Source organism: Streptomyces sp. NPDC048353 (assembly GCF_055587165.1).
The window spans coordinates 374,881-432,551 of record NZ_JBVJGU010000003.1 but is presented as its reverse complement, the minus strand read 5'-3'; the positions used below and the strand labels follow the sequence as shown (position 1 = coordinate 432,551).

The window sequence follows — 57,671 nt, the reverse complement described above, 5'->3', positions numbered from 1 at the left end:
CCTGGCCGGTGACTTCTGGCCGTGGTCGGTCCACGTCGACGGCTCGACCACCATGCGCATGGCCCCCGGCCTGTACACCGTCGCGGCGTACCTCGACGTGGCCGGCGAGAAGGCGGACCGGTCGGGTATGGCCGTGCTGCTCGACCCGGAGACCGTACTCAAGGGCGGCTCCGCGGATGTGGTGCTCGACGCGAGCAAGGCACGTCTGCTGCAGACCGAGGCGCCGCAGCGCACCGAGGACCGCCAGCGCAAGGTCGACTTCAACGTCCACTACGCGGGCCTCGACCCGTACATGGACTACCGCAGCGCGTACGTGCTGCCGCCGACGTACGACGACGTCTACGTCGCACCGACGGAGCCCATGAAGCAGGGCGACTTCATGCTGACCACCCGCTGGCGCAAGGGCGAGCCGCGACTCGGCCTGAGCACGCCGGACGGTCGGCTCCGCTTCGAGACGCTGGTGCAGGCAGGCAGCGCCCTGGACACAGCCACCGACAGGCTGAACGTCGTCTTCGCGGGCAGCGGCGCGGCGGCCGCCTACGACAAGGTCAAGGCCAAGGGCAAGGTCGTCGTCGTCGAGCGCAGTGACGAGGTCGCGCCTCAGGAGCGCACCGCGGCCGCGGCCGCGGCCGGTGCCACGGCACTGATCGTGGTCAACGACGGTGTCGGCGCCCTGATGGAGTACGTCGGCGAGTCGACCATCCCGGTCGCCACCGTGCACCGTGACGCGGGCAAGGCCCTCATCTCGATGGCCAAGGCCGGCGCGCCGAAGCTGACCGTCGAGCAGACCGCGCACACGCCGTTCGTCTACGACCTGACCCGGGACTACCCCGGCCGAGTGCCGGACCGGGCCCTGGTCTACAAGCCGGCCCAGGACGACCTCGCCCGGATCGACGCCCGCTACTACTCGGCCACGGAAGGCACGTCGGCGGAAGGATACCGATCCGACTTCACCCTCAGCCCGTCGTTCAACTTCCCCGAGCCCGAGTGGCACCCGGGCACCCGGACCGAGTGGGTGACCCCGGGCCAGGTCTGGAGGGAGTTCCACGCGCAGGGCATCGACGGGAGCCTGCCGTGGGTGATGGTGTCGGGCGACAACACGTACGCCAAGGGCAGCACCACCCGCCTGGACTGGTTCGCCCCGGCGACCCGGCCCGCCCAGGGCGAGTCCTTCGGCGTGTACAACTCCCGCTGGCAGAACTACATGACCTGGAACGTGCAGGCATGGGCCTCCGCCAGCGACAACATGCGCCTCGGCGGCTTCCTGCCGTGGGGCGAGACGCCGTCCCGTCTGCGGGTGTTCCAGGGCGACATGCTGATCCACGACAACCCGGTCGGCGGGGACATGCAGTGGGTCGCGGTACCGGCGGGCCGACTGCCCTACCGTGCCGTCCTCGACGTGGAGCGGCCCGGGGACGTCTTCCGGCTGTCGACACGCACCCACAGTGAGTGGACGTTCATGTCCGACACCGTCGACTCGGACTTCTTCGAGCCGTTCTCGGTGCTGAACCTGGACTACAAGCTGGAGACGGACCTCCACGGTGACGTCAAGGCCAACGCACACCAGCAGATCGCCCTCAAGCCGGTGTCGATGAACCTCGGCACCGTGCCGGGCACCGTCACCAAGGTGCAGCTGGACATCTCGTACGACGACGGCTCCACCTGGCAGAAGGTGAACCTGACCAAGGGCACCGATGGCTACTGGACAGGTCCGTTCAGGACGGCCAAGAAGCCCGGCGGCTTCGTCTCTCTCCGCGCGAGCGCCGAGACGGACAGCGGCTTCGGCGTCAAGAACGAGATCGTCCGGGCGTACGGCCTGCGATGAACCGCATTGCCGGGCCCCGGGGAGGCGACTCCCCGGGGCCCCTCCCCTCGCACCCGCTCCCAGCAGGGACTATTCAGGGGCTGCCGCCATGGCGCATACTCTCCCCGCTGTTGAAAGTGGAACGGAGTCGCTCGCCGATGCTGGATGTCCTGGGCCTCGAACCCGAGGAGGAGCACGTCTACCGGGGGCTCCTCGGACGGCCGAACTCCACCCCGGTGCTCCTGTCGGATCTTCTCGGCGTATCGCGAGCCGACATGGACAAGGCCTTGTCCCGCCTGGTCGGGTGGGGACTGGTGATCAGGTCGGCGGACGGGCTGTTCACCGCCGCGCCACCGGCCATGGCGCTCGGCGCTCTCATCAGCCAGCGCCGGGACGGGCTGCGCATGGCCGAGCATGCCCTGGCGACCTTCGCCGAGGAACACCGGGCGGCGATGGCCGGGAGCAGCATCGACGATCTGTTCGAGGTCGTCACGGGCGTCGACGCCATCCGCCACCGCTTCCTCCAGGTGCAGCAGGCAGCCCGCACGCAGGTCCGCTCCTTCATCACGGCACCGTTCGTCGCCTTGCCTCCCGACGAGAACACCGCCGAGCCCATGGCCCTCGACCGCGGAGTGCTCTTCCGGGCGGTACTGGACCGCGCCGTGCTGGCCGAGCCCGGCATCGTCCGCGATGCGATCGATTCCCTGCGCAACGGAGTGCAACTGCGTGTCGCCGACGACCTCCCGATGAAACTCGTGCTGGCCGACGCCGACCTCGGCCTCGTCCCCCTCGCGGTCACACCGGCGGGAGAGCACGGTGCCGTGCTGCTGCACCGCAGCGGCCTGCTGGACGCGCTGGACGCACTCTTCGAGACGGTATGGCGCACGGCCCACCCGCTGGAACTGTCGGGCACGGGAGACACATCCGAAGCTCTCGTCGAGGCCGGTCCGCAAGGCCCGACCGAGCTGGACCGCAGGATCCTCGCGCTGCTCCTGACCGGCCTGACGGATCTGACGGCCGCGACACAACTCGGTCTGTCACCGCGCACGCTGCACCGCCGCCTGCGCCACCTCATGGACATGGCCGGGGTCCGAACCCGGATGCAGCTCGGCGCCTACGCGGCGCGAAACGGTTGGGCGGAGGCACGGTGAACGCGCCGGACGGCGACGGTGTCGACCCCGGACGCCCTCACTGAGGCCCCCGTCCCCGGCGTCGCCGAGAAGCTCACCGTCGACACGGGGAGGCGCGCGGATACGTCCCCTCCGGCCGCCGCGCCGGCCCGCGTGGTTTCGGACAGACGGCCGGGCGATTCGCTGTGCGGCGAAACCGGGTCGGCCTCCGGTGCGTGGTGGGATACGTCAGCGATCACTGCGGAAGGGACCACCTTGCACACCAACGGACCGGGTCCGTCCCGGCGTACCGCCCTCGCGATCGGTGCGGGTACGGCGATGTCCACGGCCTTCGCGCTCGGTACGGGTCCGGCGCACGCCGCGAACCGGCCGACGCGCCCGGGGGTCCACGGGGACCAGGTGGCCGAGCGGCTGCGGGAGTTGGAGGCGGCGCACACCGCGCGGTTGGGCGTCTTCGCCCGCAACATGCGCACCGGGCGGACGGTGACGTACCGCGCGGACGAACGGTTCCCCATGGCCTCCGTGTTCAAGACGCTCGCCGCCGCGGCCGTCCTGCGCGACCTGGACCGCCATGGCGAGGTCCTGGGCCGGCGCGTCCACTACACCGCGGAATACGTCACGAAGTCCGGTCACTCGCCCATCACCGGGAAGACGGAGAACGTGACCGGAGGCATGACCGTCGGCGCACTCTGCGACGCCACCATCCGGTACAGCGACAACACCGCGGGCAATCTGCTGCTCCGCGAACTGGGCGGACCCACCGCCGTCACCCGCTTCTGCCGTTCGACCGGGGACGACGTCACCCGCCTCGACCGGTGGGAGCCCCGACTCAACTCCGCCGAACCGTGGCGCGTCACCGACACCACCACCCCCCGCGCGATCGGCGCCACCTACGCCCGGCTCGTCCTCGGCCGGGTGCTGAACCCCCGGGACCGCGCCCGCCTCACCGACTGGCTGCTCCGGAACACCACCAGCACCGAGAAGTTCCGCAAGGGCCTGCCCGCCGACTGGCTCCTCGCCGACAAGACCGGGGGCGCGCGCCACGGCGGCGCCAATGACGTGGGCATCGCCTGGTCGCCGGACGGCACCCCGTTCGCCCTGGCCGTCCTGACCACGCAGCCGGAGGAGGACGCCGAGGCCGACAACCCCCTGGTCGCCACGACGGCCGCCCTGCTCGCGGAGGTCCTCGTCTAGGTCGTGTCCGGAAAGTCCCGCCTGGCCCGCGACGCCTGGCACGAGCGCTCGCCGCGTTGTCGGGATCGCCCGAGTACGCCCGGTACGAGGGCGACCCTCCGCCTTGCGATCGCACGCACCAGACGCCGCGGGCCCTGCCCTGCGGGCAGACGGCGCTACTTTCCGGACACGACCTAGCTCCTTTCGTTCGGATCATGCCGGGCCGGCCCCGCCGGATGGCGGTTCCGGCTCCCGGTGGGGGAGCGGGCGGCGTGGTGGGCGCAGGCCCGTCGCCAGGCCGACGACGACGACCGCCAGCCCCAACCACACGGCCGGGCCCGGCACCCCGCCGCCCGCGACGGCCCCGGCGCCCGCCGCGGCGAGCGGCGCTATCCCGGTCAGCAGCCCGGCCCGGCCCGACCCCACGACGGCCACCGTCCGGTACCACAGCAGGAACGCCACCGCTGTCACCAGGACGGTGAGGTACGCGACGGCCGCCCACTGCTCCGCGCCGAGGGCCGCCACGTCGGCGGGCCGCTCGACGGACACGGCGAGCACCGCAAGCATCACCGCGCCCATCCACACCGCGTGTACGGAGACTCCCCACGGCCCGTGCCTGCGCAGCACCGGCACCGCGAGCAGGGTGAACCCGGCCTCGCAGCCCAGCGCGAGGCCCGCCCAGGCCACCCCGGCGGCGTCCGTCCGGCCCGTCCCCTCCACCAGCACCGCCCCGGCCACCACCACGGGCGCCGCCAGCAGCACGCGCCGACTGGGCCGCCGGCCCTCCAGGAAGGGCCCGATCACCCCGAGGAGGATCGGTACGGAGGCCACCGCGACGGCGATGACGGCCGGCTCGGCATGCGCGACCCCTCGTACGACGGCCACGTTGAACAGCACCAGCCCGGTCGCCGCGACCCCGGCCAGCCACAGCCACTCCCGGCCCCTCGGCCGCGACAGCGGCACGCCCGCCGCCCGGGCCAGGACGAGCAGCAGCAGCGCGGCGGCCGCGTACCGCACGGCCTGGACGGTGAACAGCGGGGCGTCGACGAGGGCGCGGGAGACGGTGACGCTTCCGCCGACCAGCGCCATCCCGACCATTCCGGGCGCCAGATCCCGGAAGGCGACGGAGGACGAACCCCCGACGGCCGTCCCGGACCGGCCGGCCGACGCGGGGATGGTCGCGGCCTTGGCCGCGGTGAGGGCTTCCCTGTGCTCCATGCCCCCACCCTCACGGCACAATGGTCCGATGAGCAGGTCCAAAGAGCGTGCGAACCAGGGGTCCAGAACCGGCTCGGACTTCCTCCAGCTCGACATCGGCCAGGCACCGCCCGGCGGCCGCACCGACTGGCTGGCGGACCGGCTGCGCGCGGCCATCGCCGACGGCACCCTCCCCGTCGGCAGCAGGCTCCCGGCCAGCCGGGTGCTCGCCGGTGAACTCCGCGTCTCCCGGGGGCTGGTCACCGAGGCCTACCAGCGCCTCGCGGAGACCGGCCAGGTGTCCGGCCGCGGCCGCGGCGGCACGGTCGTCGTCGCCGCGCCGCCGCGCGTGACGACGCCCCCGCCCGTCCCCGCGCGCGGCGGACTCGTCGACGCGCTGCGCGCCGTGCCCTGCCGGATCGACCTCTCGCCCGGCGTGCCCGACCTGACCGCCTTTCCCCGTACCGCCTGGCTCCAGGCCGAGCGCCGGGTGCTGGCAGGCCTCACGCCCGCGGACTTCGGCTACGGCAACCCGCAGGGCGCGCCCGCCCTGCGCACGGCGGTCGCCGGCTGGCTGGCCCGCAACCGGGGGATCCGCGCCGACCCCGACGAGGTGGTGATCGTCGCGGGCGTCGCCCAGGCCCTGGGGCTACTGGCCCAGGTCCTGCGGGACGACGGGGCGGCGCGCCGCATCGCGGTGGAGGACCCCGGCTCTCTCGGGGCCCGCCAACAGCTGGAGTACGGAGGGCTGGAGCCGGTCCCCGTACCGGTGGACGAGCACGGGCTGGACGTGGCCGCACTGCGGGCGAGCGGGGCCGGGGCCGTACTCCTCACCCCGGCCCACCAGTTCCCGACCGGGGTGGTGCTCGACGGCGAACGCCGCCGCGACCTGCTCGGCTGGGCCGCCGACGGGGGCCTAGTGATCGAGGACGACTACGACGCCGAGCACCGCTACGACCGGGCCCCCGTACCCGCGCTGCGCGCCCTGCTGCCGGAGGGCGTCTGCTACGCCGGGAGCGTGTCCAAGCTCCTGGCGCCTGCCCTGCGCCTCGGCTGGCTCCTGGTCCCGCCGCGCCTCGCCGAGGCCGTGACGGCCGCCAAGCGGTACGCCGACCTCGGGAACCCGGTCCTCGCCCAGCTGGTCCTCGCCCGCCTGATGGACTCCGGCGAACTCGAACGGCACCTGCGGTTCGTCCGGCGCCGCCACCGGCGCCGCCGCGACGTCATGCTCAGGGCGATCGCGGAGCGGCTGCCCGGGGCCCGGGTGCACGGGGCGGCCGCGGGACTGCATCTGATGGTCACCTTCGACGGGGCCGCGATCGAGGACACCGCCCTCGCCGCGGCGGCCCTGGACCTCGGAGTCAAGGCCCATCCGCTGTCCTGGCACCGCCTCGGCGCCGGTCCGCCGGGCCTGATCCTGGGCTACGCCGCGGGCTCGACGGGAGACATCGAGGAAGGCATCGCGGCGCTCGGCACGGCCCTGCGGAAAATTTCCGGTCGTGGGAAAGTTTCCGGTCGCGAGCGGCAACCTCGCCCGGGGTCGCGCGTCGTGCGGGGGTGAGGGGCGCGGATGCGTGCCCCTTTCCCGACCCGACCGTGGAGAAATACAGTGATGAACCTGAAGCGCGTCCCCCGCACCTTGCGCCGGGCGGCCGTCACCGCCGCCACGGCGGGGGCGGTCGTCGCCCTCGCCGGCCCGGCGGCAGCGGCGGCGGGCTCCGCCGCGTCCGCTCCCGCGCCGGCCCCCGCCTCCAGCGCGACGCCGAGCGCCGCACCGATGGCACCCTCGGACGCCGTGAGGCCGACCCCTTCCGTGAGCGCGCCCGCCGGTGCCGTGAAGCCGAGCCCGTCCGTCAGCGTGCCCGCCGGTAGTCGGCCCAGCGCGTCGCCGAGCCTCCCCGGCGAGGACACCGGCAGCGCGCCCAGCGCGGCCCCGAGCGCGGTCGGCAGCGACGCCCCGCGGCCCGCGGCCTCCCCCGCCGGCCCCGAACTCGCCCACACCGGCTCCTCCGCGACCACCGCCGCGCTGGGGGCCGGGGCCGCCGTTCTCGTCGCCGCCGGCGCCGGCACCCTGTACGCCGTGCGGCGCCGCGCCAACGGCTGAGGAATCCCGTGCTCCACCTCGCACCGCCCGTCGGCCCCCTCACGCCCGGTCACCCCCGGGCGTGGCGGGGCCTGTGGCCGTTCCTGCGCCGCGACCGTGCCACGCCCGCCGCGCAGCCGGCGCCATATCGGCCGGGCCGCCCCGTACACCCGTACGACACCCCGTACGTCTCCGGGTATGGACAGCGCCCGCACGAGCCCGGGCTCGACAGCCCCCTCCGCGCCGGCACGACCGCCGGTCCCGGCGACGGTCCGCCGACGGTCACGGCGCTGTACCACGCCCACCGGCTGCGGATGGTCCGCCTCGCGGTGCTCCTCGTCGACGACCTGGCGACCGCGGAGGACGTGGTCCAGGACGCCTTCACAGCGCTGTACCGCCGTCACGGCGAGCACATCACCGAGGTGGACAACGCCGTCGGCTACCTGCGTACCGCCGTGGTCAACACCTCGCGTTCGGTCCTGCGCCGGCGGCGGACCGCCCGCGCCTGGAGCCCGCCCGCACCGTCCGACGTACCGTCCGCGGAGGCGCACGTGGTCCTGGACGAGGCGCACCGCGAAGTGCTCGCCGCACTCGGCCGGCTGACGCCGCGCCGCCGCCAGGTGCTGGTGCTGCGGTACTGGGCGGAGCTCAGCGAGGCGGAGATCGCGAGCACCCTCGGGATCAGCCGCGGCGCGGTGAAGTCCAACGCGAGCAGGGCCCTGGACGCACTGGAACGGATCCTGGAGGGACGGGTATGACCTACGGCGAACCCCCGGCCGAACGCACCGTCGAGCGCACCGTCGAGCGCAGGCTGCGGGAAGCCCTGGACGCCCGCGCGGCGGCGGTCACGGTCCGCGAGCTGCGCCCCGCCGATCCGCCGGGGCCGCGGGTACGGAGGCTCGGGCTGCGCCGGGTGGGGCTCCCCCTCGCCGGGCTCGCCGCCGCGGCGGCGGCCGTGACGGGCTACCTCGTGCTCACCCCGGACCCGGCTCCGGTCCGCCCGGCGCCGCCCGCCGCCCCGCCCGAGATCGGCCGCCCGTCGCCGACGCCGTCGACGCCGGCCACGCCGACACCGTCGTCCTCGCCGTCCGTGAGTTCGCCGCCGCGCTCCACGCCGAGCCCCGGCCCGGACGGTCCGTCCGGGGGCTCGCCCGCCCCGTCGGGCGGCTCGGGCCCGTCGGCGACGCCCGGTCCACCGTCCCCGTCCGCGACCCCCTCGGCGACCCGGCCCACGCACCTCGACCCCGCCCCGCCCGCCAGGTCCTCAGGCCCGTCGGGCCTCTGACGGCACGTACGGAAGCGGCCCGAGAGGGGGGCGGTGGCCCGAACGGCCGGCCGCGGGCCGCCGCGTACGGGGGAGAGGGCGGCGAGCGCGGGCCGTTCGGTCGCGACCGGCCCGGGGCACCTCCTCGGCCGCACCGGCCGGGCGCCCGGTGAGCCGTCCGCCGGAACGGGATCGGTACATGCCCGGCGAAAACGCCACCCGCGCTGATCCGGGCCGCGTCGAATGTTGCATGCGCCTCATCTGTGGGTGCTGTTCAAGGGGAGCTTCCAGCGGCCAAGCTGAGCGCGCGCTTCCGGCTCTTCGCGGGCGCACTTCTTGTCGAGTTGACCACATGCCGTTGACGGCCAGAGCAGCGAACGGAGAACACCCGTGATTGTGGGAGTCCTCAAGGAAGCGCGGGCAGGTGAGAGTCGCGTTTCGGCCACGCCGGCCACCATCGAACAGATCCGCAATCTGGGATACGACGTGGTCGTCGACCCGGGCGCGGGCGTCGCCGCCGGCTTCCCCGATGGTGCCTATGAGACGGCCGGCGCGACCATCGGCGACGCCGCGGCCGCGGACGTGGTGCTCGGGGTCAACGCCCCGGCCCCGTCCCAATTGGACCGGGTCCGGCCGACGGCGACGGTGATCGCGCTGTTCTCGCCGGCCTTCGACCCGGCGATGGTCGAGGATCTGGGCCGGCGCCCCTTCACGGCCCTGTCGATGGACGCCGTGCCGCGCATCAGCCGGGCGCAGTCGATGGACGTGCTGTCGTCGATGGCGAACATCGCCGGCTACCGCGCCGTCATCGAGGCCGCGCACGAGTTCGGGCGGTTCTTCACCGGCCAGGTGACGGCGGCGGGGAAGGTCCCGCCGGCGAAGGTGCTCGTCGCGGGTGCCGGTGTCGCGGGTCTGGCGGCGATCGGCGCGGCCGGGTCGCTCGGCGCGATCGTCCGGGCGACGGACCCGCGGCCGGAGGTGGCCGACCAGGTCCGCTCCCTGGGGGGCGAGTACCTGTCGATCGAGTCCCCGGAGACCGAGGTCTCGACCACCGGCTACGCCAAGGAGATGGGCGACGACTACAAGGCGCGCGAGGCCGAGCTCTACGCCACGCAGTGCCGCGACGCCGACATCGTCATCACCACCGCGCTGATCCCGGGCCGCCCGGCGCCGACGCTGATCACCGCGGCGATGGTGGCGGCCATGAAGCCGGGTTCGGTGATCGTCGACATGGCGGCCGCCAACGGCGGCAACGTCGAGGGCACCGTGAAGGGCGAGAAGACCGTCACCGAGAACGGCGTGACGGTCATCGGCTACACCGACCTCGCGGGCCGGCTCCCGGCGCAGGCATCGCAGCTCTACGGCACCAACCTGGTGAACCTGCTGAAGCTGATGACGCCCGGGAAGGGCGCCCGGCTGGTCCTCGACTGGGACGACCCGGTGCAGCGCTCGATCACCGTGGTGCGCGAGGGCGAGTCGGCGTGGCCGCCCCCGCCGGTCCAGGTCTCCGCGGCCCCGGCGCCCGCCGCCGCGGCGGCCGCGGTGGAACCGGTGCCGAAGAAGGCGCCGATGACGGCGAAGCAGAAGTTCGGCGGCGTGGCGCTCGGCGCCCTGGCCCTGTTCCTCACCGCCGCCTTCGCCCCCGCGGCGATGCTGCCCCACGTGACGGTCTTCGTGCTCGCGATCGTGATCGGCTACTACGTCATCGGGCACGTCCACCACGCGCTGCACACCCCACTGATGTCGGTGACGAACGCGATCTCCGGGATCATCGTCGTCGGCGCGCTCCTGCAGATCGGGCGGACGAGCACGACGGTCACCGTGCTCTCGTTCGTCGCGATCCTCCTGGCCGGCATCAACGTCTTCGGCGGCTTCGCGGTGTCGCGTCGCATGCTCGCCATGTTCAACCGGAGCTGACATGACTGCGACCACCGCCGCCCAGGCGGCCTACCTCGTTGCCGCGCTGCTGTTCATCCTGGCGCTGGCAGGACTCTCCAAGCACGAATCGGCCCGGCTCGGCAACGCGTTCGGCATGCTCGGCATGGGTGTCGCGCTCGTCGCGACGGTCGTGCTCGCGGTGGACGGCGACGTCTCCACCGCCGGCCTCGGCCTGATGGCCGTCGCGATGCTGATCGGCGCGGTGATCGGCCTGCAGCGGGCCCGCGGCGTCGAGATGACCGGCATGCCCGAACTGATCGCCCTGCTGCACTCCTTCGTCGGTCTGGCCGCCGTGCTGGTGAGCTGGAACGGCTTCCTGAACGTCGAGAACGACCCGGACGGCCACGAGGCCGCGGCCCTGGACGCGCTCGGCACGCTGGGCATCCACCACGCCGAGGTGTTCATCGGCGTGTTCATCGGCGCGGTGACGTTCACCGGTTCCGTCGTCGCGTACCTGAAGCTCGCGGCGAAGATCGACTCCAAGCCGCTGGTGCTGCCCGGCAAGAACGCCCTGAACCTCGGCTCGCTGGGCCTGTTCGTCGCCCTGACGGTGTGGTTCGTGATCACACCGGAGCTGTGGCTGCTGATCGCCGTCACGACCCTGGCGCTGGCCCTCGGCTGGCACCTGGTGGCCTCGATCGGCGGCGGTGACATGCCGGTCGTGGTGTCGATGCTCAACAGCTACTCCGGCTGGGCCGCGGCCGCCTCGGGCTTCCTCCTCGGCAACGACCTGCTGATCGTCACCGGCGCGCTGGTCGGCTCCTCCGGCGCCTACCTCAGCTACATCATGTGCAAGGCGATGAACCGCTCCTTCGTGGCGGTCATCGCCGGCGGCTTCGGCATCGAGGCGCCGTCGGGCTCGGACGTCGACTACGGCGAGCACACGGAGATCACCGCCCAGAACGCGGCCGAACTGCTCGGCTCCGCCCGGTCCGTGGTCATCACGCCCGGGTACGGCATGGCCGTCGCACAGGCCCAGTACCCGGTCGCGGAGCTCACCTCGAAGCTGCGCGCCAAGGGCGTCGACGTACGGTTCGGCATCCACCCGGTCGCCGGCCGCCTGCCCGGCCACATGAACGTGCTCCTCGCCGAGGCCAAGGTGCCGTACGACATCGTCCTGGAGATGGACGAGATCAACGACGACTTCGCCAAGACCGACGTCGTCCTCGTGATCGGCGCCAACGACACCGTCAACCCCGCCGGAGCCGAGGACCCCGGCAGCCCGATCGCCGGCATGCCGGTGCTCACCGTCTGGGAGGCCGGGAAGGTCATCGTGTTCAAGCGCTCGATGGCCTCGGGGTACGCGGGCGTGCAGAACCCGCTGTTCTTCCGCGAGAACACCTCGATGCTCTTCGGCGACGCGAAGGCCCGGGTGGAGGACATCGTCGGCGCCCTCTGAGCCCGACGGACGGAAGCCCCCGGCACGGCGCGGACGAAGACACCCGCGCCGCGCCGGACCCGGGCACGGTCGAGCCAGGCGCCGGCCGCGGCGGATGCGGTCCGCAGGCCGGGGAAGAAGCCGCCGGGGCCGGTCAGCGGCTGAAGACCCGGACCCGCTGGATCGCGTTGTTGCCGAAACCGCCGCGGTTCCACGGGGGTTCGAGCGGCTGGGTGCGGCCCGAGGCGTCCGTGGCGCGGGCGGTCAGGACGTGGCGGCCTGGAGCGGCCGTCCACTCCGTATGCCAGGACTGCCAGGCACCCGGGTGCGCGTCCGGCGGCGCCAAGTCCGTCGGGGTCCACGTGCGGCCGTCGTCGGCGCTGAAGAGCACCTCGGTGACCGGGCCGTGGCCCGACCAGGCGCGGCCCTCCAGCCGGACCGGGCCGGCCCGCACGACGCGGGTACGGGACATGAAGTCCGGGAACCCCGGCGGGACGAGCAGGGCGCGCGGGGCGATCCGGTCGACCGGGACGCCGGGCTCCCCCGGGGCCTGGCGGTAGCGGTAGGCGACCGTCTGCTGGAAGCCGGTGAACGGGCGGTCGACCAGGGTGATGTCACGCAACCACTTCACGTGCGCCATGCCGTACCAGCCGGGGACGACCAGCCGCAGCGGGTACCCGTGCTGCGGCGAGAGCGGGGCGCCGTTCATGGCGTAGGCGAGCAGCACGTCCTCGGCCACCGGCAGCGCCAGAGCGCGCTGATAGTCCTGCTCGACACCCCTCTCGACACCGTGGTCGGCCCCCGTGAACACGGCCTCGACGGCGCCGGATCCCACCCCCGCCGCGTCGAGCACCGACCGCAGGGGCGTCCCCGTCCAGTCGGCGGTGCCCACCGCCTCGACCAGCCACGGCTGGCTGACCGGCCGCGGCGCGAGCCGCGCCCGGCCGTTGCCCGCGCACTCCATCGTGACCCGGCGGGTGACGGCCGGCAGCGCGCGGAGGGCCGCCAGGTCCAGGTCGAGGGGGGTGCGTACCGAGCCGCCGACGGACAGCCGCCACGCCTCGGCGTCCGCCTCCGGGATGTCGTAGTGCACCAGGACGTAGTGCAGCCCGGCCGGGGTGACGTCGTAGCGCAGCGCCTCCAGGGGCAGACCGTGGTTGCGGGCCGCCAGTGCCAGCTCGTCCGCGCCGATGCCCTCGCCGGCGTCCGCCACGCGGCCGGGGGCGCTGACGTACCGTAGCGACGACGGCTCCACCCCTCCATGGTCCCGCGCGGCGCCCCGCCCGGCACGTCAGGGCCGGAGCCCCGGCCGCCGGGGGTCACCGCCATGACCCTGGCGGCGAATGGAGGACGGCCGGGGCGTCGACGGGCGTGGGGCGGTCGGCGGTGCGAGGCTGGGGCGTACCGGATCTGCGGAAAGGCCAGTGCCATGATCACCACCGACTTCGTCCCCGGCTCCCCCTGCTGGCTCGACCTCGGCGCCCCCGACGTCGGAGCCGCCGCCGCCTTCTACGGCGCCGTGTTCGGATGGCAGTACGAGTCCATGGGCGACGGGGAGGACATGGAAGGCGGGATGTTCCGCAAGGACGGGAAGATCGTCGCCGGGCTCGGCAAGCTCACCGAGGAGGGTGCCCGCTCGGCCTGGATGATCTACTACAGCGTCGCCGACGCGGACGCCACGACCCAGGCGGTGGAACGGGCGGGCGGCACGGTCCGGGTCGCGCCGATGGACCTCGAGGAGTGGGGGCGGATGGCGCAGTACACCGACCCGCAGGGCGGACAGTTCGCCGTCTGGCAGCCGGGCCGGGACTCCGGCGTCGAGCTGGTGGACGAGCCGGGCTCGCTGTCCTGGACCGAGCTGTACACGACCGACGCCACGGCCGCCCGGGAGTTATACGGCGGCCTCTTCGGCTGGCGGTTCGGTGACATGGAGCTGCCCGGCGGCGGGGGCACGTACACCCTCATCACTCCGGCCGGGCTCCCCGACGAGCGCATGCACGGCGGTCTCATGGCCCTGTCCGCGGAGGACCTGCGGCTCACGAACGGGCGGGCGTACTGGCACCCCGTCTTCGCCGTCGCCGACTGCGATGCCACCGTCGCCAAGGTGACCGAGAACGGCGGCCGGGTGCAGATGGGGCCGGAGGACGCGCCGGGCGTCGGCCGGCTCGCGGTCTGTCTCGACCGGGCGGACGCCGACTTCGTGGTCCTCACCCCCTCGGCCGACTGAGCGGCGCCGGTACGGAGGCGGGGCCGGCCCGCCTCCCGGAGCGCACGGGCCTCGCCTCATCGAGGTGGGTCCGCCGCGTCCAGACGGTCGAGTGCCGCCGCCGTCAGGGCCGTGATCGCGGGCGGGAGCGCCGTGCGGACGTCCGGGGCGAACAGGGGGGAGTGGTTGGGCGGGAGCCGCCCGCCCGAGGCGGCCCACTGCCGGGGGCTCGCCGTGCCCACCATCCAGTAGACGAGCGGGACACCCGCCTCGCCGTGCAGCGCGCGGCCCCCGTCGCCGTACAGCGGGAAGTCCTCGGAGGCGAGCGACGGCGGCCAGGTCCCGACCCGTTCGGGGCCGTGGAGCGCGATGTGGGCCTCCCGCACCGCCCGGGTCGCGGCGGCGTCGCCCCACAGCGCGGGCGTACGGGAGACCGTCGTGATCTCCGGTTCGACCGGGCAGCCGGACGCGGCGCACTCCGCCCGCACGACGCGCTCCACCGCCGCGAGGAACCGGTCCAGGGAGGCGTCGGTGAGCGCCCGCAGGCCGATGCCCAGCTCCGCCGTGTCGGGGACCACGTTCACCGCCGTGCCCGCCCGCACCGTGCCGACCGTGAGCGTGACCTGTTCGGCGGGGGCCGTCTCCCGGGCGACGACCGTCTGCAGACGGGTGATCACGGACGCGGCCGTGACCACCGGGTCCACGGTGAGGTGCGGGGTGGCGGCGTGGCCGCCGCGGCCGTGCACGACGACGGCCAGGGCGGCGCTCGCCGCCGTGACCGGCGCGTGCGCCGTGCCGTGCGCGACCATCCCGGCGGGCAGCGGCGCCGCGTGCTGGGCGAGGACGACGTCCGGTCGGCCGAACCGCTCGTACAGCCCGTCGCCCAGCATCGCGCGCGCCCCCGACAGGGTCTCCTCCGCCGGCTGGCCGACGACGACGAGCGTGCCGCGCCAGTGCCCGCGGCCACCCGCCAGCAGCTCCGCCGCCCCCGCGGCCGCGGCCAGGTGGAGGTCGTGGCCGCAGGCGTGCATGGCGCCGTTCCCGCTCGCGTACGGCAGTCCCGTCCGCTCCTCCACGGGCAGGGCGTCCAGCTCGGCCCGCAGGTAGACGCGCGGGCCCGGGCCGTTGCGGAGGACGCCGACGACGCCGTGGCCGCCGACGCCCCGGGCGACCTCCAGGCCGACGGCGGCGAGCCGGTCCGCGAACCGGGCGGCCGTGCGGCTCTCCTCGCCGGAGACCTCCGGGTCGCGGTGGAGCTCCAGATAGAGCGTGAGGGCGGGGCGCAGCGCCTCCCCGGCCCTGGCCAGGACGGGATGGGCGGGCAGGGCGGGGGAGAGGGGATCGGGCCGGTCCACGGGGACTCCTGACGGGTCGTGGCATCCGCTGGCGCGGCGTGCCAGCGATATGTGTGCGGGAGACGTGCCGAACGGTGAGCGGCGCCCGGTGGAATGGACGCGTAGAGCCCGGACGGCCCCGGTCGCGGGGCCGCCGCCTTGAGGAGGCAGCATGAACAAGGACCTGAGCACCCTCGCCGACGAGATCCTCGAGCTCGAGGCCGAGACCTTCGAGATCTCCGACTACTCGGACGCCAGCGAGGTCGTGCTCGCCGGCTCCACGAGCACCAGCTCGACCTCGACCTGCAGCTCCACCACCAGCACCACCTCCTGCTCCGCCTGACGTCCGCCACAGGCACGGGACGCGCGCCCGGTATCCGTCTCCACGGCTGCCGGGCGCTTTCCTGTCACCGGAACCATGCTCTGCGGCGGCCGGAACCAGGGGCCCCGGCCGCCGGACCTGCGAGCGCTACGGGAACGGATGCGGCACCCTGCGGATCTCGGCGTCCGTCAGGTCCGTCGCCCGGTGCCCGCCGCGGCGCAGCGCCGTGCGCAGCCGCGGCATCAGGGGCGCCCGCTGCCGGTTCCAGCCGAAGTCGATCGGCAGCAGCCCGGGGACCAGGGTGGCGACCGTCCGCAGTCCCATGCGTTCCTGCTCGGGAGTGGTCTGGTCGACCACCACGACGTCGTGCCCGGTCGCGACGAGGGCGTCCGTCACGGCCCGTACGTCGTCGCGCAGATCACCGGTCCGCGGCCGGCCGGTCGCCTCCCACGCGCGGTACGTCTCCTCGAAGGGACGCACCACCGTCGGCTCCAGATAGCCACGGGCGTGCTCGGCCATCCGCGGCAGGCCGTACAGCTGCGCGTGGTCCTTGAGGTGGCGTACGCGGTGGAAGTCGTCGGCCATGGCCTCCAGTTCGCCGCGCCGCTCCCGGGTCTGCCGGGAGAGGTGCGGGATGTACGTCAGCACCTCCGACAGGGCGCCCTCGACCGCTCCGAGCGGATCCAGCGAGGCCGCCGCGGCGAACGACAGCGTGCCGGGGCCGCCGTCCCGGCGGACGGCCACCGCCGTGACCACGGGGACCGGCAGGTCGACGCGGTTGTCCAGGACGTGGACGTCGTAGCCCTGGAGCGCGGCCCGCTCGGCCATCGCCGCCGCCGCGCCGCCGCCGACGGCCGCCAGGTCGATCCGGGGGAGCCGGGCGTCGCCGTACCAGGCGTTGAGGAAGGCGTCCCGCTCGACGAGTTCGAGCAGCCCGCCGAGGACCGCCTCCTCCAGACAGCCGCCGATGGCGCAGCCGTTGGAGCATTCGAAGACGAAGTTGTCGGCCGCGAGCCCGGCGCTGTAGTACACGAGCCGCGAGGGGACCAGGACCGGCCGGTCGTCGCGCAGCGACCAGCCCCACTCCCAGGGGATGGCGCGGTCCGGGTCGAACGGGTCGACCAGCGGGTCGTCGCGGTAGGTGGCCGGGTCGTAGAAGCCGCAGACGGCAGGGTCGACGGCGTCGGCGCGCAGTGCGTTCCAGGATCCGGTGACCGGGGTGCGCCGGCCGCGCCGGTGGGTGCCGGCGTACCGCTCCAGCCCTTCCAGGAAGGCCAGCGTGCGGCTGGTGGAGAAGGCGTTCTCCTGGCCGCTCCAGGTCACGTCGTTGAGCCCGGCGTACCCGCGGACGAAGACGCTTCCGGCGACCGGCGCCGTCGTCGGCGAGGTGACGCCGAGCCAGGTGCCGCCGCCGAGCGCCCCGCAGACGGGGTTGGCGAGCGCCTCCTGCGGGAGGGGGTACGAGGACGCCGACCGCAGCCGGTACGCGCCGGGGTCGGGTTTCGGCCGGGAGGCGAGGGCCAGGGGCCGTGGCGCGGCCGGCTCCGGGGGCGGTGCGCAGTCGGGGCAGAGCGGGTCCGCGAGCAGGGGGTACGTGCGGATCCGCAGGGTCGCCGGATCGACGCGGGTGACCTGCGGCAGCGCCCGGTCGGCGGGGTGGGTGGCGGGCGGTTCGGCGCCGGGGCCGTCGAGCAGGGCCTGGCAGAGCGCGGCGACGGTGTCGTACACGTGGTCGGTGAGCAGCGGCCAGTCACCGGCCGGGGTGGGCGCCTCGGGGCCGCCGGTCTCCAGCGCGTCGCGCTCGCTGCGACTGCGCAGCCGCTGCCAGCGCAGGGCGAGGCAGCGCCCGCAGGCGGGCGCGGTGCCGTCGCCGCCCCAGGGGCCGACGATCACGGCCGAGGCGGTGAGGTGGACCCGGGCGTCGGCGCGGGCGCCGGCCCACGGGTCCGGGGCGCCAGGCCCGCCGCCCGGCGCGGCGGCGTCGGTGACGCCGACCGGGACGACCGGGACGTCGCGGCCGAGCCGGCGCGCGAGCGCCGAGCGGAGGCCGGCCCGCGCCGTCTCCATCGGTCCGTCCGCTGCGGCGCTCACGAGGACCTCGTCCAGCGGAACGTCCTGAGCGCGACCACCCCGAAGAGGAGGGCGAACACGAGCAGTCCGACGCAGCCCACGACGACGTCGGAGGAGTCTCCGCGGCCCGCGAGCGCGTGCGAGACCGCGTCGTTGAGGTAGCGCAACGGCATGACCAGCGACACCTTCTGGAGCCAGGAAGGCATCGAGTCCATGGGGAAGAACGACCCGGACAGGAACGCCATCGGCAGCATGAGGAAGTTGGCCACGGCCGCGACCGACTCGGGCGTGTCGGCGAGCGAGCCGATGATCACGCCGAGCAGCAGGAAGGTGGTGATGCCGAGGAGGAGCACCGGGACCAGCAGCGGCCAGCCGGAGGCCGGTTCGAGACCGAAGACCGGCAGCATGGCCACGCCCACGAACAGCAGCGACTGCACGGCCCCCACGCCCAGGGCGATGACGTACCGGGAGCCGATGACGGCGGAGAGCGGCGCCGGGGACATGCGGATCAGCCGCAGGAGGTCGTCGGAGCGCCACTGCATGAGCGTGAACGCGATGCCGAACACGGCGGCGTTCGCCACGCCCCATGACAGCACCCCGGACGCGGTGTACGAGAGGTAGGTCAGGCCGCTCTCCTCCACGGACCGGCCGCGGAAGATCAGCCCGAAGACGACCAGGAAGAGGAGCGGGAAGGCGAAGGTGAAGAAGAGGGTGGTCTTGTCCCGGACCTGGGCGCGGTAGCCCGCTCCGGTCAGTGCGGCGTAGGCGCTCATGGTCACGGCTCCGTGGTCTCGGCGTGCGCGCGGTCGGACCGGCCGGCCGCGGTGAGGCGGGAGGTCAGGTCGAGGTAGACGTCCTCGAGGGTGGCGGTACGGGTCTGTACGCCGTCGAGTCCGGCGAGCCGGTCGACGGCGGCGAGGACCCGGCCGGCCGTCCGGGTCTCCAGGACGAGGGAGCCGCCCTGGACGGTGACCCGGTCCACCCCGCTGATCCCCGCGGCCTGTTCCTCGTCCAGCCGGCCCAGCGGCAGCAGCAGCCGGCTGGGGGCCTGGGAGGCGCCCACCAGGTTGTGCGGGGAGTCGGTGACGGCGATCCGGCCGTCCACCAGGATCGCGATCCGGTCGCAGAGGGCCTCGGCCTCGTCGAGGTGGTGGGTGGTGTAGACGATGGTGCGGCCCCGCGCCTTCAGGGCGCGCAGCACCTCCCACAGGTCGCGGCGGGCCTGCGGGTCGAGGGCGGCGGTCGGCTCGTCGAGGAAGATCAGCTCGGGGCCGTGGACGAGGGCCGAGGCGATGGCCAGCCGCTGGCGCTGCCCGCCGGAGAGGTTCTCCACCTGCACGTCGCGCCGGTCGGTGAGGCCCACGGTCTCCAGGGTGGCGTCGACGGCCGCCCGGGGCGCGCCGAACAGCGCGGCGACCGTGCGCAGATGCTCGTGCGCGGTCTGCCGGACGAAGAACGCCGAGGACTGGGTCTGGACGCCGATCCTGGGCAGCAGCGCCGTGTCGCGGGGCCAGGGGGACGCGCCGAAGAGGGCGACCGTGCCCGTGTCGGCCCGGCGCAGCCCCTCCATGATCTCCACCAGGGTGGACTTGCCCGCTCCGTTGGGGCCCAGGAGCCCGAAGAACTCGCCGGGGTGGATCTCCAGGGAGACGTCGTCCACCGCCTGCCGGTCCCCGTACCGCTTGGAGACCCCCTGGACGAGGACGGCGGCGGGCGGGGAGGTGTCCGCGCGGGATGTGGTCGGCATGGCCTGTCCTTCACTCATGTGGTGCGTCGGTCCTTCGGTGGTCGGGGGCGGGCAGGTGCGGGGCGGCGGGCCGGGGCGGGTCATCCGAGCAGCAGCCGGAGGAGCACCGCGCAGACGCCGGCCAGGGCGAGCAGGACCAGCAGCGCCGCCCCGATCGCGTACGAGGTGTAGATCCGCCGGGCCCGTGCGGAGTAGGCGGCCCGGCCGCCGCCCCGGCGCGCCGCCAGGTACGTGCGCGTCTCCGGGGCGAGCCGGGCGGCGCCGAGGGCGTGGCCGAGCATGCGGTAGCCGTCGAGCGGCGGCAGCGGGACGAGGTTGCTGAGCCCCTGGACGCTCCCGAGCAGGAGCAGACCGGCGAGCAGCGGGCGTTCGGGGGCGCCGTCCGGAAGCACGGCCCACCAGACGCCGAACGGCAGCAGGAGCAGCATGTTGAGGTACGCGCCCGCGCCGGCGATCACCAGCTTGGCCCGCAGCCCGGGCAGGAACAGGTAGTTGTCGACCGTGCAGGAGAGGAGCGCGGCCGGGAACCGCCAGCGCAGCCCGATCTCGGCCACGTGCCCGCCGTAGTGCTGGGCGGCGACCCCGTGGGCCAGCTCGTGGACCGTGATGCTGAACCACAGGAACATCGCCACGGCCGCCAGGGCCACGGGCCGGCGGACCAGTTCGGCCGTACCGTCGAGCAGGGCGGAGGGGTGTGCGGCGAGGACCGCGATCAGCGCCAGGACCGCGGCGAGCAGGGGGAGTTGGACGGCGCGGTGGAGCAGGGGGCGTACCAGCCGGTGCAGCCGGGCGGTGGTCGCGTCGGCGTCGGCGACCAGCGGGCGGCTGCCGCGCCAGACCGTGTTGGCGGGCCGTGGCTCCGGCGCCGGGGGCGGCGGGTCGGGGGCGCCCGCGAGGAGGCCGCGGGCGCCGAGCAGGCCGAGGATCCGGTGCCAGTGCTCCTCGCCGAGCCGGCGGCCGAACCGGTCGGCGTAGGCGGGCGCGCAGTCGTCCAGGTTCCTGGTCCCGTCGAGCAGGGTGATGAGGAAGTGCTCCTTGACGCCGATCTCGAACGCGGCGCCCGTGACGGGATGCCGGACCAGGTGCACGGTGCGGGGGCCGCGCAGCAGCGGCGGACTGAGGAGGACGCCGGGACGCAGCGCGGGCCGGTACGCCCGCGCCGCCGCGGCCCCGCTCACGCCCCCGCCGCCTTCCCGGGGCCGCCGTCCCGGGCGGACGCCCCGTGCGGTTCACGGAGCACCTGGCCGAGCACGTAGGAGAGGTAGGCCTCGTCCCGGATCGTCACGTGCAGCCGGTTGTTGGTCATGTGCATGTACGGGGAGAGCAGTCGGGGCAGCACCGCCGGCACATGGGTCAGCTTCTCCGGCGGCGCCGCCCCGGCGGGCTCCGCGCGCTGCTGCCCGGTGTCCTCGCGGGCGGGCCCTTCCCCTACGGGAAAGAGGAGTTCGCCGCGGGTGGCCAGCTCCTCGACGCGTTCCCTCAGCAGCAGGCAGTGCTCCGCCCACCCCCGCAGGAACGACGGCAGCCGTCCCAGCTCGCGCTCCGCGACCGCGGCGCGGACGGCGGCGAACCGGCGGCCCAGCGCCGGCGCCATCTCCGCGTAGTTCCGCTCGTACTCCTTCGAGCCGATGAACCCGGTGCCGGGGAACGCGCGGTGCCAGAACGCGTAGTAGCCGTCCAGATAGTCGGCGAGCCGGTCCTCCTCCGGCAGGAAGCAGCTCGACATCACCATCATCAGCTGCGCGGAGGTGCCGAGCAGCACCGTGCGCAGGTGCAGGTTCATGGTGCGGAAGGCGTCGACGACCAGGTCGCTGGAGTGGCGGAAGTGCCACTCGGCCAGCTCGACCCCGGCGGGCCCGCCGTACTTCGCGTACTCGGGGGCGTACGGCTCCTCGCTGAAGGAGTTGTTCGGCCGCAGCCGCATCCCGCCGTCCTCGCCCATGTACCGCGTCCGGTCCGCACCGGGGAACTCGATGTCGAACAGGGCGTTGTAGAAGTCCTTGAGGAAACCGGAGTCGACCTCGTACAGGGCCGGGCGGGTACGGAGGAAGGCGGTCAGCGCCTCCTCGGCGCGGCGCTTCACCTCGGGGGCGGCGGACCGGCTCGACGGGCGCAGCCGCAGCCGCACGTGCGGCCCCTCCAGCCAGTAGTTGATGAAGAAGTGCCCGGCGAGGAGCCCGTCCTCGGTGAGCCGCGCCACCAGCGGCCGGACGCAGTCGACGAGCAGCGGCCGGGGGCTCGCGGCGTAGAAGACGTGCAGCGCGATCCAGTCGCCGGGCTCCGGGGCCGCGCCGTTCCCGCTCGCGGAGGCGGCGAGGGAGGTGGGCGGGGGAGAGGTCAGTTCCGGCATGGGGGGCCGTCCTCGGTGCGGGGGCGGAAGGTGAAGGTCTCCACGGCCAGTTCGGCCACGTGGTGGCCCTGCGCGGAGGTGACGTGCGACTCGTCCTCGGCGGGCAGCATCTCGCGCAGGATCACCGCGGCGCCCGGTTCGCGGTCCACCAGGGCGTCGAACGCCGTCAGCGACAGGGGGCTGTCGAAGTCCACGTACAGGGGCTTGGCGCCCGGGGCGCGGCGGCCGTCCCGGAGCACCGTCGCGAAGACCTGGCCGGGCAGGCCGTGCGCGCGCCGCCAGCGCCGCCACTCCAGGTACCACGACGCGTCGTCCGCGCCGGGGCGGCGGACCGGCAGCACGGCCGCGTCCGCCGTCCAGCTGCGACGGTCGACGACGATGTCGCCGTGGACCAGGCGTGGCCTGCGGGTCACCCCGTCGACGGCCGGGCCCGCGGGGACCCCGCCCCACAGGTCGGTCGGCGCCATCGTGCTGGGCGACAGGAGCAGCAGGGTGCGGGGGATCTCCGGCAGCGCCACCGGGACCAGATAGCCGAGGTAGACCGGGATCACCTCGCGGCCGAGCCCGCGCGAGCGCAGGACGAGCCGGTCGCGGGCCTCGTCGTGCTCCAGGTACAGGTCGTCCAGGTGGAGCCGGGCGTCCTCCGGGACGGCGGATGTCTCCCCGGGGCAGACGATCTGGTAGTCCGTCAGCCGGCCGTGCAGGTTCAGATTGCTGGTCACCGGGCCGCCGGTCAGCTCGGCGAACACCGCGCCGTGCGGCTGCCGTTGGCGCAGCTCGGCCCGCAGCCGCTCCGAGAGTCCGGCGTCCGGTGCGGCGGGTTCGGGTCCGGGCGCCCCGGGGGGCCCCTCTCCGGCCGCCGGTCCGTCGAAGAGATGGGTGAACCGGCTGAAGGGGAAGGCGAGTCCGCCGTACGAGCGGTTGAGGACGACGCGGGGGCGCGCCTCCGGGCCGGCCGGCAGGCCGATCTGGAGGTGGTGGCTCTGCGGTACGAAGTCGCCCAGCAGCGGCGCGAGTCGCGAGGAGACGGCGTGGAGCAGGTCGCCGGGGATCCGGATCTCGTCGTCCCCGCCGTGCCGCTCCCACAGCCCGCGCATCCCGTCGACGAAGGCGCGGCGGGCGTCGTCCAGGTCGCGCAGGGCGGACTGGCCGAGCCAGTTCTCCTCGGGGACGTACGCGCCGTCCGCGTCGAACGCCGTGCGCCGGGAGGTGAACGAGACGTACTGGTCGAAGAAGTCCTCGTGGAAGTCGTGCACGAGCCCGAGGAGGTCGTGGCAGCGTCCGCCCCGCCCGTAGCGGGCCAGGAAGAAGCCGTGCAGGGTGATCCGCTGCGGCAGGGTGAGGTCGAACAGCGGCAGCACGCCCTCGACCGCCCGCAGGGCCCGTCCGGTCGCCCCGCCGAGCGGACCCGTGCCGCACGACAGGTCGTCGCCCGCTCCCACGTCCTCGTACAACAGGGTCCGCGGGAGCGCCGGTTCGGCGGCGCCCAGCTCCCGCTGGACGTCGAGCAGCCGCTCGCGCAGGGTGCGCAGCAGGACGCGCCGCTCGGCGGCGCCGGCCGCCGGGTAGGCGGCCAGGCAGTCGGCCGGGCCGTCCAGCGCGTCGGCCACGGAGTCGGCCCAGGGAGCCCCCAGCTCGCGTAGCGCGCCCTGGAAGGAGCGCAGCGGGTCCGGGGTGTGGACATCGGTGCGCAGACCGGGGACCTGGACCATGCCGAGCTGGAGCAGCGCGGCCGCGTACCGCTCGCACTCGGCGGGTTCGGCACCGTGCTCCGCGCGCAGCCACGCCACGAGGTCACGATGGCGCAGCCCCTCCCGCGCGTGCGCGCCGAGGAACTCCAGCAGGCGCTCCAACGTGCCGCTGCTACGGAGGTAGAACAGCCGGTCCCGGACCGAGTCGAAGGTGACGGACGCGCTGTCGTCGCCCGCGGTGACCCACTGCCGGACGTAGCGGATCCGGTCCTCGTCCCGCCCCCAGCCGGGGGAGAGGACCACCGGCAGGTCCTGGCGGAGCACCGGATCGGCCATGATCAACTCCGCGAGCCGCCCGAGGGCGACCACGTTGAGCCGCACCCGGCCCCGCCACTCCTCCCCGAGCCGCACGACGGCACGGCGGAGACCGGTCGGGTCGCCGTGCCGCCCGCCCGCCCGCTCGTCGCCCCGCTGTTCCTCCCGTTCGCCGTCCTCCCCGCTCCCGTCCGGCCCATCGTCGAAGACGCCGGTGGCGACCGGGGTGAGGGTGCTGAAGGGGCTGGTCTTGCACGCCGTGCGGTACAGATACGTCAGCGCGGACCGTTCGACCTTCCGCAGCCGTTTCCCCGGCTCGGCGGCCGGATCGTCCAGATACGCGTCGAGCCGGCCGTCGAGCGTCGGCGAGGCGAGGAGCAGACCCTGCCGGAACCGTTCCTCGGCCAGCGTGGCGCGCAGCGCCTTCCGCGCCGCGCGCAGCTCCTCCGCGAGGAGCCCCGGCCCCTCGGCCAGCAGCTCCGCGTACCGCGCCCGGTCGCCCAGCCAGCCCGCGAGCCGCGCCCCGGCGGCCGGATCCAGGCCGGTCACCAGACGCAGGGCAAAGTCGGGTTCGGCCGGCAGCCGGTTGTTGAACACCTGCCGGCGCAGGCCGATCAGCGACCGCCGGGCGTCGTCGCCGACCGCGTCGGCGGCCTCGACCAGGCCGTGCAGCAGATCGCTCAGGGCGGCCCCGCCGTCGGTCAGCCGCTCCTCGTGGGCCAGGACCTCGTCGGCCCAGGCGCGGGTGCGGACACAGCGCAGCCCCTGCGCGGCCTCCACGGGCAGTCCGGCGGCCCGGAGCAGGAAGCGCCGGCCCACCTCCCACTCCGTGGCGACCGGGGAAACCGTCTCGGACGTCGTCAGTGTCATGCGGGCCCCTCAGGCGATCTCGTGACGGAAGTCGGCGGGCCGGGGACGTTCGTGGCCGAGCGGCATGATCAGCAGCGGGGCCTCCTGGGTGCCCTCTAGGCCCAGCTTCTCGACGAACGCGATGTTGTCGAAGCCCAGGGCCACGCCCGCCCCGAGGGAGAGGGCCGACGCCGCCAGGTAGAAGGTCTGCGCGACGGCGCCGGCCGTGCCGACGGCCAGGCGGTAGCCCCGGTCCCCGACCGCGTCGAGGACGGCCGTCGTCCGCACCGTCGGCACGAGCACGGCGCCCGCCTGCTCCAGGTTGTAGTTGGCGAGGAAGTAGGTGTCCTGCAGGAACGCGCCCTGCGGGCCGGCCTCGACGAGCGCCAGCTCGCCCCGGTCCGGGTCGTACACGTACGCCCCGGGCTCGACCCCGTCCACGTGGTTCACGAAGGCGTACATCCGGACCGGGCGCACCGTGCCGCCGGGGTCCGCGTCCCCGCCCAGCGAGGTCGCGGCGCAGGCCGCGAGGACCGCCGACAGATGCGCGGGGGCGACCGGACGGGCCGCGTCGAACCGCCCGAAACTGCTGCGCCGGTTCCGCAGCACCCGGCGCACCGGCACCTCGGGGAACTCCGGGGCGGGCAGGGGGACGCGCCTGCCGCCGGCGGGCACGGGCCGGGCGGCGGCCGCCGCGAGGGCCCCGGGGGCCGGCCGGTCCCGGGCGCCCTCCACCGTCGCCTCGTGCACGGCCCGTACCGTCGGGAACGCGAGGACGGTCCGGGAGCGCTCCAGGTCCCGGTGGAGCACCGTGGGGTCGGGACCCGCCGGCCGGGGGGACGGCTCCGGCGCGGGCGGCCGGCCGGTGGCGTTCTCCCACCGCAGCGGGACGACGGCGAAGACGGTCTCCTCCTCGCCCGCCGTGCCGAGCAGGCCGTTCAGCCGGGGCTCGTCGAACCACAGCACGGGCGCGACGCGCAGCCCGTGCGCGGCGGCCCAGATCCGCCAGGTCTGGACGAGGGTCCCCAGGTCGGTGCAGACCACGTGGTAGGCGAAGCTGTTGTACTTGAACGCGGTCTGCCAGTACTTCACGCCGAGGATCAGGTACTGGTCGGTCTCCAGCGCCTCGGCGGGCGCGTCCGGACCCAGGGCCTCGCGCACCCGGCCCGACACGTCACCGGTGAGCAGCCGCTGGACGGCGTGCCGTTGGACGTCGTAGTAGTGCACGCCCGGGGTGAGCGGGCCGGACGGGCCCGCCGCCCAGTGAACGGCGACGGGATAGAGGCCGCCGCCGCCCGCGGTGCCCCGGGACCAGTTGGCGTGGGTGTAGAAGGGCAGCCCGGACAGGTCGCTGTTGGCCTGGATGCCCAGCCGGCGGCCGGTCAGCCCGTACGAGTCCTTGAGCATGGCGGACAGCAGGGGAAGCGTGAAGCCGTCCGCCGCGCCCGCCGCGCCGGGTGTGAGCGAGGCGGTCGGCGAGGCCGGCGCGGGGAGACCGGGCGTGAGCGGGCCCGGCGGGAGAAGACCGCGGCCTGCGAGGGCGTCGGCCCGGTCCTCGCCGACCGGCAGGGCGCAGGCCGCCACCCCCGGGTAGAACTTCCCCCGTCGCGGGCCGTCGGGCCAGTCGGGGACGAAGTCGGCGGGTTCCATCGGGATGCGGCCGCGGTGCAGCACCGCGTCGGCGTACTCATGGGCGTACCCCATGGGGTCGACCCCCTTTCGGATGGGCGGACGGGCGGCCGCTAAGGGAACGGATGGGGTGCGGCGTTGAGGCCGGCGGCGCCGAGCACGTCCCGGGTCCGGGGCATGTGGCGGGCGCGCTGCCGGGACCAGCCGAAGTCGATGGGGACGAGCCCGGGCACCAGGACCTTCACCGTGTGCAGGCCGAGGGCCTGCTGTTCGGGCAGGGTCTGGTCCACGACGACCACGTCGAACCCGGCGCCGGTCACCGCGCCGACCGCCCGCAGCAGGTCGTCGCGCAGGTCGGGGGCGGCGGTCGCCCCGTCGGCGTCGGGCCAGGCCAGGTCGGCGACGGCCAGCGGCGGCTCCGGATCGGCCTGCCGCAGCAGGAAGTCGGCGTGCCGACCCATCTCCGGGACGCCGTAGACCAGCGGGTGGTCGTGAAGGGTGGTGAGCAGGTCGAAGTCGGCGGCCATGGCCCGCAGCCGGGCCTCGTCGCGCCGGGTCCGCCCCACGAGGTTGACGGAGTCGGTGGCGATCTCGCAGAGGGCCGAGTCCAGCGCCGACTCGGGGTCGAGCCCGGCACCGGCACCGAAGCACATCCGGCCCGTGCCGCCGTCGAACCGCTCCGCGCACGCGGTGACCACGGGCAGGGGCAGACCCATTCGGGTGTCGAAGAACCGGGCCCGGTAGCCGTACATCGCCAGCCGGTCCACCATGTGCCGGGTGCCCGCCCGCGCACTGGTCGATGGATCGATCTCCCGGAGCGGGACCCGCCCGTACCAGGCGAGCAAAAAGGCGTCCCGCTCGACGACCTCCATCAGCCCGAAGTGGACGGCCTCCTCCGGACTGCCCCCGGACGCACAGCCGTTGGAGCTCTCCTGTACGAACCGGTGCTCCAGACCCGGCGCGTGGTAGTACGCGAGGACCTCGGGCACCGCGCGCGGCACGGAGTCACGCAGCGACCAGCCCCACACCCAGGGGATCTCCCGGTCCGGGGCGAACGGCGTCACGCGCGGGTTCGCGCGGTGGAACTCCTCGGCGTACAGCCCCGTCTCGCGCGGGTCGACGGCGTCGGGGCCGAGGTCGTCGAGACGGGCCATGAGCCGGGTGGACTTGGCCCGCGGGCGCATACCGGCGGCGCGCTCCAGGCCTTCGAGGACCCCGATCCGCTGACTGCGGGCGTACGTGTCGGCGTGCCCGCCCCAGAACGTCTCCCGGAGGTACTCCCCGGACCGCGTCGAGAAGCAGCCGACGGTGGCGGACGTCGTGGTCGAGGCCACGTCGCAGACGATCGACGGTCCGATCGCGCCCCAGTGGGGATTGGCGAAGGCGTCCACCGGCAGCCGGTACGCCTCGATCGGACGCACCCGGAACGCGTCCGGCCGGTACTTCGGCGCCGCCCGCAGGGTGAAGGCGGCCCCCTCCGCGGTGTCCGGGGCGGGCGTGGCGCACGCGGGGCACTCCGGGTCGGGCACCAGCGGATGGCTGCGTACGGTCATCGCGTCCAGGTCGAGCAGATGGACCCGCGGGTACGGACCGTCCTCGGGGCCCGCCGCCGCGAGCCCGGCCACGAGGGCGGCCACGGCGCCGGCCGCGAAGGGGGTGTCGTACGGCCACTCGCCCACGGACCGCGTGCCGGTGCCGTCCCCAGGGCCGGTGGTCGCGGTTACGGGCCCGCTCCCGGCACGGCTGCCGGCGGCCCCGGGGCGGGCGCCGAGTTCGAGGCCCTCGCGCAGGGGCACGGAGCGCACGCCCTGCCAGCGTCGTTCGAGGCAGGTCGCGCACCCCGCCGCACGGCGGGCGTCGGGCCAGGGGCCGACCAGCACATGGCGGCCGTACAGCCGGACGGGAAGCCGTCCGTCCCTCGGGGAGGCCGAGGCGTACGCGTCCCGCACCCCGAGCGGGGCGACCGCCAGGTCCGGGACCGGGACGCCCGCGCCGGCCTCGTCGAGCGCTTGCCGCAGGGCTTCGGCGAACCGGAGGGCGGACCCGGCCCACGCGGTCGGCGCGGGCCCGGCCCCGAGGTCAGCGCGCATCGGCGCCCGCCCGGGTGAGCAGGACGCGCACGGTGTGGATGCCCGCGGTCGGCAGGTCGGCGGCGTGGGTGGGGACGGCGAGGGCGTCCCGGCCGGCGGCGGCGAGGCGTTCGAGGACCCGGGCCCACTCCACGGGCTCCCCGGGCGCGTCCGCCGGCGCGTCCCGGGTGACCGGCACCAGGGCCGGGTCCAGGTCCCGCAGCAGCGGATCGCCGGTGTCGGGACCGCCCGGGGCGGTGTGTTCCGCGGCGGCGGTGTCGGCGGTCGCGGAGGTGTCGGCGGTGAACTGCGCCTCGCCGAGGAGGTCCCGCAGGGCGTCCACCGCCGCGGCGGTGAGGTCCGGGGCGGCGCCCACGGCCCAGCGGCCGGGCCGGCCGCCCGGACCGCCGGCGGTCCGCGCCAGGACGACGGACACGCCGGACCGGGCCCGCTCGCCGAGGTCGAGCAGGTCGACGTCCAGACCGAGGTGGGCGGTCGAACGCAGCAGGAACGTCGTCTCCGGATCCTCGCCGAAGACCCGGGGGTCGATCACGGCCACGTCCCCCGCTCCCGCGACGGCCCGCCGCAGGGCGTCGTGGGCGAGCGCCGACAGCAGCCCCGCGGCAGCCGCCGCGGGCAGGTCGGGGCCCGCGCCCGCCCCGGCCCGGGTGGGTTCAAAGCGGCGGTCGGCGTTGTCCGCCCCGAAGGGACGCACGGCCCCCGAGGGCACCCGTACCGCTTCCTTGGTCACCAGGGAGACGGCGGCCGTCCAGGCGGTGGCCGCGCCGGAGCCGCCCGTGCCGGAGGCGACGGTGAGCGCGTCAGGGTCCACGGCCGGCAGGGCGGTGGCGGACGCGTCGGCGGGGGAGGCGGGGACGACGTGCTCGGCGTAGACCGTGGCGGCCGCGTCGAGCGCCCGCAGCCGCGCGCCCGCCGTGTGGTGGACGTCGAAGGCGGTGACGGTCCGCGCGCCCCGCGCCCCGAGCCCGACGACGACGGAGCCCACCTTCAGCGGGGTCTGCGTCAGCGGTTCGTCGGCGTAGGAGGTGAAGACACCGGCGTGCGGGTGGACCAGCGCCGAGCGGCGTTCGAGTTCGGCCAGCGGACCTTCGGCGGCGTCGTCGTCCGGGGCGGTCGCGACCGTCGGGAGGAACACCGGGCGCGCCGGCGCGGACGTCAGGTCGACCGGTTCGGGGAGCCCGGCGGGCGCGGGGTGGAACGGGCAGCGGGGATGCGGGAGGAGCGGCTCGGAGGCGACGTCGAAGGAGGCCGTGTCCTGCACCAGGATCCGGTCCCGGGTCTCGGCCGGCAGGGCGCCCGTGACCAGCCGGAACACCTCGTAGCCCAGGAGGTTGCCGAGCATGGCGGCGAGCGGACCGGCCGGAGGGGCGGCCGGGGCGCCGGTGCCGAGGGCCAGACCGCTCCACAGCTCGGCGGCCGCCGCGTCGGACGCGCCGCCGGGCGCGCCGAGCCGCAGCGCCGCACAGGACCAGCAGGTCGCCGACCCGGCCGTCATCACCGGACCGACGACGGCCCGGCGGCCGAACGTCCAGGCCGGGAGCAGCGAACGGCCCTCCGGGACACCGCCCTTGAGCAGGGCCAGCACCGCGCCCGGGGCGTCCGGGCCGGCGGCGGCCACGACCACGTCGTACCCGTCGTACGCCGGCCAGCCGCGCGGGGCGGCGGCCGTCCCCGGGGAGTCCGGGAGCAGGGACAGCTCCACCGGGCAGCCCTCCTCGGGGAGTTCGGCGGCCTCCCGGCGCACGACGGCGAACTCCTCCGCGGTGACGCCGCCCGCACCGGAGCCGTCCGCCAGGGCGGCTTCGACGCCGACCCCCGCGCAGCCGTTCCGTATGAGGGACAGCGCGCACCAGCGGGCCACCGGGCCGTCGCCGAGGACGGCCACCCGGGTGGCGCGGAAACGGGCGAAGCGGGAGTCGGCGTCGTCGACGTAGTGGTCGATGTAGGCGATCTGCCGCGCGAAGCGGGCGGCCGCGGCCGGATCCGTGGCGGGGGAGCCCGCCGGCTCCGCGGGCGCCGGAACGGGACGGGCGAAGCCGCGCGCGTAGAGCGCCTTCACGAGATCGGCCACCATGGTCTTCTGACGGTCCCCGAACCCCTGGCAGATCTCCTCGACCGATCTGCTGCCGTCGAGGTGGGGCACGAGGAGCGAGGCGAAGCGGTAGCCGGACGCGGAGGTCAGCTGGAATCCGCCCTCGGCGTTGTGGAAGATCACGCCGTGGGGCGTCCGGGTGAACAGGACGTCGCGACGGACGCGCGGCCGGGTTCCGGCCAACTCCTCGTACGAGCTTGTCGTCATGCGTGCGTCACACCTCTCGTTGAGGGGGCGAGATGGGCGGCCCGGGGGTGTCGGACCGTCGGGGTGGAGCGGGTGCGGTGCGGGGAAGGTCGCTCAGGACGCGGGCGGGGTCCTGCCGGTGCGGCGCCCCGGTGGCCGACCGGTGGGCCGTGAGCCGTCGCCGACCGGTCGGATGTGCGGGCTGGGGGTGCGTCCCGTCAGCGCAGGGCGGCGGGCCTGGGGCCGCCCGGGCGGGGGAGCTCCTCGTGCCGGGGCGGGCGTGGCGGCGGGGCGTGCCCGGTCGGAGGGGCGGCCGCGCGGGCGGCGTGCGCCCGCAGCAGGGCGTGCATCCGGAAGGAGCCGGACCGCCCCTCCTCCAGGAAGCCGGCGTCGAGGAGCAGTTCCATGACCTGCTCCGCCGTCTCCTCCGGTACGCCGAGGACGGCCGCGGCCCGTACGCCGGTGAGCGGGGCGTGGCCCGCCGCGCCGAGCCGCAGGTGCGCCTCGGCGAGGGCCGGCGGGAGCCGCCGCAACGCCTCCTCCAGCGTCAGGGGTACGGACATCCGGGGATCGTCGGCCAGGCTGAGCCGGGTCGGCGGGTCCCGGCGGAGCCAGCCGGCGTAGTCGGCCAGGGGCAGCCGGGGCCGGGTCAGCAGCCGCGCGGTGGCGATCCGCAGCGCGAGCGGATGGTGGCCGCAGACATCGGCGAGGAGCCGGGCGGCCGCCGGTTCGGCACCCACCCGCTCGCCGCCGAGGACGGCGGTGAGCAGGGCGTGCGACTCCTCCGGTTCGAGGGCGCCCAGCCGGTGCACGGTGCCGCCGTGGGTGGCGACCAGCGCGGCCAGCCCCATCCGGCTGGTGACGATCGCGGCGCCGGTCGTGTGGGCGGTCAGCAGGGGGCGTACCTGATCGGGGTGGACGACGTCGTCCAGGACGAGCAGGACACGGCCGGCGCCGGTGGCCGGCCCGGCCGGAAGGGCGCGGCGCAGCTCGCCGGCGGCCTCGGCCGGGGGGCGCGGCGAGCCGTCGTCCCGGGTCAGGGGCAGCAGCAGGCAGCCTCCGCCGTAGTGGGCGCCGACGAGATGGGCGACATGCAGGGCGAGGGCGGTCTTCCCGATGCCGGGAGCCCCCGAGAGCACCGCCACCGGAGCCCGTCCGACGGCCCCGCCTTCCGGCTCCCCGGCTGTCCCGTCGCCCGTCAACTGCCGTACCAGAGAATCCACTTCGTGTGTGCGGCCGGTGAACGACGGCACGGAGGGGAGCGGTGCGGCGAAGGCGGCGGGGGCCGGGCCCGGGGCGGCGGTGACGGCCTCGTGGACGCGGGCCGCCGCCGTACGGCCGTCCGGTCCACCGGTCTCCGACCGGCTGTGGTCGGGCGGCGCCTCGCCCGTCGGGGCGCCGGCCGGTCCGTCGGCGGCCGGCGCTCCGGCGGCCGGTGCTCCGGCGGAGGCGGACGCGGGGGCCGGGAGGGCGCCGGGTCGGAGGGGCGAGGCGGGGGCGCGGCCCACGTCCAGGGGCCCGAGGTCGTCGCCGCGCAGGATCGCCAGCTCCAGACGCTGGAGCGCGGCCCGGGGGTCGACGCCGAGTCCCTCCCGCAGGTACCGCTTGATCCGGCGGTACTCCGCAAGGGCCTCGGTCTGACGGCCCGTCCGGTACAGAGCCGTCATCAGCTGTTCGGCGAACCGCTCGTGCGCGGGGTATACGCGCGTAACCTCCCATAGATCGACCAGGATGTCGCGACATCGCCCGTGCTCCAGCTCGATGTCGCAGACCCGCTCCAGGGCGCGCAGCCGTTCCTCGGCGAGCCTCGGCACCTCGTCGCGGTGCAGCAGGTCGGAGGGGACGTTGGTGAGCAGCGGTCCCCGCCAGAGGGAGAGGGCGGCCCGCAGGGTGTACAGCTCGGACTCGGTGTCGGAGGCGCCGGCCCGGTCGACGAGCCGGCGGAAGTGGAGCAGGTCCAGGGTCTCGGCGTCGGCGTCGATGCGGTAGCCGCCGGCGACCGCCACCACCGGCCGGTCGCCGATCCCGTACTTGGCGAACAGCCGGCGCAGGCGCAGCACACAGCTCTGCAGCGCGGCCTTGGCCGTCGTCGGCTGCTCCTCGCCCCAGACGACCTCGCGCAGATGGTCGGTGGAGACGACGGATCCCGGGCGGATGAGCAGCGCGGCCAGCAGGGCGGTCGGTTTGGAGGAGGGGAGCACCACGACCTCCCGCCCGTCGGTGACGCTCAAGGGTCCCAGCAGTTGGAATCGCACGGTCAGTCGCCTTCCCCTGGTGGCGGTCGCGGCCCGGACCGGGCCGCCGACGGGTGGTCGTCCCGTCCTGGTGCCTGCGGACCTTGCGTGCGGCGCGTCGGCGCCTGTGGTCCTGGTGCCTACGGTCGGCCGTGGTCGTGCGGCCGGGGGCTGGGTGTCGGGGGCCGGGCGCGGAGAGTGGGCATGGCGAAACCACCGGGGAGGACAGAGGGGGAGGGGTGACGCGCTGGGCGAGCGAGGCCGGAAGGCGGCCTGGGCGGTCGAGAGGGGAGGTGTGGTGGAGGTGACCTGATGCGGCTCGTGGTCAGGAGGAAGGTACAGCGGGTGTGACGCACACCGCTTCGAGGGTGGGTCCTTCCGGCCACTTATGTGCGGAGCGGTCGGTTCCTCACGGGGTTTCACGGAGGGCGGGGGAGACGGCGAAGGCCAGAGGCGTGGCCGGATCCGACCGGCGAGGTCACGGCATCTCCTGTTCGGGTTCCGGACGCCTGTCGGTACCTGGGACCTTCCTCCCGAGAGGTCGCTTACCCGGCGTATCGCCATGGCCACGATGTCCATATTCCGACCACCGGACGGCCCTCAGCGGTGCGCGGGGCGCGGCGCGGGGGGTGCCGGGCGGGAACGCGGGTGACCGAAAGCGGCCACCGGAGCCGCGCGGGAGCGGCATCGAAGACGCGTGAACGTTGCCGAACTCCGGCAGTGAACGCCCGTGCGGTCCGATGGCACGATCCGGGGGACGGCGCGACCGCACCCCGGGGGCGCGTCCCGCGCCCGGGCCTCGCCGACCACGCGGCACGCCTTTGCTCCGTCGAACCACCGCCCCGACGCCGCCCGTTGGTCCGCATCCTTGACGGTACGAAAGGTGTGGGATGTTGGTCGTACGGTAGACTTCTTTACCAAGCCCTTACGCTCCAATGAGCGGAGTGGCGCTCATTTTTGCAGGGTCAGTGGGTCGTCCTTTCCGGACGGCCGGGGACAGGGGGGACATGACATGGGCCGAGACGTCCGCGCCCTGAGTCTGCCCGTCGCCTCACCGATCCGGCCCCCCGTCCGGGCGGCCCGCATCGACAACACCGCGCGCGACGGCGTGCCCGATACCGGCCGCGCCGCGCACCGCGTCTGACGACGCCGGGCCACGCACCGCGTGGGTGGCCCTCCTTACCCCCGGCTTCCGCCGCCCTTCCCGCCGAGGCGGGCACCGAACAGCGCGCACGGACCGCCCTCGCACGCACCGCCCTCGCACGCACCGCCCTCGCTCAGGGGCGGCCCACCCGCGCGCGCCCCCGCCCGACCCCGTCTCGCCCCGGCCGGGCCCGTACGTACGCCCGGCCCCCGCCGCACCGCCGGGCCCGCACGCCCGACCGCACCGCCGACCGCGCCGGGCGCCCGCCCCTGGCTGCCCGTATCCGAGAAGGCACTGACGCCGTCACCGAACCGACCGGAGGACCGACGCCCGTGCATCACACGACCGCCCTGCTCATCGAACTCGGAGCCATCATCCTCGCCTTGGGGCTGCTCGGCCGCCTCGCCGGGCGCGTGGGCTTCTCCCCCATACCCCTCTACCTCCTCGCCGGACTCGCCTTCGGCCACGGCGGCATCCTCCCGCTCCGCGCGAGCGAGGAGTTCGTCGCGACCGGTGCCGAGATCGGCGTCATCCTGCTGCTGCTCCTGCTCGGCCTGGAGTACAGCGCCTCCGAACTCGTCACCAACCTCAGGACCCAGTACCCCTCCGGGGCCGTCGACTTCGTCCTCAACGCCGCCCCCGGCGCCGCCGCCGCGCTGCTGCTGGGCTGGGGCCCCGTCGCCGCGGTCGCCCTCGCCGGCGTCACCTGGATCTCCTCCTCCGGGGTCATCGCCAAGGTCCTCGGCGATCTCGGACGCCTCGGCAACCGCGAGACCCCCGTCGTCCTCGGCGTCCTGGTCATCGAGGACCTCGCCATGGCCCTCTACCTGCCCATCCTCACCGCCCTGCTGGCCGGTGTGAGCCTGGCCGGCGGCGCGGTCACCCTGCTGATCTCCCTGGGCACCGTGGGGGCCGTCCTCTACGTGGCGCTGCGCCACGGCCGGCTGATCAGCCGCGCCGTCTCCTCCGACAACGCCGAGATGCTGCTGCTCGTCGTCCTCGGCCTCACCCTGCTCGTCGCCGGGATCGCCCAGGGGCTCCAGGTCTCCGCCGCGGTGGGCGCGTTCCTCGTCGGCATCGCCCTGTCCGGAGAGGTCGCGGAGGGCGCCGCCGGCCTGCTCACCCCGCTGCGCGACCTGTTCGCCGCCGTCTTCTTCGTCTTCTTCGGCCTGTCCACCGACCCCGCCGACATCCCGCCGGTCCTGCTCCCCGCCCTCGCGCTCGCCGTCGTCACCGCGCTCACCAAGATCGCCACCGGCTGGTACGCCGCCCGCCGGGCCGGCATCCACGGCCGGGGCCGCTGGCGGGCCGGCGGCACCCTCGTCGCCCGCGGCGAGTTCTCCATCGTCATCGCCGGCCTCGCCGTCGGCGTGGAGCCGCGGATCGGGCCGCTGGCCACCGCCTACGTCCTGCTCCTGGTCGTCATCGGCCCGCTCGCCGCCCGCTACACCGAGCCGCTGGCCGCCCTGCTCACCCGCCGCCCGCGACCCCCCGCCGCGTCCGCCGTTCCGCGCAGCGCTCGCGCCGAAGAGCCCGCCCGGACCGTCACCGCCGACGTCTGACCGTCGAACGCCGCCCACCAGGAGGGTACGTACCGTGCACGACACGCCCGCCGAGTTCCTCGACGGCTATCCGGAGATCCTGGCCGACGCATCCGCCACCGGCCGCCGCCTCACCCGCGACGAACTCGCCTCCCGCCGCACGCTCGGGGCCCGCGCCGCCGAACGGGGAATCGCCTGGCGGGTCCTGGTCCGCGAGCACCTCGCCGCCGGCCGCGCCTGCTGGCCGGCGGCGGCCGCGCCCGACGACGTCCTGACCGTGATCGAGCAGGCCGTCGACGCCTTCGCCGACGGGTACGACCACGCCCAGCGGCGCGTCATCCGTCAGGAGGAGGCGGCCCGGCGCGAGTTCATCGACGACCTGCTCCACGGGCGCGGCGATCCGGGGCATCTCGCGGCGCGCGCCGAACGGTTCGGGCTGCGCCTGTCCCGCGCCCACGCGGTCGCCGTCGCCGGGGGCCCCGCCGCGTACGACGAGACGGACCCCGTTCCCCGCCGGGTGGAGAGCGCGCTGTTCGCCCGCTTCGAGAACCGCCGCATCCTGTTCACCACCAAGGACGGACGGATGGTCTGCATCGCCCCCGGCGACCACGACGGAGTCCTCACGCACTTCGCCAAGCACGCCCACGCGGCCACCGACGGCGGGCAGGTCGCGATCGGCAGGCCGCGGCCGGGCGCCGTCGGCATCGGCCACAGCTACGAGGAGGCCCTCAACGCCCTCGACGTGGCCCAGCGGATGGGCTACGACCAGCCGGTTCTGCGCGCCGCGGACCTGCTGGTCTTCCCCGTCCTGGCGCGCGACCGGCAGGCCCTCGTCGACCTCGTGCGCAGCACCCTCAGCCCCCTGCAGCAGGCGCGCGGCGGGGCCGGGCCGCTGCTCGACACCCTCACCGTGTACTTCGCCACCGGCTGTGTGGCCGCGGAGGCGGCCCGCCGGCTCTCGTTGAGCGTGCGGGCGGTGACGTACCGGCTGGAACGCGTCCACACCCTCACCGGCACCGACCCCGTCGACCCCATGCACCGCTACACCCTGCAGACGGCGGTCATCGGCGCCCGCTTGCTCGACTGGCCCGACCGCCCCCTGTGACAGGGGCCGGTCGGGCCAGTCGGCCGTCCGGCGAAAGGGTGCCGGCCCGCCCGGGACCGTCCGGGCGGGCCGGTGTCTCCGGGGCCGCGCGTCAGGGGCGGCTGGTGAGGTAGCCGCCCATCGAGGTGAAGTACTCGGTCGCGGGCAGCTCCCGGCCGTCCTCGGTGCGCACCCGCGTGACGGCCAGGCCGTGGTTGCGGCCCGTGCGCGCGTCGGCGCCGGCGACGATCACGACGCCCTCGCCCTCGCGGTAGAAGATCCGGCCGGGCGTGCCGCCGTAGCGCCCCTCGGAGACGACGGCGGAGACGATCTCCAGCCGCTTGCCCTTGTGGAAGGCGAATGCGCTCGGGTACGGGGCGGACTGGGCGCGGACCAGGCGCTCCAGGACCTCGGCGGGCCACTCCCAGTTGATCCGGATGTCCTCTTCGGCGCGCTTGTGGAAGAAGCTGGCCTGGGAGCGGTCCTGCTTGGTGAACTCGGTCTTCCCGGAGGCGATCAGGTCCAGGGCGCCGACCGTCACCGGGGCGATGAGGTCGACCGTCTTGTGGAAGAGGTCGGTGGCGGTGTCGGTGGGACCCACCGCGACGGAGCGCTGGTCGACGATGTCGCCCGCGTCGAGCACCTCGTCCATCATGTGCGCCGTGACGCCGACTTCCTTCTCGCCGTTGATCATCGCCCAGATGATGGGGGAGAAGCCGGCGTACTTCGGCAGCAGCGAGTCGTGGATGTTCAGCGTGCCGTGCTTCGGCAGGGTGTAGATGCGCGGCGGGATCCACGTGCGCCAGTTGTTGGCGACGATGATGTCCGCGTCGACCTCCTTGAGCTGCTGGAACAGCTCCTCGTCGTCCGGCCGGTTGCGGATGATCACGGGGACGCCGTGCTCCTCGGCGAGATCTGCGACCGAGTCGCTCCAGATCTTCTCGTAGGCGTGCTCGCTCTTCGGGTGGGTCACGACCGTCACCACGTCGTGCTCGGAGTCCAGGAGCGCCTGCAGGGTGCGGTGGCCCCAGGTCTGATAACCGAACATGACGACCCGCATGGAGTTCCTCCTCAGAGAGCGAATGACCGCGACAAGTAAAGCAAGGCTTACCTAATGGTGCAACGCGTCCCGATTTATGGCCCAGTTGGCACGGGTGGTGCGCCTGTTGTCCGTTTTGCCCCGTCGACAGCGTGGCCAGATCAGGTTAGCTTTACCTAAGTTCCGCTCGGCAGCGCCCTCACCGGTGTGCCCGGGCTCCGCCGTTCCCCACGCCTGACAGCCACGCCTGGCAGGCGGCTGTCCCGCACGATGGGAGTGACATGTCTCAGGCTCTTCCTGACGACGCACCACTGATCCACGACCTCATAGGCATCGGCTTCGGGCCGTCCAACGTGGCCATGGCGATCGCGCTCAGTGAGCACAACGCACGCGTCGGAAGGCAAGAGGCGGTCACCGCTCACTTCTTCGAGCGGCAGCCCCGCTTCGGGTGGCACCGCGGCATGCTCATCGACGACGCCACCATGCAGGTCTCCTTCCTCAAGGACCTCGTGACGCTGCGGAACCCCACCAGCGAGTACAGCTTCCTCTGCTACCTGCAGAGCAAGGGCCGGCTCATCGACTTCGTCAACCACAAGAACCTCTTCCCGCTGCGCGTGGAGTTCCACGACTACTTCGAGTGGGCGGCGGCCAAGGTCGACGACATGGTCTCCTACGGCCACGAGGTCCTCTCGGTCGAGCCCGTCGTCCGTGACGGCGTGATCGAGTACCTCGACGTCACCGCCCGCTCCGGCTCCGAGACCGTGGTCCACCGGGCCCGCAACCTCGTCATCGGCACCGGCCTGCGGCCGCTGCTGCCGGAGGGCGTCGAGCGCGGCGACCGCGTCTGGCACAACTCCGAACTCCTCGCCAAGGTCGAGGGCCTGGAGGGCACCGACCCCTCCCGCTTCGTCGTCGTCGGCGCCGGTCAGAGCGCCGCCGAGAACGTCGCCTACCTGCACCGCCGCTTCCCCGAGGCGGAGGTCTGCGCCGTCTTCTCGCGCTACGGCTACAGCCCCGCCGACGACAGCGCCTTCGCCAACCGCATCTTCGACCCCGCCGCGGTCGACGAGTACTACGCCGCCCCGGACGCCATCAAGCGCAAGCTGATGGACTACCACGGCAACACCAACTACTCCGTGGTCGACATCGACCTCATCGACGACCTGTACCGCCAGGCGTACCAGGAGAAGGTCCTCGGCACCGAGCGGCTGCGCTTCATCAACGTCTCCCGCCTCACCGGTGTCGAGGAGTCCCCGGACAGCGTCCGCGCCACCGTCAAGTCCCTGGTGAGCGGCGAGGACAGCACGATCGACGCCGACATCGTGGTCTTCGCCACCGGCTACCAGCAGGCCGACGGCCTCGGCCTCCTCGGCGACGTCGCCGGCCGCTGCCACCGCGACGAGCAGGGCCGCGTCCGCGTCGAGCGCGACTACCGCATCTCGACCGACGCCGAACTGCGCTGCGGCATCTACCTCCAGGGCGGCACGGAGCACACCCACGGCATCACGTCGTCGCTGCTCTCCAACACCGCCATCAGGGTCGGCGAGATCCTGGACTCCATCCTCGACCGGGGTCTGACCGACTCCACCGAGGACGTCCGCCCGGTCGCCGACGGCATCGGCACCAGCCGCTAGAGGGTCTCCGGAGCGCCTCGCCCCCCGCGCGCGCTCTCCCGGCCCGCCGTCACCGCGGCACCCCGCGCGTGACGCCCGCCGCACAAGCCCCCCGTCCCCCCGTCCCCCCCCCCACACGCACACTGCCGCGCCCCACCGGGTGGCGCCGTCGCACCCGGCAGGCGCGGCCGCACAGTGAAACCCCCGTGAAAGGAACATCCGTGTCCACTGGTACACGCCCCGCGCTGACGCGGTTCGTCAGAAACGTCCCCCGCGTGGCCATCGCCGCCGTCGCCGCGCTCGCCCTGTCCGCCTGTGGGGGCGGTACGGAGAAGACCGAGTCGAAGCCGTCCGCCGACGCCGGCGCGAGCAAGTCGAGCGCCTTCCCGGTCACCGTCGACCACAAGTACGGCAGCACGACCATCGAGGCCGAGCCCAAGAAGGTCGTCACCCTCGGACTGTCCGACCAGGACGCCGTCCTCGCCCTCGGCATCAAGCCGGTCGGCTCCGTGGACTGGTTCAAGGAGAAGCCGTACGGCAACTGGCCGTGGGCGAAGGACAAGTGGGGCTCGACGCCGCCGCAGGTCGTCGGCGAGCGCGACGAGTACAACATCGAGAAGATCGCGGCCCTCAAGCCCGACCTGATCGTGGCCCAGTACTCGGGCATGAAGAAGGAGCAGTACGACACCCTGTCGAAGATCGCCAAGGTCGTCGCCCAGCCCAAGGAGCACCCGGACTACGCCGCCCCCTGGCAGGTCATGACCCGCCAGATCGGCAAGTCGCTCGGCAAGGCCGACGAGACCGAGAAGCTGATCGCCGGCGTCGACGCCCGCTTCAAGGCCGTGCGCGACAAGCACCCCGAGTGGGCGCAGAAGACCCTGGCCGTCGCCGACAGCTTCGAGGCCGGAAAGTACTCGGCCTTCACCAAGACCGACCCCAAGGCGATCTTCTTCAACGAGCTCGGCTTCAAGCTGAAGCCCGAGATCGACACCATGGCCAAGCCCGGCTGGAACGTCGCCGAGCTGAGCGCCGAGAAGCTCAATGTCCTCGACGTGGACCGTCTCGTCTGGGTCACCTCCAGCACGGAGGCCAACGAGCGCATCAAGGCCGAGCCGCTCTACAAGAAGCTGAAGGTCAACCAGGAGAAGCGCGACCTGTTCGTGCCCTACCAGAACCCGGACATCGGCGCCGCGTTCTCCTTCAACACGGTCCTCTCGATCCCCTACGCGATCGACGAGATCGAGCCGCTGCTGACGGCCGTCAAGTAACCGTCCGCACCCCGATCACGCGTCCCGCCCGCCCGCCGCAGCTCGGCCCCGCGGGCGGGCGGGACGCGCTCCGCACGCCACCGACGCACCACCAGGGAAAGGCCCTCACGAACGATGTTTGACGTCGAGTCGGACCGGACGTCCGCTTCCGGGATACCCGTCACGGGCGGCCAGTCCGGCATCTGGCTGGCCCAGCAGATCGAGCCGGAGGGCTCGGCCTACAACATCTCGTTCGTGCTCCAGCTCCGCGGCGACATCGACCTGGACCGGCTGACCTCCGCCGTCCGCCAGGCCTCCGAGGAAGCGGAGAGCCTGCACGTCCGCGTCGAGGACGTGAACGGCGCGGCGCGCCAGATCCCCACCCGCCACCCCGTCGAGGTGGCCCATGTCGACCTGCGGGGCGAGTCCGACCCCCAGCAGGCGGCCTACCGGTGGATGGACGCCGACCGCGACCGCCCCGCCGACCTCTCCGCCGGCCCGCTGTTCGCGCAGGCGCTCCTCCGGCTCGACGACGAGCGCGTCTGGTGGTTCCAGCGCTACCACCACATCGTCGTCGACGGCGCCGGCATCGCCGAGATCACCCGCCGCGCCGGCGACCTCTACTCCACCGACGAGCCGATCCCGGCCCCCGACTGGTCCCTCACCCGGCTCGTCCAGGCGGACACCGCCTACCGCGCCTCCGAGCAGTACGAGAGCGACCGCGCCTACTGGCGCGAGCGGATGGCCGGCCGCCCCGAGCCCGTCCGGCTCGTCGAGCGCGCCCACGCCCCGATGCGGCGCCGCGTCCGCCGCACCACCCAGCTCGACCCCAAGGCCGCCGCGGAGCTGCGCGCCCGGGCGACCGCCGCCGGCCGGTCGCTCTCCCGGCTCCTGATCGCCGCCTCGGCCGCCTATCTCCACCGCGCCACCGGCGAACAGGACCTCGTCCTCGGCCTGCCCGTCACCACCCGCCAGGACCCCGCGACCCGCCGCGTCCCCGGCATGGTCTCCAACATCCTGCCGCTGCGCCTGGCCGTCCGCCCCGACATGACCGGCACCGAGCTGCTGGACACCGTCCGCACGGCCGTCTCCGAGGCCGTCGCCCACAGCCGCTACCGCGCCGAGGACCTCGCACGGGACCTCGGCCTGGTCGACGGCGTCCAGGAACTCGTCGGCCCCACCGTCAACATCCTCCCGCAGCCCGAGGGCCTCCGCTTCGCCGGCGCCGACGCCGAGTTCGTGCCCTGCTGGCTCGGCCCCGTCAGCGACCTCGCCCTCACCTTCGGCGAGTTCGCCGAGGGCCACGGCCTGCGCATCCACCTCGACGCCGACGCCGAGGTCTGCGACGAGGCCACCCTCGCCGACCACGAGCGCCGCTTCCTCGCCGTCCTCGACGCCCTCACCGCCGACCCGGGCCTGCCCGTCGGGCACATCGAGCTGACCTCCGCCGCCGAACGCGCCCTGCTCCTCGACGAGTTCGGCGTGGCGCCGCGCCCCGCCCCCGAGCTGTCCTGGCCCGCCGCCTTCGAGGAGCGGGTACGCCTCGCCCCCGACGCCGTCGCCCTCGTCTGCGAGGACCGGGAACTGTCGTACGCGCAGCTCGACGGCGCCGCCAACCGCCTCGCCCGCCTCCTCGTCGCCCGCGGCACGGCCCGCGAGGACGTCGTCGCCGTCGCCCTGCCGCGCTCCCCGGAACTCGTCGTCGCCCTGCTGGCCGTGATGAAGGCCGGCGCCGCCTACCTGCCGCTGGACGCCGACCACCCCCAGGACCGCATCGCCTACATGCTGGACGACGCCGGCGCGCGGACCGTCGTCACCACCCGCGAGCTGGCCGACGGCCTGCCGGACACCCCCGGCACCGACCGCGTGCTCCTCGACGAGCCCGCCGTCGCAGCCGAGTGCGCCGCCCTCGACCCCACCGCCCCCGGCATCCCCGTCGCCCTCGGCCAGGCCGCGTACGTCATCTACACCTCCGGCTCCACCGGCCGCCCCAAGGGCGTCGTCGTCTCCCACGACGGCGTCGGCAGCCTCATCGCGACCGCCACCGACCGCATCGGCATCACCGCCGACAGCCGGGTCGTGCAGTTCGCGTCCGCCGGATTCGACGTGACGGTCTGGGACCTGATCATGTCGCTCTGCGTCGGCGGCCGCGTCATCGTGGTCCCCACCGAGCGCCGCGTCGCCGGACCCGCCCTCACCGACTACATCGCCCACCACCGCGCCACCCACATGATCCTGCCGCCGTCGCTCGTCTCGGCGCTGCCGCAGGAGTGCGCCCTGCCCGACGGCGCCGTGCTCGTCGTCGGCACGGAAGCCGTGCCGAGCGAACTCATCGCCCGCTGGGCCGGCCGCGTCCGGGTGGTCGTCGCGTACGGCCTCACCGAGGCCACCGTCAACTCCACGCTGTGGACCGCCGACGCCGACCGGCCGGGCCCCGCGCCCATCGGCAGGCCCGACCCCAACACCCGGACGTACGTCCTCGACTCCGCGCTGCGCCCGGTGCCCGTCGGCGCCGAGGGCGAGCTGTACGTCGGCGGGCGCGGCCTGGCCCGCGGCTACCTCGGCCGGCCCGGGCTCACCTCCGAGCGCTTCGTCGCCGACCCGTACGCCGACGAGCCCGGCGCCCGGATGTACCGCACCGGCGACCGGGTGCGCTGGAGCGCCGACGGCAACCTGGAGTTCCTCGGCCGCGCCGACGGACAGATCAAGATCCGCGGCCACCGCATCGAGCCCGGCGAGGTCGAGAGCGCCTTCATGGCCTGCCCCGGCGTCGCCCAGGCCGCCGTCCTCGTCCGCGAGGACCACCGCGGCGTCAAGCGCCTCGTCGCCTATCTCGTCGCCGAGGCCGGCACCGACGCCGACACCGCCGTCGCCGACGCCCGGGCCCGGATCGCCGACGCCCTCCCGGACTACATGGTCCCCTCCGCCCTCGTCCGCCTCGACGGGCCGCTGCCGCTCACGCCGAACGGCAAGCTCGACAGCCGCGCCCTGCCCGCGCCGCAGTGGACCGCGATGGCCGGCGACGACGCTCCCACCACCCCCGAGGAGACCGCGCTCGCCGCGCTCTTCGCCGAGGTGCTCGGCCTGCCCTCGGTCGGCGTCCACGACAGCTTCTTCGAACTGGGCGGCGACAGCATCGTCGCCATCCAGATGGTGAACCGCGCCCGGGAGGCCGGACTCGCCCTCACCCCGCGCGACGTGTTCCGGCAGCGCACGGTCGCCGCGCTCGCCAGGACCGCGGCCCCGATCGCCCCCGGCACCGCGCCGGCCCCGACGGTCGTCCTCGACGAGGACGCCCTGCCCGTCTCCCCGCTCCAGGAAGGTTTCTTCTTCCACGCCGCCTTCGACCGGGAGCACGGCGACCTGTACGTCGTCCAGGAGGTCCTCGACCTCGCCGGCGCCGTCGACCCCGAGCGGCTGCGCGCCGCCCTCCAGCTGACCCTGGACCGGCACCCGCTGCTGCGCGCCTCCTTCCGCCAGCTCCCCGGCGGCGAGGTCGTCCAGCGGCTCGCCGACCGCGTCACCCTGCCCTGGCGGGAGGCCGACACGGCCCGGACCGGCCTCGCCGACATCCTGCGCCAGGACCGCGCCGCAGGCTTCGACCTGGCCGCCCCGCCGCTGCTGCGCGCCACCCTGATCCGCGACGGGCAGCGCCACCGGCTGCTCCTCACCCTGCACCACATCATCGCCGACGGCTGGTCCGTCTCCGTGCTGCTGCGCGAACTCACCGCCGCCTACCGCGGCGACGCCCTGCCCGAGCCCGTCGCACCGCACGCCTACCTCTCCTGGCTTGCCGGCCGGGACCGCGACGCCGCCCGCGACGCCTGGGCCGGGGCGCTCGCCGGCCTCGAAGGACCGACCCGGCTGCCCGCCCTCGCCACCGACGACGCCGCCGGCGCCGCGCGCCGGGCCCAGCCCGAACACGTCGACCTGCGCCTGCCCGAGGTGTTCACCGCCGACCTGACCGCCCGCGCCCGGTCCCACGGCCTCACCCTCAGCACCGTCGTCAACGGCGCCTGGGCGCTGCTCCTCGGCGCGCTCACCGGCAGCCAGGACGTCGTGTTCGGCACCACCGTCTCCGGCCGCACCACCGAGGTCGCGGGCCTCGACGCCGCCGTGGGCCTCTTCATCAACACCCTCCCGGCCCGGGTGACCCTGCGCGCCGGCGAATCCCTCACCGACCTGCTGCGACGCGTCCAGGACGAGCACGCGGCGCTCCTGGACCACCAGCACCTCGGCCTCGCCGACATCCAGCGCGTCGCCGGCGGCGGCGAACTCTTCGACACCCTCGTCGTCTTCGAGAACTACCCGGCGGGCGACCTCGCCTCCGGCGGGGAGACCGGCACGCCGCTCGTCACCTCCGCCGAGGTGCTCGACGCCGTGCATTACCCCCTCGCGCTCATCGTCGAACCCCGCGACGGCCACCTCGCGCTGCGCTTCAAGTACGACGCGGCCCGCCTCGACCAGGTCACCGTCGCCGTCCTCGCGAACCGCTTCGAGACCCTGCTGCGCACCCTCACCACCGACCCCGGCCGCACCGTCGCCCGCCTCGGACTGCTCTCCGACCGCGAGGAGGAGCGCCTCACCGAGCTCAACGCCACCGCCCACCCGCTCCCCGACGACGGTGCCACCCTCGCCTCCCTCTTCGCCGCCCAGGCGGCACGCACCCCGGACGCCCCCGCCGTCGTCTTCGAGTCCACCACCCTCGGCTACGCCGAACTCGACCGGCGCGCCGAGGCGCTGGCCCGGCGCCTGCGGGCGCGCGGCGCGGGCCCCGAGCGGTTCGTCGCCGTCGCCGTGCCCCGCTCGGCGGAGCTGATGGTCGCCCTGCTCGCCGTCCACAAGGCGGGCGCCGCCTACCTCCCCGTCGACCTCGACTACCCCGCCGACCGGGTCGCGTTCATGCTCGGCGACTCCGGCGCCCGTACGGTCGTCACCACCGCCGCCTCGGCCGCACGGCTGCCCGCCGTACCGGGCCTGGAACACCTCCTCGTGGACCTGGCGGACGAGGACCCCGACGCACCGGCCGCCGACGCGCCCCCCGCCGTCCAGGCCGGACCCGACCACCCCGCCTACCTCATCTACACCTCCGGCTCCACCGGCCGCCCCAAGGGCGTCTCCGTCACCCACCGCGCGATCGTCAACCGACTCGCCTGGATGCAGGGCGAGTACGGCCTGACCGCCGACGACCGGGTGCTCCAGAAGACCCCGTCGAGCTTCGACGTGTCCGTCTGGGAGTTCTTCTGGGCGCTGACCGAGGGCGCCACCGTCGTCCTCGCCCGCCCCGACGGCCACCGCGACCCGGCGTACCTCGCCGAGCTGATCCGCACCGAGCGGATCACCACCACCCACTTCGTCCCGTCCATGCTGGCCGCGTTCGTGCAGGCCATGGAGGCCGCCCCCGGCGACGCCGACTGGGCCGCGAGCCTGCGCCGGGTCTTCTGCAGCGGCGAGGCGCTCACCGGGCCCGACGCCCGGCGCTGGTCCGCCCTGACGGCCCGCCCCGGCCGCGGCCCGGTGCCGCTGCACAACCTGTACGGGCCCACCGAGGCCGCCGTCGACGTGACCTCCTTCCCGTACGAGGGCGGCACCGAGCCGGCCGTCGCCATCGGCCGGCCCGTCTGGAACACCCGCCTGTACGTCCTCGACGCCTTCCTGCGGCCCGTCCCGGACGGTGTCCCCGGCGAGCTGTACCTCGCCGGCGTCCAGCTGGCCCGCGGCTACCACGACCGGCACGGCCTGACCGCCGAGCGGTTCGTCGCCGACCCCTTCGGGGAGCCCGGCACCCGCATGTACCGCACCGGCGACCTGGTCCGGCGCCGCGCCGACGGCGCCGTCGAATACCTCGGCCGCACCGACCGCCAGGTGAAGATCCGCGGCAACCGCATCGAACTGGGCGAGATAGAGGCCGCCCTCGCCGCCCTGCCCGGCGTCGGCCGCGCGGCCGTCATCGTCCGCGACGGCGCCCTCGTCGGCTACGCCGTGCCCGCCGCCGGGGCCACCGCCCCCGACGGCGACGCCCTGCTCGGCGCACTCGCCGCGGAGCTGCCCGCCAGCATGGTGCCCGGCGCCGTCGTCACCCTCGACGAACTGCCCCTGTCGCCGAGCGGGAAGCTCGACCAGAACGCCCTGCCCTCGCCGGCCGTCGCCCCCAAGACCGGCGGACGCGCGCCCCGCGACGCCCGCGAGAGCGCCCTCTGCGAGATCTTCACCGCCGTCCTCGGCACCCCGGGGATCGGCGCCGACGACGACTTCTTCATGCTCGGCGGCGACAGCCTCACCTCGATCGCCGTCGTCACCCAGGCCCGGGAAAGGGGACTGACCATCAGCCCGCGCGACGTGTTCGAGCACCGTACGCCCGCCGCGCTCGCCGCGGCGGCCCAGGAGGCTCCGGACCCCCGGCCCGACACCACGCCTCCCGCGGACGCGCCCGCCGCCCCCGCCGTCACCGTGTCGGCCACCGACGCCGGGCAGGCCGCCGCCGCGCTCCAGGCGATGCTGGCTCAGCAGAGCCTGTCCGGCGCGGCCGTCGACCCCGCGCTCCAGGCGCTCCTCGGACAGCTCACCGCCGCCGCGGCGACCCAGGCGGAGCCCCCGGCCCCCGCCCCGCTGGGCGGCCTCGAGCTGACCGACGAGGAGACCGCCCGCGTCGAGGCCGTCGCGGGGCTGCCCGTCGCCGACGTCTGGCCGCTCTCCCCGCTCCAGGAGGGCATGTACTTCCACGCGACCTACGACGCGGGCGACGCCCTCGACGTCTACCTGTCGCAGGAGAACCTCGACTTCGACCACCGCCTCGACGCCGACCGGCTCCGCGCCGCATGCCGGGCGCTCCTCGAACGCAACGCCAGCCTGCGCGCCGGGTTCACCAGCGACGGCCTGCCCCGGCCAGTGCAGTTCATCGCCGACGGCGCCGAGATCCCGCTCGTCGAGACCGACCTGTCCGCCCTGCCCGCCGACGAGCAGCGCGCCCGCCTCGACGACCTCCTCGCCGCCGACCGCCGCCGCCGCTTCGACCTGTCCGCACCGCCCCTGTGCCGCCTCCAGCTCGTCCGCCTCGGCGACGGACGCGACCGGCTCGTCGTCACCCACCACCTGATCCTGTGGGACGGCTGGTCCGCCTGGCTGTTCCTGGAGGAGCTGTTCACGCTGTACGAGCGCGGCGGCGACACCACAGGCCTGCCCGCCCCCGGCTCGTACCGCGACTACCTCGCCTGGCTCGACGAGCAGGACACCACCCAGGCCGTCGACGCCTGGCGCGGCGCCCTCGCCGGCTTCGACGAGCCGACCCTGGTCGCCCCGACCGGCCGCGACGCGGACCCGGTCATCCCGGCCGACTTCGACGCGCTGCTCACCCAGGAGACCAGCGACGCCCTGCGCGCCCTGGCCCGCCGCCACGGCCTCACCCTCAACACCGTCCTCAACGCCGCCTGGGGCCTCGTCCTCTCCGCGATGACCGGCCGCGGCGACGTCGCCTTCGGCACCGCCGTCGCCGGACGCCCCACGGACGTGCCGAACGTCGCCGGCATCATCGGCATGTTCCTCAACACGATCCCCGCACGGGTCGCCTTCACCCCCGACGAGCCGCTGCTCGACCTGCTGCGCCGCATGCAGACCGAGCGCGCCGCCGTCATGCCCTACGAATACGTCGGCCTCGGCACGCTCCAGCAGGAGACCGGCCACCGCCGCCTCTTCGACACCCTCTTCGTGCTCCGCTCCGCCGACGGCGAGGACCGGGCCGCCGCGCTCCGGCAGCGCCACGGCATCACCGACGTGACCAACGTCGACGGCACCCACTTCCCGCTGACCCTGATCGTCACCCCCGAGACCCGGCTCCGGGTCACCCTGGCGGCCCGCCCCGACCTCTTCGACGCCGAGGCGGCCACCACCATCCTCGGCCGGTTCACCACCGTCCTGGAGCGGCTCGCCGAAACCCTCGCCGCCCCGGACGCCGCAGGCGCCCGCACCGTCGGCGTGGACCTGCTGCTGCCCGCCGAGCGCGCCGCCCTGACGGCCGAGTGGGCCGCCAGCCGCGAGCCCGTACCCGACGAGACCATCGCCGACATGCTCACCGCCCAGGTCGCCCGCACCCCGGACGCCGTCGCGCTGGTCTTCGGCGAACGCGCCCTCACCTACGCCGAACTCGACGCGCACATCAACCGGATCGCCCGGCTGCTGCTCGCCCGCGGAGCCGGTCCGGAGAAGGTCGTCGCACTGGCCCTGCCCCGCTCCATCGACATGGTCGCCGCCCTCTTCGCCGTCCTGCGCACCGGCGCCGCCTACCTCCCGCTCGACCTGGACCACCCGGCCGACCGGCTCCGCCTCATGGTCGAGGACACCGGGCCGCTCTGCCTGGTCTCCACCGCCGCCGTCGCCCCCACCCTGCGCGGGGACAACGGCGCCGCCGCCCCCGAACTCCTCCTGGACGACGAGACCGTCGCCGCCGAACTCGCCGCCCTGCCCGGCGACGAGATCACCGACGCCGAACGCCCCGCGTTCGCCCACGGCCTGGCCGGCCGCCTGGAGCACCCGGCGTACGTCATCTACACCTCCGGCTCGACCGGCCGCCCCAAGGGCGTCGTCACCCCCTACCGGGGCCTGACGAACATGCAGCTCAACCACCAGAAGGAGATCTTCGACCCGGCCATCGCCTCGGCCGGCGGACGGCGCCTGCGCATCGCGCACACCGTCTCCTTCGCCTTCGACATGTCCTGGGAAGAGCTGCTCTGGCTCGTCGAGGGGCACGAGGTCCACGTCTGCGACGAGGAGCTGCGCCGCGATGCCGAGGCCCTGGTCGCCTACTGCGACGCTCACCGGGTCGATGTCGTCAACGTCACGCCCACCTACGCCCAGCTCCTCATCGAGGAAGGCCTCCTCGACCGGGACGAACAGGCCGGCAAGCACCGGCCCGCCCTCGTCCTGCTCGGCGGCGAGGCCGTCTCCGACACCGTGTGGACGAAGCTGCGCCGCACCGAGAGCACGTACGGCTACAACCTGTACGGACCGACCGAGTACACGATCAACACCCTCGGCGGCTCCACGACCGACAGCCCCACCCCCACGGTCGGCCTGCCCATCCGCAACACCCGCGCCTACGTCCTGGACACCATGCTGCGGCCCGTCCCGCCGGGCTGCCCGGGCGAGCTGTACATCGCCGGCACCGGCCTGGCCCGCGGCTACCACGACCGCCCCGGACTGAGCGCCGAGCGCTTCGTCGCCGACCCGTTCGGCGAGCCGGGCGAGCGGATGTACCGCACGGGCGACCTCGTCCGGCAGCGCCCCGACGGACTGCTCGACTTCCTCGGCCGCACCGACGACCAGGTCAAGATCCGCGGCTACCGCATCGAGCTGGGCGAGATCTCCACCGCCCTCTCCTCCCACCCCGACATCGCCCACGCGGCGGTCGTCGTCAACGAGAGCACCGGCACCAAGCGCCTGGTCGGCTACTTCGCGCCGGAGGACGGCGTCGCCGCCGACGACGACCTGGTCCAGCGGCTGCGCGACCACCTGAAGGCGGGCCTGCCCGACTACATGGTCCCCTCCGCGCTCGTCCCCGTGGACACCCTGCCGCTGACCGTCAACGGCAAGCTGGACGTCCGCGCCCTGCCCGCCCCCGACTTCGCCGGCACCGGCACCAGCCGCGCCCCGCGCACCCCCCGCGAGGAGACGCTCTGCGCCCTCTTCGCGGAGATCCTCGGCCTGGCCGAGGGCAGCGTCGGCATCGACAGCGACTTCTTCGAACTGGGCGGCCACTCGCTGCTGGCCACCCGCCTCGTCAGCCGGGCCCGCACCGCGCTCGACACCGAACTCGCCATCCGCGACCTGTTCGAGGCCCCCACGGTCGCCGAACTCGTCGAGCGCGCGGCCCGCTCCGGCGGCGCCGCCCGCCCCGCGCTGACCGCCGGGGAGCGCCCCGACGCGCTGCCGCTCTCCCACGCCCAGCAGCGCCTGTGGGTCATCCAGCAGATCGAATGCACCTCCGCCGCCTACAACTTCCCGCTGGTCATGCGGCTGCGCGGCGCCCTCGACGCCGACGCGTGGGAGGCCGCGCTCGCCGATGTGACCGCCCGCCACGAGGCCCTGCGCACGGTGTTCGTGGACAGCGACGGCCAGGCCGTCCAGCGCGTCCTGCCCGCCGCCCAGGCGCGGCCCGTGGTGGAACGGCTGCGCGCCGGCGAGGACGAGATCCCCGGCATCGTCGACGCCGCCACCAACCGGCCCTTCGATCTGGCCGCCGAACTGCCCCTGCGCGCCACGCTCGTGGAGCTGGCGCCCGAGGACCACGTCGTCGTCCTGCTGCTCCACCACATCACCACCGACGAGTGGTCCGACCGGCCGTTCCTCCGCGACCTGGCCGCCGCCTACGCCGCCCGCCTCGACGGCGCGGCCCCCGACTGGGAGCCGCTGCCCGTCCAGTACGCCGACTACGCCCTGTGGCAGCAGCGCCTCCTCGGCGACCCGGCCGACGCCGACAGCCTGGCCGCCCGCCAGCTGGAGTACTGGCGCACGACGCTGGACGGCGCCCCCGAGGAGCTGGAGCTGCCCACCGACCGGCCGCGCCCGGCCCGGCCGGCGTTCACCGGCGCCGAACTGGACATCGCCTTCGACACCGACGTCCACGAGGGTCTGAAGCGGCTCGCCCGCGAGACCGGCGCCAGCATGTTCATGGTGGCGCACGCCGCCGTCGCCGCCCTGCTGCACCGCATGGGCGCCGGGACGGACATCCCGCTCGGCTCGCCCATCGCGGGCCGCGGCGACGAGGCCCTGGACGACCTCGTCGGCTTCTTCGTCAACACGCTGGTGCTGCGCACCGACCTGAGCGGCGACCCGAGCTTCACGGAGCTCCTCGGCCGCGTCAGGGAGACCGACCTGGCAGCCTTCTCGCACGCGGACGTGCCCTTCGAGGCGGTCGTGGAGAAGCTCAACCCGACCCGCTCGCTCTCCCGGAATCCGCTGTTCCAGGTGATGGTCGGCTACCACGCCCGCACCGGCGACGGCCTCGAACTGCGCGGCCTGCACGCCGACTACGTCCCCTTCCGGGTCCGCTCGGCCAAGTTCGACCTGGTCTTCAGCTTCACCGAGCACACCCCGGCCGACGGCGGCACCGGCTCCCTGGCCTGCCGCCTGGAGTTCGCCACCGAGCTCTTCGACCAGGAGACCGCCGAGCGCCTCGGCGACCGCCTCCGCACGCTCGTCGCGGCCCTGGTCGCCGCCCCCGAGCGGCCCGTCTCCCGGGCCGAGATCCTCGGCGACGACGAGCGGCGACTGGTCCTGGAGGGCTTCAACGCCACCGCCCGCGACGTCGACGAGGAGACCTTCCCCGCGCTCTTCGCCCGGCGGCTCGCCGAGCGCCCCGACGCGGTCGCCGTCGTCGACCGCTCCCGCTCCGTGACGTACGAGCGGCTGGACGCCCGCGCCAACCGCATCGCACGCCTCCTCGCCGCCCGCGGCGTGGGCGCCGAGAGCGTCGTCGGCGTCGCCGTGCCCCGCTCGGTCGACATGGTCGCCACGGTCCTCGCCGCCCTGAAGCTGGGCGCCGCGTTCCTGCCGCTCGACCTGGTCCACCCGGCCGACCGCCTCACCTACATGGTCGAGGACTCCCGGGCCGCCCTCGTCGTCGGCACCGAGCCGGTCGCCGGCAAGATCCCCGACGTGCCGGGCGTCCCCGTCGTCCTCCTCGACGACCCGGCGACCGCCACCGAGCTGGACGCCCTGCCCGAGACCCCCGTCGACGGCGGACCGGTCGGCCTGGACCAGGCCGCGTACGTCATCTACACCTCCGGCTCCACGGGCCGCCCCAAGGGCGTCATCGTCCCCCACGAGGGCATCGCCAGCCTGGTCGCCACCGCCGTCGACCGGATGGGCCTGGAGCGCGACAGCCGCGTCCTGCAGTTCGCGTCCATCGGCTTCGACGTCTTCGCCTTCGAACTGTCGATGGCGCTCTGCCACGGCGGGCGGCTCGTCCTCATCACGGACGAGGCCCGGGTCGCCGGCCCGGCGCTCACGGACTTCCTCGCCGACCAGCGGATCACCCACATGATCCTGCCGCCGTCCCTGGTGTCCGCGCTGCCGCCCGGCTGCGAACTGCCCGAGGGATCGACCGTCCTCGTCGGCACCGAGACCGTGCCGCCGGACCTCTTCGAGCGCTTCGGCGCCACCGCCCACCTGATCTGCGCCTACGGGCTCACCGAGGCGACGGTCAACTCCACGCTGTGGCCCGCCCGCGAGCAGACCGGCCGCCCGACCGGCCGCGTGCCGATCGGCCGCCCCGACCCCAACACCCGCTGCTACGTCCTCGACGACCACCTGCGGCCGGTCCCGCCCGGCGTCGCCGGCGAGCTGTACGTCTCCGGACGCGGCCTCGCCCGCGGCTACCTCGGCAAGGCCGCGCTGACCTCCGAGCGGTTCGTCGCCGACCCGTACGGCCCGCCCGGCAGCCGGATGTACCGCACCGGCGACCGCGCCCGCTGGCGCGCCGACGGCAACGTCGACTTCCTCGGACGCGTCGACACCCAGGTGAAGGTGCGCGGCTTCCGCATCGAACTCGGCGAGATCGAGGCGGTCCTCACCTCGCACCCGTCGGTGGCCCAGGCCGCCGTGGTCCCCGACCGCGACGGCGACATCGTCCGCCTGGTCGGCTACGCCGTACCCGAGACCGGGGAGCTGGACCCGCAGGAGCTGCGCGCCCACGTGGCGGGCGTCCTGCCGGAGTACATGGTCCCGGCGCTCGTCGTCCCCCTGGACGGGCCGCTGCCGCTGACCCCCAACGGCAAGCTCGACCGCAAGGCGCTGCCCGCGCCGGACTGGGCGGGCATGACCGGCGACACCCAGCCGACGAACGGGACACAGGCGAAGCTCGCCGAGCTGTTCTGCGACATCCTCAAGCTGGAGAAGGTCGGCATCCACGACAACTTCTTCGCGCTCGGCGGCCACTCGATGGCCTCCATGCGGCTCCTGGGCCGCATCCGGGCCGCCTTCGGGGTCGAGCTGAGCATCCGCGACGTCTTCGACGCGCTGACCGTCGCCGGCCTGGAGGGCAAGCTGAAGGGCGCGGCCGCCGCCCGCCCGGCACTCCGGCCGGCGGAGGCCGGCCGGGAACCGCTCCCGGCCGCCCCGGTCCAGCGCTGGCAGTGGGACGCCTCCCGCCGCCACCCGCGCTTCGACCACGCCCTCGTGCTGCGCTCGCCCGGCGGCGGACTGGACGCGGAGGCCCTCGCGGCCGCCCTCGCCGACGTGGCGGCCCGCCACGAGCCGCTGCGGACGGCGTTCACGGAGCTCGACGGCGCCGTGCGCCACCGCGCCGCCGAACCCCCGGTCCTCGTCCGCGAGGCGTGCGCCGACCTGGAGACCCGTCTGTCGGAGCTGGCCGCGGGGGCCCCGGAGCCGGAGCGCGCGGCACCGCTCGCCGCGCACCTCCTGACGGAGACGTCGGGAGACCAGGCGCTGCTCCTGACCATGCACTACCTCACGGTGGACGAATGGTCGGTCGTGCCGCTCTTCCGCGACCTGACGGCGGCCTACACGGCCCGCACCGAGGGCCGCGCCCCCGAGTGGCAGCCGCTGCCCGTCTCGTACGGGGACTACAGCCGCTGGGCCCGCGAGGTCCTGGGCGACCTCGACGACCCGGACAGCCGGGGCGCCCGTCAGCTCGCCTACTGGCGGGAGACGCTGAAGGACGTACCGGCCGAGCTGGCGCTCCCCACCGACGGCTCCGGCGCGACCGAGCACGGCGCCGACCACGTCGGCTTCGTCCTGGACGAGCCGCTGCACGCGGCCGTGGACGATCTGGCCCGGGCGACCGGCACCAGCATGTTCATGGTCCTGCACTCCGCCCTGGCGGCGCTGCTCACCGCGCACGGGGCGGGCACCGACCTGCCGATCGGCACGATGGTGGCCGGCCGCACGGACGACCAACTGGCCGACCTGGTGGGCTGCTTCTTCAACACGGTCGTGCTGCGCACCGACACGGCGGGCGACCCGACGTTCGCGGAGTTGCTGTCCCGCGTACGGGAGACCACGCTGAGCGCGCTCGACCGCCAGGAAGTCCCGTTCGACGAGGTGGTCCGGGCGACCGGGCTGCCCGCCGAGGGCCCGCAGGTCATGGTCATCCACCACGAACAGGCGGACCTGGACCAGCTGGAAGGCGGCGTCGGCTCCCTCGACGCCGTGCCGACCGGCTCGACGCGGGCCCGACTGACCCTCAGCTTCTACGAGCCGCGGGGCGAGGGCCCCGTCCACTGCGGGCTGATCCACGCGACCGACCTGTTCGGCGCCGCCAAGGCACGGCGGCTCGCCGACGAACTTCAGAGGCTGCTGCGCACCGTGGCCGCCGACCCCGAGCAGCCGCTTTCGGAGCTGTTCACCGCCATGTCCACAAGGAGTGAAACCGCATGAGCACCAACCCGTTCGAGGACCCGCAGGGCCGCTTCCTGGTCCTGGTCAACGAGGAGAACCAGCACTCGCTGTGGCCGTCCTTCGCGGAGGTACCGGCCGGCTGGCGCACCGTCTTCGGTGAGGACACGCGAGAGGGCTGCCTGGCCTACGTCGAGTCCCACTGGACGGACCTGCGCCCCGCGAGCCTCGCGTCGGAACAGGGCTGACGCCCGGCGCCGACAAGGCCTGAGCCGACTGGCGCCGCCGCCCGTGGAGAGACCACTCTCCACGGGCGGCGGCGTTTCGGGTGGGGGAGGGGCCCCCGGCCGACCCGGCCGCAACAACCCCGGGCCACAACAGCCCCGGGCCGCAACAGCTCCCGTTCGCGCGGTGCCCGGCGTACCGGCCCCGCAGCGCCCCCGTGCCGTACGCCCGCCTCACGTACCGGCCCCGCAGCCCCCGCGGTACGCCTGCGCCCCCGGCACCGGCCCCGCGCCCCCGGAACGTCAAAGAGCCCCCGCCCGATGGGCGGGGGCTCTTCTCGTGGCCCGGTGGCGGCGGGTGCCGCCGGGTCACGGGTCGGGGTGGGGCCGTGGGGTCAGGCGGGCACCGTCGGCTCGTGGCGGCTGGCGGACCAGGCCGACCAGAGTTCGGCGTAGCGGCCGCCCGCCGCGACCAGTTCGTCGTGGGTGCCGGTCTCGACGACGCGGCCCTGGTCCAGGACCACGACGCGGTCCGCCGTGGCGGCCTGGGGGAGGCGGTGGGCGACCATCAGGCCCGTGCGGCCCTCCAGCGCGCGCAGGGCGGCGGTCTCCAGGACACGGGCGCCCGCGCTGCCCGCGTCGGCGGTCGCCTCGTCGAGAATGGCGATGGGCGGGTCGGTGAGGACCAGCCGGGCCAGCGCCAGGTGCTGGGCCTGGGTCACCGTCAGACGGTGGCCCCCCTCGCCCACGACCGTCGACAGCCCGTCCGGCAGCGCCTCGGCCCACTCCAGCGCCCCGACGCGGTCCAGCGCCGTGCGCAGCTCCTCGTCCGTCGCCTCGGGGCGGGCCAGCCGCAGGTCCTCCGCCAGCGGTCCGGCGAAGACGTGGACCTCCTGGCTGATCAGGGTGACCGCCCGCCGGACCCCGGCGGGGCCCAGCTCCCGGCTGTCCACGCCGCCCAGGGAGATCACGCCGGACGCCGGGTCGTGGACGCCGGCGATGAGCTTGGCGAGCGTGGTCTTGCCCGCGCCGCTGGCGCCGACCAGGGCGACCCGCTCCCCGGACCGTACGTCCAGGTCGACGTCGGCCAGCACCGGGTGCCCGTCGACGTAGGAGTGGCCGAGGCCGGACACCTTGACCGAACCGTCCACCGGCGTAGCCGCCTTCTCCTCGGGCTCCCGCTCGGCGGGCAGGCTCGACACGCCGACCAGCCGGGCGAGGCTCGCCCCCGCGGACTGGGCGTCGTCGATGAGGAAGAGCGCGGCGTTGATCGGGTTGAACAGGCCGTGGAAGTAGAGCGCCGCCGCGGTCGCCGTACCGATGCTCACCGCGCCCCCGTCGACCAGCAGGAAGCCGGTGACGAGGATCGACGCCATGCCGATGAACTCGGCGGCGTTGAGACGGGAGAAGAAGCCGGAGATCAGGCGCATGCCCCCGGCGGCCAGGTCGACCGCCGCCTGGGAACGCCGGTCCAGCAGGTCCGCGTGCCGGTCGGTCAGCCGGAACGCCCGTACGGTACGGACCCCGCCGACGCTGTCGAGCAGCTGGTGCTGCAGGGCGCCGGTGGCGACCCGGTGCTCGGCGTAGATCTTCGAGGCGCGCGGGATGTACCAGCGCACGGTGAGGATGTGGATCGGCACGGCCAGCAGGACGGCCGGCAGGAAACGCCAGTCGAGGACGGTGAGGCCCGCCAGCGTCAGGACGATGGTGAGGAAGGCGGTCGCGAACTCGGGCAGCGCCTGCCGGACCGCGCGCGCGATCAGGGTGACGTCACCCGTCACGCGCGAGGTCAGGTCGCCCGAGCCGGCCCGCTCGACCCGTTCGAGCGGCAGCCGCAGCGCCCGGGCGATGAACCGCTCCCGCAGGTCCGCGAGGATCGTCTCGCCGAGCCGGGCCACGAGCGACTTCCCGATCGCGGTGGCGATGCCCCTGGCGAGGGCCACCACGAGGAGCAGCACCATCGGGACGGTCAGGGCCGCCGCGCCGCGGCGGTCCACGACGAGGTCGACGATGCGTCCGAGCAGCGGGGCGGTCAGCAGTCCGATCGCGGTGCCGAGGACCAGGACGGTCACCGCGCCCACCGCCAGGAGGCGGTGACGGCGCAGCAGTTCCCGTACGACGGCGAGGGTCCGGGCGCCGGTGGCGGTGGGCAGGAGCTCGCGCTCGGGCGTGCCGGGTCCGCTCATCGTCCGTCCTTCGTCCTTCGCCTCTGACGGCCGGGTGTCCTGGCCTTCGGTGGTGCCCGGGGGAGTGTCCCCGATGGTGCCGGGGGCCGTGCCTTCGGTGGTGTCGCGCGGGGGCGTCATGCCAGCACCGCCGTGCGGTACGACGCGTGGGCGGCGACCAGT

33 protein-coding genes (2 of these 33 only partly in view) are annotated in these 57,671 nt (G+C 74.5%); 17 read left to right on the top strand and 16 right to left on the bottom strand.

The window, feature by feature from the left end; translation table 11 throughout:
- From ACZ6RC_RS12225 to bla, 3 genes are all read left to right on the top strand, one after another.
- A protein-coding gene (locus tag ACZ6RC_RS12225; RefSeq protein WP_469581565.1) for a S8 family serine peptidase crosses the window boundary here: on the top strand, positions 1–1,825 show its final stretch. The gene continues 1,910 nt to the left of window position 1, outside the view; the window shows 1,825 of its 3,735 coding nt (coding positions 1,911–3,735); its start codon lies off the left edge, out of view; its stop codon occupies positions 1,823–1,825.
- A gap of 137 nt (positions 1,826–1,962) precedes the next feature.
- On the top strand, positions 1,963–2,955 hold the full coding sequence (locus tag ACZ6RC_RS12220) for a TrmB family transcriptional regulator (RefSeq protein ID WP_469581562.1): 993 nt from the start codon (positions 1,963–1,965) through the stop codon (positions 2,953–2,955).
- Between the two features lie 234 nt (positions 2,956–3,189).
- The gene (gene bla / locus ACZ6RC_RS12215) at positions 3,190–4,128 is read left to right on the top strand and encodes a class A beta-lactamase (protein WP_469581559.1); all 939 of its coding nucleotides are present in this window, start codon (positions 3,190–3,192) and stop codon (positions 4,126–4,128) included.
- 192 nt (positions 4,129–4,320) lie between these two features.
- On the opposite strand, the gene ACZ6RC_RS12210 is transcribed toward bla, so the two are convergent.
- Positions 4,321–5,325 carry an EamA family transporter gene (locus tag ACZ6RC_RS12210; RefSeq protein ID WP_469581556.1) on the bottom strand — a complete coding sequence of 335 codons (1,005 nt, stop codon included), beginning with the start codon at positions 5,323–5,325 and terminating at the stop codon, positions 4,321–4,323.
- A gap of 28 nt (positions 5,326–5,353) precedes the next feature.
- On the opposite strand from ACZ6RC_RS12210, the gene pdxR reads away from it, so the two are divergent.
- The 6 genes from pdxR to pntB all read left to right on the top strand — a co-directional run bounded on the left by pdxR (position 5,354) and on the right by pntB (position 11,988).
- Positions 5,354–6,865, top strand: coding sequence for a MocR-like pyridoxine biosynthesis transcription factor PdxR (gene pdxR, locus ACZ6RC_RS12205; protein ID WP_469581553.1), 1,512 nt, complete (start codon positions 5,354–5,356; stop codon positions 6,863–6,865).
- 51 nt (positions 6,866–6,916) lie between these two features.
- A complete protein-coding gene (locus ACZ6RC_RS12200) occupies positions 6,917–7,408 on the top strand; it encodes an LAETG motif-containing sortase-dependent surface protein (protein ID WP_469581550.1) in 492 nt (163 codons plus the stop codon).
- An 8-nt stretch (positions 7,409–7,416) separates the two neighbouring features.
- The gene (locus tag ACZ6RC_RS12195) at positions 7,417–8,145 is read left to right on the top strand and encodes an RNA polymerase sigma factor (RefSeq protein WP_469581547.1); all 729 of its coding nucleotides are present in this window, start codon (positions 7,417–7,419) and stop codon (positions 8,143–8,145) included.
- Positions 8,142–8,672 (top strand): hypothetical protein, encoded by a 531-nt coding sequence (locus ACZ6RC_RS12190; RefSeq protein ID WP_469581543.1) that lies wholly within the window; start codon positions 8,142–8,144, stop codon positions 8,670–8,672. Before ACZ6RC_RS12195 ends, ACZ6RC_RS12190 begins: the two co-directional genes overlap by 4 nt.
- Positions 8,673–9,041: 369 nt before the next feature.
- Positions 9,042–10,568 (top strand): Re/Si-specific NAD(P)(+) transhydrogenase subunit alpha, encoded by a 1,527-nt coding sequence (locus ACZ6RC_RS12185; protein ID WP_469581540.1) that lies wholly within the window; start codon positions 9,042–9,044, stop codon positions 10,566–10,568.
- Between the two features lies 1 nt (position 10,569).
- Positions 10,570–11,988, top strand: a complete 1,419-nt coding sequence (gene pntB, locus ACZ6RC_RS12180) for a Re/Si-specific NAD(P)(+) transhydrogenase subunit beta (protein WP_391134976.1) — start codon at positions 10,570–10,572, stop codon at positions 11,986–11,988.
- A gap of 133 nt (positions 11,989–12,121) precedes the next feature.
- On the opposite strand, the gene ACZ6RC_RS12175 is transcribed toward pntB, so the two are convergent.
- A complete protein-coding gene (locus ACZ6RC_RS12175) occupies positions 12,122–13,222 on the bottom strand; it encodes a sulfite oxidase (RefSeq protein ID WP_469581536.1) in 1,101 nt (366 codons plus the stop codon).
- A gap of 174 nt (positions 13,223–13,396) precedes the next feature.
- On the opposite strand from ACZ6RC_RS12175, the gene ACZ6RC_RS12170 reads away from it, so the two are divergent.
- Complete coding sequence (locus ACZ6RC_RS12170) at positions 13,397–14,194, top strand: VOC family protein (RefSeq protein ID WP_469581534.1); 798 nt, start codon at positions 13,397–13,399, stop codon at positions 14,192–14,194.
- 56 nt (positions 14,195–14,250) lie between these two features.
- Here ACZ6RC_RS12170 and ACZ6RC_RS12165 read toward each other — a convergent pair whose 3' ends face one another.
- Positions 14,251–15,498: an amidohydrolase gene (locus ACZ6RC_RS12165; protein ID WP_469582817.1), complete on the bottom strand. Its 1,248-nt coding sequence runs from the start codon at positions 15,496–15,498 to the stop codon at positions 14,251–14,253.
- Positions 15,499–15,679: 181 nt separating this feature from the next.
- Between ACZ6RC_RS12165 and ACZ6RC_RS12160 the strand changes: the two genes are divergently transcribed.
- Entirely contained in the window at positions 15,680–15,850 is a 171-nt protein-coding gene (locus tag ACZ6RC_RS12160; RefSeq protein WP_030757923.1) for a thiazolylpeptide-type bacteriocin, read from the top strand.
- Between the two features lie 126 nt (positions 15,851–15,976).
- Here the strand turns inward: ACZ6RC_RS12160 and ACZ6RC_RS12155 are convergent, their stop codons facing one another.
- The 10 genes from ACZ6RC_RS12155 to ACZ6RC_RS12110 form a co-directional block, all read right to left on the bottom strand.
- Positions 15,977–17,896 carry a TOMM precursor leader peptide-binding protein gene (locus ACZ6RC_RS12155; protein ID WP_469582814.1) on the bottom strand — a complete coding sequence of 640 codons (1,920 nt, stop codon included), beginning with the start codon at positions 17,894–17,896 and terminating at the stop codon, positions 15,977–15,979.
- A gap of 20 nt (positions 17,897–17,916) precedes the next feature.
- Entirely contained in the window at positions 17,917–18,672 is a 756-nt protein-coding gene (locus ACZ6RC_RS12150) for an ABC transporter permease (protein ID WP_391134967.1), read from the bottom strand.
- A gap of 2 nt (positions 18,673–18,674) precedes the next feature.
- Positions 18,675–19,664 carry an ABC transporter ATP-binding protein gene (locus tag ACZ6RC_RS12145; protein WP_391134964.1) on the bottom strand — a complete coding sequence of 330 codons (990 nt, stop codon included), beginning with the start codon at positions 19,662–19,664 and terminating at the stop codon, positions 18,675–18,677.
- Between the two features lie 62 nt (positions 19,665–19,726).
- Positions 19,727–20,824, bottom strand: a complete 1,098-nt coding sequence (locus ACZ6RC_RS12140; protein ID WP_469581527.1) for a peptidase M50 — start codon at positions 20,822–20,824, stop codon at positions 19,727–19,729.
- Positions 20,821–21,996: a lantibiotic dehydratase C-terminal domain-containing protein gene (locus tag ACZ6RC_RS12135; protein ID WP_469581524.1), complete on the bottom strand. Its 1,176-nt coding sequence runs from the start codon at positions 21,994–21,996 to the stop codon at positions 20,821–20,823. The genes ACZ6RC_RS12140 and ACZ6RC_RS12135 overlap by 4 nt, the downstream gene beginning before the upstream one ends.
- Positions 21,984–24,872 (bottom strand): lantibiotic dehydratase, encoded by a 2,889-nt coding sequence (locus tag ACZ6RC_RS12130; RefSeq protein ID WP_469581519.1) that lies wholly within the window; start codon positions 24,870–24,872, stop codon positions 21,984–21,986. The genes ACZ6RC_RS12135 and ACZ6RC_RS12130 overlap by 13 nt, the downstream gene beginning before the upstream one ends.
- A gap of 9 nt (positions 24,873–24,881) precedes the next feature.
- On the bottom strand, positions 24,882–26,555 hold the full coding sequence (locus ACZ6RC_RS12125) for a nitroreductase family protein (RefSeq protein WP_469581516.1): 1,674 nt from the start codon (positions 26,553–26,555) through the stop codon (positions 24,882–24,884).
- A 38-nt stretch (positions 26,556–26,593) separates the two neighbouring features.
- Complete coding sequence (locus ACZ6RC_RS12120) at positions 26,594–28,570, bottom strand: TOMM precursor leader peptide-binding protein (protein ID WP_469581512.1); 1,977 nt, start codon at positions 28,568–28,570, stop codon at positions 26,594–26,596.
- A complete protein-coding gene (locus tag ACZ6RC_RS12115) occupies positions 28,560–30,869 on the bottom strand; it encodes a TOMM precursor leader peptide-binding protein (RefSeq protein WP_469581509.1) in 2,310 nt (769 codons plus the stop codon). Before ACZ6RC_RS12115 ends, ACZ6RC_RS12120 begins: the two co-directional genes overlap by 11 nt.
- Before the next feature lie 197 nt (positions 30,870–31,066).
- The gene (locus tag ACZ6RC_RS12110) at positions 31,067–33,103 is read right to left on the bottom strand and encodes an AfsR/SARP family transcriptional regulator (protein WP_469581507.1); all 2,037 of its coding nucleotides are present in this window, start codon (positions 33,101–33,103) and stop codon (positions 31,067–31,069) included.
- 1,455 nt (positions 33,104–34,558) lie between these two features.
- Between ACZ6RC_RS12110 and ACZ6RC_RS12105 the strand changes: the two genes are divergently transcribed.
- Positions 34,559–35,788 carry a cation:proton antiporter gene (locus ACZ6RC_RS12105; RefSeq protein ID WP_391134936.1) on the top strand — a complete coding sequence of 410 codons (1,230 nt, stop codon included), beginning with the start codon at positions 34,559–34,561 and terminating at the stop codon, positions 35,786–35,788.
- A gap of 34 nt (positions 35,789–35,822) precedes the next feature.
- The gene (locus ACZ6RC_RS12100) at positions 35,823–36,872 is read left to right on the top strand and encodes a PucR family transcriptional regulator (protein WP_453611263.1); all 1,050 of its coding nucleotides are present in this window, start codon (positions 35,823–35,825) and stop codon (positions 36,870–36,872) included.
- A gap of 91 nt (positions 36,873–36,963) precedes the next feature.
- Here the strand turns inward: ACZ6RC_RS12100 and ACZ6RC_RS12095 are convergent, their stop codons facing one another.
- Entirely contained in the window at positions 36,964–37,911 is a 948-nt protein-coding gene (locus ACZ6RC_RS12095; protein ID WP_391134930.1) for a methionyl-tRNA formyltransferase, read from the bottom strand.
- A 260-nt stretch (positions 37,912–38,171) separates the two neighbouring features.
- Here ACZ6RC_RS12095 and ACZ6RC_RS12090 point away from each other — a divergent pair, with 260 nt between their 5' ends.
- From ACZ6RC_RS12090 to ACZ6RC_RS12075, 4 genes are all read left to right on the top strand, one after another.
- On the top strand, positions 38,172–39,524 hold the full coding sequence (locus ACZ6RC_RS12090) for a lysine N(6)-hydroxylase/L-ornithine N(5)-oxygenase family protein (protein ID WP_391134927.1): 1,353 nt from the start codon (positions 38,172–38,174) through the stop codon (positions 39,522–39,524).
- Positions 39,525–39,724: 200 nt separating this feature from the next.
- Positions 39,725–40,771, top strand: a complete 1,047-nt coding sequence (locus ACZ6RC_RS12085) for an iron-siderophore ABC transporter substrate-binding protein (protein ID WP_391134924.1) — start codon at positions 39,725–39,727, stop codon at positions 40,769–40,771.
- A gap of 114 nt (positions 40,772–40,885) precedes the next feature.
- A complete protein-coding gene (locus ACZ6RC_RS12080; RefSeq protein WP_469581500.1) occupies positions 40,886–55,141 on the top strand; it encodes an amino acid adenylation domain-containing protein in 14,256 nt (4,751 codons plus the stop codon).
- On the top strand, positions 55,138–55,347 hold the full coding sequence (locus ACZ6RC_RS12075) for an MbtH family protein (protein ID WP_391134918.1): 210 nt from the start codon (positions 55,138–55,140) through the stop codon (positions 55,345–55,347). Before ACZ6RC_RS12080 ends, ACZ6RC_RS12075 begins: the two co-directional genes overlap by 4 nt.
- A gap of 371 nt (positions 55,348–55,718) precedes the next feature.
- Here ACZ6RC_RS12075 and ACZ6RC_RS12070 read toward each other — a convergent pair whose 3' ends face one another.
- Together ACZ6RC_RS12070 and ACZ6RC_RS12065 are read right to left on the bottom strand one after the other, a co-directional pair.
- Positions 55,719–57,629 (bottom strand): ABC transporter ATP-binding protein, encoded by a 1,911-nt coding sequence (locus tag ACZ6RC_RS12070; RefSeq protein ID WP_391134915.1) that lies wholly within the window; start codon positions 57,627–57,629, stop codon positions 55,719–55,721.
- A protein-coding gene (locus ACZ6RC_RS12065) for an ABC transporter ATP-binding protein (protein WP_469581496.1) crosses the window boundary here: on the bottom strand, positions 57,626–57,671 show its 3' end. Its footprint extends 1,652 nt past the window's final position; 46 of the gene's 1,698 nt are visible here — the last part of the coding sequence; its start codon lies off the right edge, out of view; it ends in the stop codon at positions 57,626–57,628. Before ACZ6RC_RS12065 ends, ACZ6RC_RS12070 begins: the two co-directional genes overlap by 4 nt.

Bases quoted from the DNA above. Each gene is read 5' to 3' on its own strand.
- ACZ6RC_RS12220 (WP_469581562.1), top strand. From the start codon at position 1,963: ATGCTGGATGTCCTGGGCCTCGAACCCGAGGAGGAGCACGTCTACCGG.
- ACZ6RC_RS12210 (WP_469581556.1), bottom strand. From the start codon at position 5,325: ATGGAGCACAGGGAAGCCCTCACCGCGGCCAAGGCCGCGACCATCCCC.
- pdxR (WP_469581553.1), top strand. From the start codon at position 5,354: ATGAGCAGGTCCAAAGAGCGTGCGAACCAGGGGTCCAGAACCGGCTCG.
- ACZ6RC_RS12200 (WP_469581550.1), top strand. From the start codon at position 6,917: ATGAACCTGAAGCGCGTCCCCCGCACCTTGCGCCGGGCGGCCGTCACC.
- ACZ6RC_RS12190 (WP_469581543.1), top strand. From the start codon at position 8,142: ATGACCTACGGCGAACCCCCGGCCGAACGCACCGTCGAGCGCACCGTC.
- pntB (WP_391134976.1), top strand. From the start codon at position 10,570: ATGACTGCGACCACCGCCGCCCAGGCGGCCTACCTCGTTGCCGCGCTG.
- ACZ6RC_RS12170 (WP_469581534.1), top strand. From the start codon at position 13,397: ATGATCACCACCGACTTCGTCCCCGGCTCCCCCTGCTGGCTCGACCTC.
- ACZ6RC_RS12160 (WP_030757923.1), top strand. From the start codon at position 15,680: ATGAACAAGGACCTGAGCACCCTCGCCGACGAGATCCTCGAGCTCGAG.
- ACZ6RC_RS12155 (WP_469582814.1), bottom strand. From the start codon at position 17,896: ATGGAGACGGCGCGGGCCGGCCTCCGCTCGGCGCTCGCGCGCCGGCTC.
- ACZ6RC_RS12150 (WP_391134967.1), bottom strand. From the start codon at position 18,672: ATGAGCGCCTACGCCGCACTGACCGGAGCGGGCTACCGCGCCCAGGTC.
- ACZ6RC_RS12145 (WP_391134964.1), bottom strand. From the start codon at position 19,664: ATGAGTGAAGGACAGGCCATGCCGACCACATCCCGCGCGGACACCTCC.
- ACZ6RC_RS12135 (WP_469581524.1), bottom strand. From the start codon at position 21,996: ATGCCGGAACTGACCTCTCCCCCGCCCACCTCCCTCGCCGCCTCCGCG.
- ACZ6RC_RS12130 (WP_469581519.1), bottom strand. From the start codon at position 24,872: ATGACACTGACGACGTCCGAGACGGTTTCCCCGGTCGCCACGGAGTGG.
- ACZ6RC_RS12125 (WP_469581516.1), bottom strand. From the start codon at position 26,555: ATGGGGTACGCCCATGAGTACGCCGACGCGGTGCTGCACCGCGGCCGC.
- ACZ6RC_RS12120 (WP_469581512.1), bottom strand. From the start codon at position 28,570: ATGCGCGCTGACCTCGGGGCCGGGCCCGCGCCGACCGCGTGGGCCGGG.
- ACZ6RC_RS12115 (WP_469581509.1), bottom strand. From the start codon at position 30,869: ATGACGACAAGCTCGTACGAGGAGTTGGCCGGAACCCGGCCGCGCGTC.
- ACZ6RC_RS12095 (WP_391134930.1), bottom strand. From the start codon at position 37,911: ATGCGGGTCGTCATGTTCGGTTATCAGACCTGGGGCCACCGCACCCTG.
- ACZ6RC_RS12090 (WP_391134927.1), top strand. From the start codon at position 38,172: ATGTCTCAGGCTCTTCCTGACGACGCACCACTGATCCACGACCTCATA.
- ACZ6RC_RS12080 (WP_469581500.1), top strand. From the start codon at position 40,886: ATGTTTGACGTCGAGTCGGACCGGACGTCCGCTTCCGGGATACCCGTC.
- ACZ6RC_RS12075 (WP_391134918.1), top strand. From the start codon at position 55,138: ATGAGCACCAACCCGTTCGAGGACCCGCAGGGCCGCTTCCTGGTCCTG.
- ACZ6RC_RS12070 (WP_391134915.1), bottom strand. From the start codon at position 57,629: ATGACGCCCCCGCGCGACACCACCGAAGGCACGGCCCCCGGCACCATC.